The organism is Ideonella sp., from assembly GCF_035254525.1.
GTDB lineage: Bacteria > Pseudomonadota > Gammaproteobacteria > Burkholderiales > Burkholderiaceae_C > Ideonella.
This window is the reverse complement of sequence record NZ_DATFAN010000146.1, coordinates 1-55,907: the sequence shown is the minus strand read 5'-3', so window position 1 is coordinate 55,907 and position 55,907 is coordinate 1. Positions and strand designations below refer to the sequence as shown.

The 55,907-nt window shown below is 69.5% G+C and carries 48 protein-coding genes and 1 tRNA gene (1 of these 49 running past the window's edge); 24 read left to right on the top strand and 25 right to left on the bottom strand.

From position 1 onward, the window contains the following. Window positions 1-741, bottom strand: the 5' portion of a protein-coding gene (locus tag VJ693_RS14900) for a CDP-6-deoxy-delta-3,4-glucoseen reductase (protein WP_324155326.1). It extends 291 nt beyond the left edge of the window; 741 of the gene's 1,032 nt are visible here — the first part of the coding sequence; the start codon lies at window positions 739-741; the stop codon falls past the left edge of the window. 104 nt (window positions 742-845) lie between these two features. Here VJ693_RS14900 and VJ693_RS14895 point away from each other — a divergent pair, with 104 nt between their 5' ends. Next, on the top strand, window positions 846-1,733 hold the full coding sequence (locus VJ693_RS14895; protein ID WP_324155325.1) for an SDR family oxidoreductase: 888 nt from the start codon (window positions 846-848) through the stop codon (window positions 1,731-1,733). Window positions 1,734-1,824: 91 nt separating this feature from the next. Here the strand turns inward: VJ693_RS14895 and VJ693_RS14890 are convergent, their stop codons facing one another. The 3 genes from VJ693_RS14890 to VJ693_RS14880 all read right to left on the bottom strand — a co-directional run bounded on the left by VJ693_RS14890 (window position 1,825) and on the right by VJ693_RS14880 (window position 3,719). Continuing rightward, window positions 1,825-2,844 carry a S1C family serine protease gene (locus VJ693_RS14890; RefSeq protein WP_324155324.1) on the bottom strand — a complete coding sequence of 340 codons (1,020 nt, stop codon included), beginning with the start codon at window positions 2,842-2,844 and terminating at the stop codon, window positions 1,825-1,827. A 128-nt stretch (window positions 2,845-2,972) separates the two neighbouring features. Continuing rightward, window positions 2,973-3,578, bottom strand: a complete 606-nt coding sequence (locus VJ693_RS14885; RefSeq protein WP_324155323.1) for a rhomboid family intramembrane serine protease — start codon at window positions 3,576-3,578, stop codon at window positions 2,973-2,975. 56 nt (window positions 3,579-3,634) lie between these two features. Continuing rightward, window positions 3,635-3,719, bottom strand: a tRNA-Leu gene (locus VJ693_RS14880). Between the two features lie 137 nt (window positions 3,720-3,856). Between VJ693_RS14880 and cysM the strand changes: the two genes are divergently transcribed. The 3 genes from cysM to VJ693_RS14865 are packed head-to-tail and all read left to right on the top strand — an operon-like array spanning window position 3,857 to window position 5,580. Continuing rightward, window positions 3,857-4,762, top strand: a complete 906-nt coding sequence (gene cysM / locus VJ693_RS14875) for a cysteine synthase CysM (RefSeq protein ID WP_324155322.1) — start codon at window positions 3,857-3,859, stop codon at window positions 4,760-4,762. Then, a complete protein-coding gene (locus VJ693_RS14870; protein ID WP_324155321.1) occupies window positions 4,759-5,325 on the top strand; it encodes an NUDIX hydrolase in 567 nt (188 codons plus the stop codon). The genes cysM and VJ693_RS14870 overlap by 4 nt, the downstream gene beginning before the upstream one ends. 27 nt (window positions 5,326-5,352) lie before the next feature. After that, window positions 5,353-5,580, top strand: coding sequence for a sulfurtransferase TusA family protein (locus VJ693_RS14865; protein WP_324155320.1), 228 nt, complete (start codon window positions 5,353-5,355; stop codon window positions 5,578-5,580). Window positions 5,581-5,592: 12 nt separating this feature from the next. Here the strand turns inward: VJ693_RS14865 and galU are convergent, their stop codons facing one another. Both galU and VJ693_RS14855 read right to left on the bottom strand, forming a co-directional pair. Further along, window positions 5,593-6,459 (bottom strand): UTP--glucose-1-phosphate uridylyltransferase GalU, encoded by an 867-nt coding sequence (gene galU / locus VJ693_RS14860; RefSeq protein ID WP_324155319.1) that lies wholly within the window; start codon window positions 6,457-6,459, stop codon window positions 5,593-5,595. Between the two features lie 53 nt (window positions 6,460-6,512). After that, window positions 6,513-9,359, bottom strand: coding sequence for a valine--tRNA ligase (locus VJ693_RS14855; RefSeq protein WP_324155317.1), 2,847 nt, complete (start codon window positions 9,357-9,359; stop codon window positions 6,513-6,515). A gap of 134 nt (window positions 9,360-9,493) precedes the next feature. On the opposite strand from VJ693_RS14855, the gene VJ693_RS14850 reads away from it, so the two are divergent. Further along, window positions 9,494-10,867, top strand: a complete 1,374-nt coding sequence (locus VJ693_RS14850; RefSeq protein WP_324155316.1) for a S41 family peptidase — start codon at window positions 9,494-9,496, stop codon at window positions 10,865-10,867. A gap of 42 nt (window positions 10,868-10,909) precedes the next feature. Here VJ693_RS14850 and VJ693_RS14845 read toward each other — a convergent pair whose 3' ends face one another. Together VJ693_RS14845 and VJ693_RS14840 are read right to left on the bottom strand one after the other, a co-directional pair. Next, complete coding sequence (locus VJ693_RS14845) at window positions 10,910-11,887, bottom strand: GMP reductase (protein WP_324155314.1); 978 nt, start codon at window positions 11,885-11,887, stop codon at window positions 10,910-10,912. A gap of 19 nt (window positions 11,888-11,906) precedes the next feature. Beyond that, window positions 11,907-12,959, bottom strand: a complete 1,053-nt coding sequence (locus tag VJ693_RS14840; protein WP_324155313.1) for a patatin-like phospholipase family protein — start codon at window positions 12,957-12,959, stop codon at window positions 11,907-11,909. Window positions 12,960-13,054: 95 nt separating this feature from the next. On the opposite strand from VJ693_RS14840, the gene VJ693_RS14835 reads away from it, so the two are divergent. From VJ693_RS14835 to VJ693_RS14825, 3 genes are read left to right on the top strand one after another with little or no spacing between them, the layout of a single operon-like run. Continuing rightward, window positions 13,055-15,466: a UvrD-helicase domain-containing protein gene (locus VJ693_RS14835; protein ID WP_324155311.1), complete on the top strand. Its 2,412-nt coding sequence runs from the start codon at window positions 13,055-13,057 to the stop codon at window positions 15,464-15,466. Between the two features lie 3 nt (window positions 15,467-15,469). After that, window positions 15,470-17,530, top strand: coding sequence for a GGDEF domain-containing protein (locus VJ693_RS14830; protein ID WP_324155309.1), 2,061 nt, complete (start codon window positions 15,470-15,472; stop codon window positions 17,528-17,530). Beyond that, the gene (locus VJ693_RS14825) at window positions 17,530-19,626 is read left to right on the top strand and encodes a GGDEF domain-containing protein (RefSeq protein WP_324155307.1); all 2,097 of its coding nucleotides are present in this window, start codon (window positions 17,530-17,532) and stop codon (window positions 19,624-19,626) included. Before VJ693_RS14830 ends, VJ693_RS14825 begins: the two co-directional genes overlap by 1 nt. A gap of 18 nt (window positions 19,627-19,644) precedes the next feature. On the opposite strand, the gene VJ693_RS14820 is transcribed toward VJ693_RS14825, so the two are convergent. From VJ693_RS14820 to VJ693_RS14810, 3 genes are read right to left on the bottom strand one after another with little or no spacing between them, the layout of a single operon-like run. After that, window positions 19,645-20,433 carry a BPSS1780 family membrane protein gene (locus tag VJ693_RS14820; RefSeq protein ID WP_324155305.1) on the bottom strand — a complete coding sequence of 263 codons (789 nt, stop codon included), beginning with the start codon at window positions 20,431-20,433 and terminating at the stop codon, window positions 19,645-19,647. 10 nt (window positions 20,434-20,443) lie between these two features. Beyond that, the gene (locus VJ693_RS14815; RefSeq protein ID WP_324155303.1) at window positions 20,444-21,412 is read right to left on the bottom strand and encodes a homoserine kinase; all 969 of its coding nucleotides are present in this window, start codon (window positions 21,410-21,412) and stop codon (window positions 20,444-20,446) included. Between the two features lie 41 nt (window positions 21,413-21,453). After that, on the bottom strand, window positions 21,454-21,753 hold the full coding sequence (locus tag VJ693_RS14810) for a hypothetical protein (RefSeq protein ID WP_324155302.1): 300 nt from the start codon (window positions 21,751-21,753) through the stop codon (window positions 21,454-21,456). 38 nt (window positions 21,754-21,791) lie between these two features. Between VJ693_RS14810 and polA the strand changes: the two genes are divergently transcribed. Then, window positions 21,792-24,572, top strand: a complete 2,781-nt coding sequence (polA, locus tag VJ693_RS14805) for a DNA polymerase I (protein ID WP_324155300.1) — start codon at window positions 21,792-21,794, stop codon at window positions 24,570-24,572. A 97-nt stretch (window positions 24,573-24,669) separates the two neighbouring features. After that, entirely contained in the window at window positions 24,670-25,563 is an 894-nt protein-coding gene (locus tag VJ693_RS14800) for a GGDEF domain-containing protein (RefSeq protein ID WP_324155299.1), read from the top strand. A gap of 1 nt (window position 25,564) precedes the next feature. On the opposite strand, the gene VJ693_RS14795 is transcribed toward VJ693_RS14800, so the two are convergent. The 7 genes from VJ693_RS14795 to gabT all read right to left on the bottom strand — a co-directional run bounded on the left by VJ693_RS14795 (window position 25,565) and on the right by gabT (window position 33,931). Next, window positions 25,565-26,569: a hypothetical protein gene (locus VJ693_RS14795; RefSeq protein WP_324155297.1), complete on the bottom strand. Its 1,005-nt coding sequence runs from the start codon at window positions 26,567-26,569 to the stop codon at window positions 25,565-25,567. 115 nt (window positions 26,570-26,684) lie between these two features. Beyond that, window positions 26,685-28,163: an NAD-dependent succinate-semialdehyde dehydrogenase gene (locus VJ693_RS14790; protein ID WP_324155295.1), complete on the bottom strand. Its 1,479-nt coding sequence runs from the start codon at window positions 28,161-28,163 to the stop codon at window positions 26,685-26,687. A gap of 54 nt (window positions 28,164-28,217) precedes the next feature. Further along, on the bottom strand, window positions 28,218-29,042 hold the full coding sequence (locus tag VJ693_RS14785; RefSeq protein ID WP_324155293.1) for an ABC transporter permease: 825 nt from the start codon (window positions 29,040-29,042) through the stop codon (window positions 28,218-28,220). A gap of 4 nt (window positions 29,043-29,046) precedes the next feature. Next, window positions 29,047-30,306 (bottom strand): ABC transporter permease, encoded by a 1,260-nt coding sequence (locus VJ693_RS14780; protein WP_324155291.1) that lies wholly within the window; start codon window positions 30,304-30,306, stop codon window positions 29,047-29,049. Between the two features lie 19 nt (window positions 30,307-30,325). Further along, a complete protein-coding gene (locus VJ693_RS14775) occupies window positions 30,326-31,357 on the bottom strand; it encodes an ABC transporter substrate-binding protein (RefSeq protein ID WP_324155289.1) in 1,032 nt (343 codons plus the stop codon). Window positions 31,358-31,422: 65 nt separating this feature from the next. Further along, window positions 31,423-32,502 carry an ABC transporter ATP-binding protein gene (locus tag VJ693_RS14770; protein ID WP_324155288.1) on the bottom strand — a complete coding sequence of 360 codons (1,080 nt, stop codon included), beginning with the start codon at window positions 32,500-32,502 and terminating at the stop codon, window positions 31,423-31,425. Window positions 32,503-32,617: 115 nt separating this feature from the next. Continuing rightward, on the bottom strand, window positions 32,618-33,931 hold the full coding sequence (gene gabT / locus VJ693_RS14765; protein WP_324155286.1) for a 4-aminobutyrate--2-oxoglutarate transaminase: 1,314 nt from the start codon (window positions 33,929-33,931) through the stop codon (window positions 32,618-32,620). A gap of 143 nt (window positions 33,932-34,074) precedes the next feature. Between gabT and VJ693_RS14760 the strand changes: the two genes are divergently transcribed. Further along, window positions 34,075-35,463 (top strand): PLP-dependent aminotransferase family protein, encoded by a 1,389-nt coding sequence (locus tag VJ693_RS14760; protein ID WP_324155284.1) that lies wholly within the window; start codon window positions 34,075-34,077, stop codon window positions 35,461-35,463. 77 nt (window positions 35,464-35,540) lie between these two features. Beyond that, window positions 35,541-38,168, top strand: a complete 2,628-nt coding sequence (gene alaS / locus VJ693_RS14755; RefSeq protein ID WP_324155282.1) for an alanine--tRNA ligase — start codon at window positions 35,541-35,543, stop codon at window positions 38,166-38,168. Window positions 38,169-38,317: 149 nt separating this feature from the next. Here the strand turns inward: alaS and VJ693_RS14750 are convergent, their stop codons facing one another. Then, the gene (locus VJ693_RS14750; protein ID WP_324155280.1) at window positions 38,318-40,345 is read right to left on the bottom strand and encodes an alpha/beta hydrolase family protein; all 2,028 of its coding nucleotides are present in this window, start codon (window positions 40,343-40,345) and stop codon (window positions 38,318-38,320) included. 155 nt (window positions 40,346-40,500) lie between these two features. Between VJ693_RS14750 and VJ693_RS14745 the strand changes: the two genes are divergently transcribed. The 8 genes from VJ693_RS14745 to dut all read left to right on the top strand — a co-directional run bounded on the left by VJ693_RS14745 (window position 40,501) and on the right by dut (window position 47,262). Continuing rightward, complete coding sequence (locus VJ693_RS14745) at window positions 40,501-41,022, top strand: DUF1993 domain-containing protein (protein ID WP_324155279.1); 522 nt, start codon at window positions 40,501-40,503, stop codon at window positions 41,020-41,022. 13 nt (window positions 41,023-41,035) lie between these two features. Then, complete coding sequence (locus tag VJ693_RS14740) at window positions 41,036-41,470, top strand: GNAT family acetyltransferase (RefSeq protein ID WP_324155277.1); 435 nt, start codon at window positions 41,036-41,038, stop codon at window positions 41,468-41,470. 45 nt (window positions 41,471-41,515) lie between these two features. Next, on the top strand, window positions 41,516-42,889 hold the full coding sequence (locus tag VJ693_RS14735) for a TldD/PmbA family protein (protein WP_324155275.1): 1,374 nt from the start codon (window positions 41,516-41,518) through the stop codon (window positions 42,887-42,889). A 2-nt stretch (window positions 42,890-42,891) separates the two neighbouring features. Next, window positions 42,892-44,190: a metallopeptidase TldD-related protein gene (locus VJ693_RS14730; RefSeq protein ID WP_324155273.1), complete on the top strand. Its 1,299-nt coding sequence runs from the start codon at window positions 42,892-42,894 to the stop codon at window positions 44,188-44,190. Next, window positions 44,187-44,756 carry a GNAT family N-acetyltransferase gene (locus tag VJ693_RS14725; RefSeq protein WP_324155271.1) on the top strand — a complete coding sequence of 190 codons (570 nt, stop codon included), beginning with the start codon at window positions 44,187-44,189 and terminating at the stop codon, window positions 44,754-44,756. The genes VJ693_RS14730 and VJ693_RS14725 overlap by 4 nt, the downstream gene beginning before the upstream one ends. 67 nt (window positions 44,757-44,823) lie before the next feature. Continuing rightward, on the top strand, window positions 44,824-45,597 hold the full coding sequence (locus VJ693_RS14720) for a UPF0149 family protein (protein ID WP_324155269.1): 774 nt from the start codon (window positions 44,824-44,826) through the stop codon (window positions 45,595-45,597). 7 nt (window positions 45,598-45,604) lie between these two features. Beyond that, complete coding sequence (gene coaBC / locus VJ693_RS14715; protein WP_324155267.1) at window positions 45,605-46,816, top strand: bifunctional phosphopantothenoylcysteine decarboxylase/phosphopantothenate--cysteine ligase CoaBC; 1,212 nt, start codon at window positions 45,605-45,607, stop codon at window positions 46,814-46,816. Next, entirely contained in the window at window positions 46,813-47,262 is a 450-nt protein-coding gene (gene dut / locus VJ693_RS14710) for a dUTP diphosphatase (protein ID WP_324155265.1), read from the top strand. Before coaBC ends, dut begins: the two co-directional genes overlap by 4 nt. Before the next feature lie 55 nt (window positions 47,263-47,317). On the opposite strand, the gene VJ693_RS14705 is transcribed toward dut, so the two are convergent. Next, the gene (locus VJ693_RS14705; protein ID WP_324155263.1) at window positions 47,318-47,839 is read right to left on the bottom strand and encodes a peptidylprolyl isomerase; all 522 of its coding nucleotides are present in this window, start codon (window positions 47,837-47,839) and stop codon (window positions 47,318-47,320) included. Window positions 47,840-47,951: 112 nt separating this feature from the next. Here VJ693_RS14705 and VJ693_RS14700 point away from each other — a divergent pair, with 112 nt between their 5' ends. The 3 genes from VJ693_RS14700 to VJ693_RS14690 all read left to right on the top strand — a co-directional run bounded on the left by VJ693_RS14700 (window position 47,952) and on the right by VJ693_RS14690 (window position 49,957). Continuing rightward, the gene (locus tag VJ693_RS14700; protein ID WP_324155262.1) at window positions 47,952-49,094 is read left to right on the top strand and encodes a JmjC domain-containing protein; all 1,143 of its coding nucleotides are present in this window, start codon (window positions 47,952-47,954) and stop codon (window positions 49,092-49,094) included. After that, window positions 49,081-49,596, top strand: coding sequence for a hypothetical protein (locus VJ693_RS14695; protein ID WP_324155260.1), 516 nt, complete (start codon window positions 49,081-49,083; stop codon window positions 49,594-49,596). The genes VJ693_RS14700 and VJ693_RS14695 overlap by 14 nt, the downstream gene beginning before the upstream one ends. 166 nt (window positions 49,597-49,762) lie before the next feature. After that, a complete protein-coding gene (locus tag VJ693_RS14690; protein ID WP_324155258.1) occupies window positions 49,763-49,957 on the top strand; it encodes a hypothetical protein in 195 nt (64 codons plus the stop codon). Window positions 49,958-50,081: 124 nt separating this feature from the next. On the opposite strand, the gene bamC is transcribed toward VJ693_RS14690, so the two are convergent. The 5 genes from bamC to VJ693_RS14665 form a co-directional block, all read right to left on the bottom strand. Next, window positions 50,082-51,236 (bottom strand): outer membrane protein assembly factor BamC, encoded by a 1,155-nt coding sequence (gene bamC, locus VJ693_RS14685; protein WP_324155256.1) that lies wholly within the window; start codon window positions 51,234-51,236, stop codon window positions 50,082-50,084. 66 nt (window positions 51,237-51,302) lie between these two features. Then, a complete protein-coding gene (gene dapA, locus VJ693_RS14680) occupies window positions 51,303-52,184 on the bottom strand; it encodes a 4-hydroxy-tetrahydrodipicolinate synthase (protein WP_324155254.1) in 882 nt (293 codons plus the stop codon). A gap of 67 nt (window positions 52,185-52,251) precedes the next feature. Then, entirely contained in the window at window positions 52,252-52,791 is a 540-nt protein-coding gene (locus tag VJ693_RS14675; protein WP_324155252.1) for a class I SAM-dependent methyltransferase, read from the bottom strand. Between the two features lie 6 nt (window positions 52,792-52,797). Then, complete coding sequence (locus VJ693_RS14670; RefSeq protein WP_324155250.1) at window positions 52,798-52,953, bottom strand: hypothetical protein; 156 nt, start codon at window positions 52,951-52,953, stop codon at window positions 52,798-52,800. An 8-nt stretch (window positions 52,954-52,961) separates the two neighbouring features. Continuing rightward, a complete protein-coding gene (locus tag VJ693_RS14665; protein ID WP_324155248.1) occupies window positions 52,962-54,182 on the bottom strand; it encodes an MFS transporter in 1,221 nt (406 codons plus the stop codon). Window positions 54,183-54,259: 77 nt separating this feature from the next. Here VJ693_RS14665 and VJ693_RS14660 point away from each other — a divergent pair. Next, a partial coding sequence (locus tag VJ693_RS14660; RefSeq protein ID WP_324155247.1) for a DNA topoisomerase IV subunit B occupies window positions 54,260-55,907 on the top strand: 1,648 nt, incomplete at its 3' end.

Genomic DNA, 55,907 nt, shown 5'->3' with positions numbered 1-55,907 from the left:
CTTGCTGCGGGCGCCCCAGTAGAGCACCGCAGGGCGCGTGCTGCCGAGCTCCTCGAGCCGCTCGATCAGCGCCTTGACCGGCGCGAACCCGGTGCCCGAGGCGAGCAGCACCATCGGCTTGTCGGAATCCTCGCGCAGGAAGAAGCTGCCGAACGGGCCCTCCATGCGGACGATGTCCTTCTCCTTCATCGTGCCGAACACATGCTCGGTGAACTTGCCGCCCGGCATGTGGCGGATGTGCAGCTCGATCGCCGGCGGCGTGCCCAGCCGGTGCGGCGCGTTGGCCATCGAGTAGCTGCGGCGCGCGCCGTCGCGCAGGATGAACTCGATGTACTGGCCGGCGTGGAACTGGAAGTTCTGGTTGGCCGGCAATTGGATGCGCACGATCGCCACGTCGCCCGCCGGCCGCTCGATGGCCAGCACACGCCCCGGCATCTTCAGGATCGGGTATTCGCCCGCGCCCGGCACCGTGCGCGCCTCGACGACGCAATCGGTCTGGGGCGTCGCGCAGCAGGTCAGGATCAGGCCGGCGGCCTCTTCGCCCTCCGACAGCGCCTTGGCCTGGTGCGCGCCGTGGATCACCCGGCCTTCGAGCAGCCGGCTCTTGCAAGTGCCGCAGGCGCCGTCCTTGCATCCATAGGGCATGCCGATGCCCTGGCGGATCGCGGCACTGAGGATCGGTTCATCGCGGGCGACGTCGAAGCTGCGTTGGGACGGCGTGAGGGTGACGGTGAAGGACATGGTCTGGGGCGGAGCCTCGAGGCGCGGCGACGATCGGGCATCTACACTGCGCCGCCGAATCCCCCATTTTGCCCGCCCCCCGCAGCCGGCCGCCCACGCCTGGAATGAGACCCTGCGCCACCCGTCGACGCCCCGTGCTGCTGATCATCGGCTGCGGTGACGTGGGCTTGCGTGTGCTGCGCCTGCTGCACGGCCGGTGGCGCGTGCTGGCGCTGACGAGCTCGGCCGAACGCGTACCCGCGCTGCGCGCGGCCGGGGCCGTGCCGCTGCAAGGCAACCTCGACGATCCGCGCAGCCTGTCGCGCCTGGCTGGCCTGGCCGATGCGGTGCTGCACTTGGCGCCACCGCCCGGCGAGGGCACGAGCGATCCGCGCACGGCGCACCTCGTCCAGGCCCTGGCGCGTCGCCCGGGGTCGCGCCGTCTCGTCTACGCCAGCACGACCGGCGTCTACGGCGATTGCGGCGGTGCCTGGATCGACGAGACGCGGCGCCTGGCCCCCGCCACGCCGCGCGGGCAACGGCGGGTCGACGCGGAAACGCGCCTGCGCTGGGCCGGGCGGGCCTTCGGCTGGCGGGTCAGCCTGCTGCGCGTGCCCGGCATCTATGCGCTGGACCGCGAAGGCGGCGACCCGCGGGATCGGGTGCGGCGTGGCGCGCCGGTGCTGGCGGCCGCGGACGACGTCTACACCAACCACATCCATGCCGACGACCTGGCACGCGCCTGCGTGGCGGCGCTCGTGCGCGGCGCGCCGCAGCGGGCGTACCACGTCTGCGACGACAGCGTGCTGAAGATGGGCGAGCACTTCGATGCCGTGGCCGACCGCTTCGGCCTGCCGCGGCCGCCGCGCATCAGCCGCGCCGAGGCACGGCAACGCATGACGCCGATGCAGCTGAGCTTTCTCGGCGAATCGCGCCGGCTGTCGAACCGGCGCCTGAAGGCCGAGCTGCGGGTCGCGTTGCACTACCCGACGGTGGCCGACGGGTTGGCCTGAGACGGGCCGCGGGGCTCAGGCCGCGCCGGGCCGCCCCAAGCGGCCTGATCCCCTCGGGGGACCGACGCGAAGCGGCGTAGGGGTCGACATCTCAGGTCCCGGCCGGCTGCTTCAGCGTGCTCTGCCGGTCCACCGTGCGCAGCGGCACGCGCATCGCCCGGCCGTTGCGCTGGATGTCGAGTGCCACGTCGCGCTCGACGGCGCCGCCGCTCCACAGCCGGTGCCACAGCGTGTCAAGGTTGTCGACCGCCTGGCCATCGATGCGCACGATGCGGTCGCCCGGCTGCAATCCCGCCGTCTCGGCCGGGCTCGGCGAGTTCACGCGCAGCACGCGCACCTCGCCGTCGATCTCGATGCAGTTCACGCCGATCCAGGCGCGCCGGCTCTGGGCCGAGCGTCCCTGGGTGATCAGTTCGGCCAGGATCGGCTTGAGCAGGTCGATCGGCACGAACATATTGCCGTGCATCGGCGGCTGGCCGGGCCCCAGTGCATCGCCGACGAAGAGCGAGCCGACGCCGAGCAACTCGCCCTGCAGGTTGAACAGCGCGGCGCCGCTGTGGTCGGTGCGGGCCGGCGCGGTGAACAGGGCATGGTCGAGGTGGTATTCCCAGTAGCCCGAGAACGCGCGCTGCGACACGCGGCGGGCCATGCTGATGCCGGCATCCTCGCCGCCGGAGATGACGAGCAGCGTGTCTTCGTCGTGGACCTGCGCCGGGTCGCCCATCGGCGCGGGCTGAAGGCCGAGTGGAATCAGCGCCTGCACCAGCCCGAACCCCGTGGCGACGTCGTAGCCGACCACCCGGGCCGGCACGTGACGGCCCGCGTCGGTCAGCAGCTGCACCTGGTCGGCTTCGACGATCAGGTAGCCGATGGTCAGCACCAGCCCGTCGGGGCCGATGACGACGCCCGAACCGCGCCGGACCGGCCCGAGGGTCGCGCTCGAGCTGGCGTCCTCGACGGCGACGCTGATCACGCCGACGACGGCGTCGCTGGCCCGGCTGATGCCGGCGGTGGACAAGGACTCCTCGGCCGCCAGGGGCCGCGGGGTGGCGAGCAGGGCCGCGGCGATCGCCCAAACAGCCCAGACGACGATGCGAAACGCGCGACCCATGGCACACCTCCGCGCTGACGGTCATGCCCGGCACCAGCATGCGCCGCGACGCCCGCCGACTGTGCGGCAGGGTTATCGCAGGCAGAGGGAGCGGCGTGCGCGGTCGTCGGGCCAGCGCGGGAGCGGGGTCAGCGCCGGCGGCGCGACGGGAAGGGCGCCTGGCCGCGCCAGTAGCGGATCGTCAGCCAGCCGCCCAGCATGCCGCCCAGGTGGGCGAAGTGGGCGACGCCGCTCGGGCCCGCCAGGCCCTGCAGCAGTTCGAGCCCGCCGAACACCGCGACGAAGGTGCGCGCCTTCATCGGGATCGGCGGGAACAGCGGCATGATCGTGCGGTTGGGGAACAGCATCCCGTAGGCCAGCAGCAGGCCGAAGAGGCCGCCTGAGGCGCCGACGGTGGGCATGTACGAATGGCGCAGCGCGTTGACCAGCAACTGCGACGCAGCGGCCGTCAGCACACTGGCCAGCAGGAACGCCAGCAGCCGCTTGTGGCCCCACAGGCGCTCGAGCTCGGCGCCGAACATCCACAAGCCGAGCATGTTGAAGAACAGGTGCAGCACATCGCCGTGCAGGAAGGCGTACGTCACCACCTGCCAGGGCATGAACTGGCCCGAGCCGATCGGCCACAGCGCGAACCACAGCGGCAGCGGCAAGACCGAGCGCAGCAGGATGTCGAGGGCAAACACCGCCGTGCAGATCAGCATCAGCGCCTTGGTCACGGGGGGCAGCGGCGGCATGGGGTGTCGCGTTGGTCGCTCGAGGCGAAGGAACGAGGGAGAGCTGCTGGGGTCACTGGTGCCCGGGGCCGGACTCGAACCGGCACACCTTGCGGCGGGGGATTTTGAATCCCCTGCGTCTACCGATTTCGCCACCCGGGCCAGTGTGTGCTCGTGCGCGGCCAGCGGCTGCCGAGGCAGGCAGCGCCGAGCGCACGTCGGGGGCGGATTATGGCATGCGCCCCGCGTCGGTTTCGGGGAGCACCCCATAATGACAGGTCGCTGTTTCACACCCCACCATGCCTGCCTACAAGACGCTCGAAGACGCGATCGGATCGACCCCGCTGGTGCGGCTGCAACGCCTGCCCGGCCCCGAGATCACGGCCCGCGGCAACGTCATCCTGGGCAAGCTCGAGGGCAACAACCCGGCCGGTTCGGTGAAGGACCGGCCGGCGATCAGCATGATCCGCAATGCCGAGGCGCGCGGCGAGATCAAACCGGGCGACACCTTGATCGAAGCGACCTCGGGCAACACCGGCATCGCGCTGGCGATGGCCGCGGCGATCAAGGGCTATCGCATGCTCTTGATCATGCCGGAGGACTTGTCGGTCGAGCGCGCACAGACCATGAAGGCGTTCGGTGCCGAGTTGATCCTGACGCCGAAATCGGGTGGCATGGAGCTGGCACGCGATCTGGCCGAGCAGATGCAGAAGGATGGCAAGGGCCGCGTGCTCGACCAGTTCGCCAACCCCGACAACCCGCGCGTCCACTACGAGACGACCGGCCCCGAGATCTGGGCCGACACCGAAGGGCAGGTCACCCATTTCGTCAGCGCGATGGGCACCACCGGCACGATCACCGGCGTGTCGCGCTTCTTGAGAGAGAAGAAGCCGTCGGTGCGCATCATCGGCGCGCAGCCCGCCGAAGGCTCGCGCATCCCCGGCATCCGCAAGTGGCCCGAGGCCTACCTGCCGAAGATCTACGATCCGAGCGCCGTCGACGAACTGGTCTACGTGAGCCAGTCCGATGCGGAAGACATGGCGCGCCGGCTCGCGGCCGAAGAGGGCCTGTTCGGTGGCATCTCGGCGGCGGGCGCCTGCTGGGTCGCGCTGCAGGTTGCCCGGGTGGTCGAGAACGCGACCATCGTGTTCGTCGTCTGCGATCGCGGCGATCGTTACCTCTCCACCGGCGTGTTTCCGGCATGAGTGCCATCGACTATCGCTTCTGCCCGCAGTGCGCCGAAGCGCTGGCCTGGATCGAGCAGTTGGAAGACGGCGGCAGCAAGCAGCGGCTGCGCTGCACCGCCTGTGGCTTCACGCACTGGAACAACCCGACGCCGGTGCTGGCCGCGGTGGTCGAATGCGTCGACCGCGGCGGCAAGCTGCTGCTGGCGCGCAATGCCGCGTGGAGCGGGCGCATGTTCGCGCTGATCACCGGCTTCATGGAGGCCGGCGAGACGCCCGAGGAGGGCATCGCGCGCGAGGTGCAGGAAGAGACCGCGCTGGTGGCCGAAGGCGTCAGGCTGATCGGCGTCTACGACTTCCAGCGCATGAACCAGGTCATCATCGCCTACCACGTGCAGGCGCGCGGCGAGATCAGCCTGTCGCCGGAGCTGGCCGAATACCGGTTGTTCGAGCCGGGCGACACCCTGTGCTGGCCGGCCGGCACCGGCTATGCGCTGGCCGACTGGCTGCGCGGCCGGGGCATCGAGCCGAAGTTCATCGAGTGGCCCAAGCGGGAACACGGCGAAGGCGCGACGGCTTCATAGAATGTTCGCCAACGATCAAGGAACCGCATGGACGTGAACAAGGAACTGGACACCCGGGGCTTGAACTGCCCGCTGCCCATCCTGAAGGCGAAGAAGGCGCTGGCCGAGATGACGAGCGGCCAGGTCCTGAAGGTGATTGCCACCGACCCGGGCTCGATGCGCGACTTCCAGGCTTTCGCCCGCCAGACCGGCAACGAGCTGCTGGATCAGCAGACGCAGGACGCGGAGTTCATCCACTTCATCCGTCGCCGCTGAGCTGGCGCTTTCCTAGAGTTCAAGCGCCTTCAGGTATTCGCGGAAGCCCGCGCCGAGCTCGGGGTGTGCCAGCGCGAGTTCGACGTTGGCCTGCAGGAAGCCTTCCTTGCTGCCACAGTCGTAGCGCTTGCCGTGGTAGCGGTAGGCGAAGACCTTTTCGCGCCGCATCAGCGCGGCGATGCCGTCGGTGAGCTGGATCTCGCCGCCGACGCCGCGCGGCAGCTGCGCGATCTCGCGGAACACCCCCGGCGTCAGGATGTAGCGGCCGGCCACACCCAGGCGTGACGGCGCCGCCTCGGGCGCCGGCTTCTCGACGATGTGGGTCAGGTCCATCATGCGGTCGTTCACCGGCGTGCCGGCCACGATGCCGTAGCGCCGGGTGTGCTCCGAGGGCACTTCCTGCACCGCGATGATCGAGGCGTGCCACTCCTCGAACTGGTCGACCATCTGCTTCATGATCGGCGGCTGCCCGACCATCAGGTCGTCGGCCAGCAGCACCGCGAAGGGCTCGTTGACGACCACGCACTGCGCACACAGCACCGCATGCCCCAGGCCCAGTGCCTTGGGCTGGCGGATGTAGATGCACTCCATGTCATCCGGCTTGATCGAATGGACCAGGTCCAGCAACTCCTGCTTGCCGGCCGCTTCCAGCTCCGATTCCAGCTCGTAGGCGGTGTCGAAGTGGTCGGGGATCGCACGCTTGTTGCGGCCGTTGACGAAGATCATCTGCCGGATGCCGGCGGCGTAGGCCTCCTCGACGGCGTACTGGATCAGCGGCTTGTCGACAACGGGCAGCATCTCCTTCGGCTGGGCCTTGGTGGCGGGCAGGAAACGGGTGCCCAGGCCCGCGACCGGGAAGATGGCCTTGTTGACTTTCATGCGAGACATTCCTCTGTGCGGCATGGTGCACTCGATGGCAAGGATTGTGCCTTTCAGCCGGCGGCAGGCAGGCGCGAGAGCTGGTCGCGCAGGCTGGCCAGCGTGCGGCCGAAATCGGCCAGGCGCTGGCGCTCCTGCGCCACCACGGCCTCCGGCGCGCGCGCCACGAAGCTCTCGTTGCCGAGCTTGCCCTCGGCCTTGCCGACTTCGCCCTCGATGCGCTTGATCTCCTTGGCCAGGCGCTCGCGCTCGGCGGCCAGGTCGATCTCGACCTTCAGCGCCATCCGTGCCGACCCCTGAACGGCGACCGGCGCCAGCGCGCTGGCCGCGGCGAATTCGCCCTCGTCGGCGAGCAACTGCACCTCACTCAGCTTGGCCAGCGCCTTGAGCGACGGTGCGGCGGCAGCCAGGAACTCGGCTTCGCCGATGGCGACGAGCGGCACGCGGGCGGAATCCGACAGGCCCATCTCGCTGCGCAGGCCGCGCGCGGCGCCCACGATGCCCTTGAGCTGGGCCACCCAGGCGTCGGCTGCCGGGTCGATCTTTTCGGGCTGGGCGATCGGGTAGGGGGCGGTGGCCACCGTCGCGGCAGCGCCCGCGATGCGCCGGCCGGCGACCACGGCCACCGTGTCCCACAGCTCGGCGGTGATGAACGGCGCGATCGGGTGCAGCAGGCGCAGCACCGTCTCGAGGGTGCGGATGAGCGTGCGCCGCGTGGCGCGTTGCTCGGCCTCGGTGCCGTTCTGGATCTGGACCTTGGCGAGCTCGAGGTACCAGTCGCAGTACTCGTTCCAGACGAAGGAGTAGATCGCGTTGGCGACGTTGTCGATCCGGTAGTCGGCAAAGCCCTGCGCCACGGCCGCTTCGACGCGCTGCAGTTCGCCGGTGATCCAGCGGTCGACGGGCGAGAAGGCGAGGTAGCCGTGGAACGGGCCGCCCTCGGCACAGTCGGCCTTGGTGTGCTCCTTCAGCCCGCAGTCCTGCCCCTCGCAGTTCATCAGCACGAAACGGGTCGCGTTCCAGAGCTTGTTGCAAAAATTGCGGTAACCCTCGCAGCGCTTGGTGTCGAAGTTGATGTTGCGCCCGAGGCTGGCGTAGCTGGCCATCGTGAAGCGCAATGCATCGGCGCCGTAGGCGGGCATGCCCTGCGGGAATTCCTTCTCGACCCGCTTGGCGACCTTGGGCGCCGTCTCGGGCTTGCGCAGCCCGGTGGTCGACTTGTGGATCAGCGTGGGCAGGTCGACGCCCTGGATCAGGTCCACCGGGTCGATCACGTTGCCCTCGGACTTGCTCATCTTCTTGCCCTCGGCATCGCGCACGATGCCGTGGATGTAGACGGTCTCGAAGGGCACCTTGCCGGTGAAGTGGGTCGTCATCATGATCATCCGGGCGACCCAGAAGAAGATGATCTCGAAGCCCGTCACCAGCACGCTGCTGGGCAGGAAGGCGCGCAGCTCGGGCGTGTCCTCGGGCCAGCCGAGCGTCGAGAACGGCACCAGCGCCGACGAGTACCAGGTATCGAGCACGTCCGGGTCGCGCGTCAGCGGGCCGGCATAGCCGGCGGCGTCGGCCTGTGCCCGGGCGGCGGCTTCGCTGCGGCCCACGAAGATGCGGCCGTCGTCGGCGTACCAGGCGGGGATCTGGTGGCCCCACCAGAGCTGGCGGCTGATGCACCAGTCCTGGATGTTCTTCATCCACTGGTCGTAGGTGTTGACCCAGTTCTCCGGCACGAACTTGACCTGGCCCGAAGACACCGCGTCGATGGCCTTCTGCGCGATGCTCTTGCCGTCGGGACCGGGCTTGCTGACGGCCACGAACCACTGGTCGGTCAGCATGGGCTCGACGATCTGCCCGGTGCGCGCGCAGCGCGGCACCATCAGCTTGTGCTTCTTCACCTCGACCAGCAGGCCGTGCGCCTCGAGGTCGGCAACGATGCGCTTGCGGGCGACGAAGCGGTCCAGGCCGCGGTAGGCCTCGGGCGCCTGCTCGTTCAGCGTCGCGTCGAGCGTGAAGATGCTGATCATCGGCAGCTCGTGGCGCTGGCCGACCGCATAGTCGTTGGCGTCGTGGGCGGGGGTCACCTTGACCACGCCGGTGCCGAATTCTCGGTCGACGTACTCGTCGGTGATGACCGGGATCGTGCGGCCGGTCAGCGGCAGCACCACCTTCTTGCCATGGAAGGCGGTGTAGCGCTCGTCGTCGGGGTGGACCATCACCGCGGTGTCGCCGAGCATCGTCTCGGGGCGGGTGGTCGCCACCACCAGGCCGCCCGAGCCGTCGGCCAGCGGGTAGCGGATGTGCCACAGGTGGCCGTCTTCCTCCTCGCTCTCGACCTCGAGGTCGGACACCGCGGACTTCAGCACCGGATCCCAGCTCACCAGGCGCTTGCCGCGGTAGATCAGGCCCTGCTCGTACAGCCGGACGAAGGTCTCGGTGACGATGGTCGAGAGCTTCTCGTCCATCGTGAAGTACTCGTGCTTCCAGCTGACGCTGGCGCCCAGCCGGCGCATCTGCTCGGTGATGGTCGAGCCGCTTTGCTGCTTCCACTCCCAGACGCGGGCGACGAAGTTCTTGCGGCCCAGGTCGTGGCGGCTCGTGCCCTGCAGCTGCAACTGGCGCTCGACGACGATCTGGGTCGCGATGCCAGCGTGGTCGGTCCCCGGCACCCACAGCGTGTTGGCGCCGCGCATGCGGTGGTACCGTGTCAACGAGTCCATGATGGTCTGGTTGAACGCATGCCCCATGTGCAGCACGCCGGTCACGTTGGGCGGCGGCAGCTGGATGGAAAACGAGGGCTTGCTCGCGTCGAGGGTCGGTTCGTAGATGCCGCTGGCTTCCCACAGCGGCGCCCAGCGGGCCTCGATGGCGGCGGGCTCGAAGGATTTGGCGAGTTCGGTCATGGGGGGAGGGCAGGTTCAGGCGCCCCGTTTGCTACAGCTTGACACGTAAAGTTTGTCAACCTGCCGCGAGGGCGGTGGGTTGGGGCGATTGTAGGTCGCGGCCCTTCGCGACCCGCGACAACGAGGAGACCCTGATGAGCCACACCGCTCCTGCGAAAAACACCTGGTGCACACGTTGGCGCGCCCACGCGATCGGCTTGGCGGCCGCGGCCCTGTTGTCGGCCTGCGGCGGCGGCGGCGATGGCGGCCTGACCTGCTCGGTGGCCGACCAGAAGATCTGGTTGCGCGGCTACATGGACGACTGGTATTACTGGTACGCGCTCAGCCCCAGCCCCGATCCGTCCGGCTTCGTGTCGATGGACACCTACTTCCCGGCGCTGCTGTACCAGGGCACCGACCCCAATTTCCCGAAGCCCGACACCTGGAGCTACCTGGTGTCGCAAGTGGATTTCGAGCGCACCTATGGCGAGGGCCGGACGCTGGGCTACGGCGTGATGGTGGCCGGCATCGAAGTGACGGGCCATCCCGACTGGCCGCTGTACGTGCGTTACATCGAGCCGGGCTCGCCGGCCGCGCTGGCCGGCCTGCGGCGAGGCGACCAGATCCTGGCGGTCAACGGCCGCACGGCGGCCGAGCTGATCGATGAAGACGACTACGGCGACCTCGCGGCCTCGAGCACCAGCGACAGCGTCACGCTGGACGTGCGCACCGACGGCGGCGACACCCGCGTCACGCTGGACGCCGCCATCTACGACCTGGAGCCGGTGCCGAACTCCACCGTGCTGACCACGCCCTCAGGCCGCAAGATGGGCTACGTGATGGTCAAGGACATGATCGACCAGGCGCTGGCGCCGTTCGATGCCGCCTTTGCCCAGTTCAAGGCCAATGGCGTGCAGGACGTGATCATCGACCTGCGCTACAACGGCGGCGGCCTGGTCTCGGTGGCCGACAAGATCGCCTCCTTCCCCAACGGCGCCGCGACCAGCGGCCAGGTTTTCGCGAGCCTGCTCTACAACGACAAGCGCAGCAACAACAACGAGAGCTTCCGCTTCGTCAACTACGCGAACGCGACCGGCTTGTCGCGGGTCTACGTGCTGACCGGCCCGCGCACCTGCTCTGCGAGCGAGCAGGTCATCAACGGCCTGCGGCCCTACGTGACGGTGGTGACGATCGGCGACACGAGCTGCGGCAAGCCGGTGGGCTTCCTGCCGCAGGCCGACGGCTGCGGCACGGTCGTCAACGCGGTCAACTTCGAGACCGTCAACGCGCGCAGCGAAGGCCGTTATTTCGACGGTTTCGAGGCGAGCTGCTACGTGCCCGAAGACTTCGGCCAGCCGCTCGGGTCGTCGACCGACCCGCTGCGCATCGCCGCCGAGGACCATGCCGACGGCTTCGGCTGTCCGGCGTTGACCGCCACGGCCAAGACGCGGGTCCTGGGCTTGCGTGCACCGTCGGAACGCCCGCGCTGGGTCGAGCCGGGGGATCGGCAGGGGCTGTACCGAAAGTGACCCGGAGGGTGGGCCCGGTAACCCGGGCCCGCGTGCGCCACTTCACATGAACAGGTGCTCGCCCGCGTTCTCGCCGCCCAGGATCACGTAGTTGACCTTGCGCAGGTCGCCAAGTTGCCGGCCGCCGGCATAGCTGATCGAGCTCTGCAGGTCTTCCTGCATCTCGCGCAGCGTGTCGGCCAGGCTGCCCTTGATCGGTTCGAGGATGCGCTTGCCCTCGACGTGCTTGTACTCGCCCTTGTTGAAATCGCTGGCCGAGCCGAAGTACTCCTTGTAGAGCTTGCCGTCTACCTCGACCGTCTGGCCGGGTGATTCCTCGTGGCCGGCGAACAGCGAGCCGATCATCACCATCGCGGCGCCGAAACGCACGCTCTTGGCAATGTCGCCGTGGTGGCGGATGCCGCCGTCGGCGACGATGGGCTTGGTGGCGACGCGGGCGCACCACTTCAGCGCCGACAGCTGCCAGCCGCCGGTGCCGAAGCCAGTCTTCAGCCGGGTGATGCAGACCTTGCCCGGGCCGATGCCGACCTTGGTCGCGTCGGCGCCCCAGTTCTCGAGGTCAATCACGCCTTCGGGTGTGCCGACGTTGCCCGCGATCACGAAGGTCTGCGGCAGCTTCGTCTTGATGTGCTCGATCATGTGCCGCACGCTGTCGGCGTGGCCATGGGCAATGTCGATCGTGATGTAGTCGGCGCCCAGGCCCTCGCCGGCGAGGCGGTCGATCGCGTCGCGGTCGGTCAGCTTGACGCCCGAGCTGATCGACACGTAATGGCCGAGCTCGCGCATGCGACGCGCGAAGGCCACGTTGTCGAGGTCGAAGCGGTGCATGACATAGAAGTAGCCATGGGCGGCCAGCCACTCGGCGATCGGCTCGTCGATCACCGTCTTCATGTTGGCCGGCACCGCCGGCAGCTTGAAGCGCCGGGGGCCGAACTCGACGCTGGGGTCGCACTCGGCGCGGCTATCCACCCGGCAGCGGCGCGGCAGCAGCAGGATGTTGTCGTAGTCGAAGATTTCCATGGCTTCTCGAAGCCAAATTCTACGCGGCAGGCCCGTTCAGCAAGGCGGCAAGGTCAAGGCTGGAGCGCTGCCCCAGGTGCCCGCCGTGCTGTTGCCACCAGCCCTCGGCCGCGGCCTGGCCCAGCGAGCGCAGATGCTCGAGAAACGGCAGGTGGGCGATCAGCCGGGTCTCGCCGGCCAGGCTTGCCAACGTGGGCCGGCCGTCCACCAGGTGCAGGCGCTGGCGGCGCAGCCGACGCTCGCGTGCGCTGGCGGACCACGCAGACAGCGGCGGCCCGTCGCGCCAGTCGGCCAGCCACTGCAACTCGCGCATCAGCGGGGCGGTGAAGGCGAGTTCCTGCGCGCGCTGGCGGATCTCGTCGGCGCTGCGCGGCGCGCCCGTGGTGGCGGCCGGCGGTGCGAGCAACACGATCATCAGATCATCCGCCGCGCCGGCGTCCAGCAGCGGCCACAGCGGCGGATTGGCGGTGTAGCCGCCGTCCCAATAGGCTTCGCCGTCGATCAGCACGCTGTGGTGCAGGCTGGGCAGGCAGGCCGACGCGAGCAGCGCGTCGGCATTGATCTCGTGCTCGCGAAACAGCCGCAATCGGCCGGAGGCGGCGTGGGTCGCGGCGACGAAGAGCTTGACCGGGCTCGCGCGGCGCAGGCGCTCGAAGTCGACCTGGGCCTCGATGATCTCGCGCAGCGGATCCAGCCCCATCGGGTTGAACTGGTAGGGCGACAGCAGCTGCGACCAGCGCAACGCGACCTGCGCCGCCGGCGCCAGGCCAGGGGCCTCGCGCCGGCCGACGGTGAACCACTCGAAGGGCAGGCGCGTGCCCAGCGTCTGCCAGAAATCGCGCAGCGCGGCCCGCGCCCCATCGCGCCCGCCGGCCGCCAGGCCGTGGGCCAGCACCACCGCGTTCATCGCGCCGGCGCTGGCGCCGCTCAGGGCGCGCAGGTCGATCGCGTCGCGGGCCAGCAGCGCATCCAGCACGCCCCAGGTGAAGGCGCCATGCGCACCGCCGCCCTGCAGGGCCAGGGCGAGGGGGATGCGGCGGCGGTTAAGGCGGGTCCAGGGCAGCCAGGGCATGGTCGAAATCGGTTGTTGGCGCAGGAAGCGTGCCGTGCGGCGGTGACGGGGGCGTGGCTGGGGGCGGCTTCAGGGCCGGTCCCTAGAATGCGACGATGACAGATATCGATGTTGGCGCGGGCCTGCCCGCCCGCCCCGCCGCGCCGGCCGAAGGGCTGCTGCGCGGCCTGAATCCCGAGCAACTCGCCGCCGTCACCCTGCCGCCGGAGCCGGCCCTGATCCTGGCCGGCGCCGGCTCGGGCAAGACCCGGGTGCTGACGACCCGGATCGCCTGGCTGCTGCAGACAGGCCAGGTCTCGCCCGGTGGCGTGCTGGCCGTGACCTTCACCAACAAGGCCGCGAAGGAGATGCTGACGCGGCTGGGCGCGATGCTGCCCGTCAACGTGCGGGGCATGTGGATCGGCACCTTCCACGGGCTGTGCAACCGCTTCCTGCGCGCGCACTGGAAGCTCGCCGGCCTGCCGCAGAGTTTCCAGATCCTCGACAGTGGCGACACCTTGTCGGCCGTCAAGCGCGTGATCAAGGCGATGAACGTCGACGAGGAACGTTTCGTGCCGAAACAGGTGGCCTGGTTCATCGCCGGCAGCAAGGAAGAGGGCCTGCGGCCGAGAGACGTGCCGATCCGCGACGGCCAGACCCAGAAGCTGGTCGAGATCTACCAGGCCTATGAAGACCAGTGCCAGCGCGAGGGCGTGGTCGATTTCGCCGAGCTGATGCTGCGCACGTACGAGCTGATGCGCGACAACGCGGCGCTGCGCGAGCATTACCAGCGCCGCTTCTCGCACATCCTCGTCGACGAGTTCCAGGACACCAACCGCCTGCAGTACGCCTGGCTGAAGATGTTCGCCGGCCCCCCGCGCGAAGGAGGTGGAGCAGTCTTTGCCGTCGGCGACGACGACCAGAGCATCTACGCCTTCCGCGGCGCGCAGGTCGGCAACATGGCCGACTTCGAGCGCGAGTTCCGCGTCAAGCACCTGATCAAGCTGGAGCGCAACTACCGCAGCTTCGGCCACATCCTCGACGCGGCCAACGAGCTGATCAGCCACAACACGCATCGCCTGGGAAAGAACCTGCGCACCGAGGCCGGCCCGGGCGAGCCGGTGCGGGTGCAGGAGTCACCCAGCGACTTCTCCGAGGCGCAGTGGCTGCTGGAAGAAGCGCAGCAGCTGCACCGCGCGGGGCTGCCGCGGCGAGAGATCGCGGTGCTGTACCGCAGCAATGCGCAGTCGCGGGTGCTCGAATCGGCGCTGTTCAACGCGGGCATTCCTTACCGCGTGTACGGGGGCTTGCGCTTCTTCGAGCGTGCCGAAGTCAAACACGCGCTGGCCTACCTTCGCCTGATCGAGAACCCGAACGACGACACGAGCTACCTGCGGGTGGTGAACTTCCCGACCCGCGGCATCGGTGCCCGCACGCTGGAGCAGCTGCAGGACGCCGCGCGCACCAGCGGCCGCAGCCTGTGGCAGGCCGCGGGCGCGATCAGCGGCAAGGGCGGCAGCAACCTCGCCGCGTTCCACGCCCTGGTCGACGGCATGCGGGCCGCGACGCAGGGCATGACGCTGCGCGAGATCATCGAGCACATGCTGCATGCCAGCGGCCTGTTGGACTACTACCGCACCGAGAAGGACGGGGCCGACCGCATCGAGAACCTGGAGGAACTGGTCAACGCGGCCGAGGCCTTCGTCACGCAGGAGGGCTTCGGCAAGGATGCGGTCGCGCTGCCGGTCGACGAGCACGGCCCCGGCGCGTTGGCCATTGGCAGCCCGGCGGCGGTTGCCGCGGTGGATGTCACACCCGACGCGGAAACTGGGGAAATCATCAGCCCATTGGCTGCATTTCTCACGCACGCCGCGCTGGAGGCTGGCGACAATCAGGCCCAGGCTGGACAAGATGCGCTGCAGTTGATGACCGTCCATTCGGCCAAGGGCCTCGAGTTCGATGCCGTGTTCATCACGGGCCTCGAGGAAGGCTTGTTTCCCCACGAGAACGCGCTCTCCGACGCCGATGGGCTGGAGGAAGAGCGCCGCCTGATGTACGTGGCGATCACCCGGGCGCGCCAGCGCCTGTACCTCAGCTTCAGCCAGACCCGCATGCTGCACGGCCAGACACGCTACAACGTCAAGAGCCGCTTCTTCGACGAGCTGCCCGACGGCGCGCTGAAGTGGCTCACGCCGCGCAGCCAGGGCTTCGGCTCGGGCTACGCCCGCGACTACCAGGCCGCCTGGCAGCGCGGCAGCGGGCTGGGCTCGGTGGTCGGCGCCGGGCGCAACGCCGGCTGGCAGCCGCCGGCCGAGCCGCCGATGCCGGCGCGCATGGCCGAAGCCGCCGCCCGGCAGGCTGGCCATGGCCTGCGGGTCGGGCAGGGCGTGTTCCACACCAAGTTCGGCGAGGGCGTGGTCGTCACGCTCGAGGGCAGCGGCCCCGATGCGCGAGCCCAGGTGCACTTCGGCCGCCACGGCACCAAGTGGCTGGCCCTGTCGGTGGCCAAACTCACACCGACGGACTAGCGGATGCGGCCACGCGCGCGGCCCTTCGCATCGGTGCTCCGCCGCGCGGCGGCGCCGCTGCTGGCCGCGGTGCTGAGCGCGTTGATCGGTGCCCCGCCGGCATGTGCGCAAGCCGAGGTCGATCCGATCGAGCGGCTGGAGAGCGACGGCCGCGCCAAGCCCGATGTCGTGGCCGACGAGCTCGAGCGTCTGCTTGCCAGCGGCCCGATCGAGGGCAATGCGCGGCTCGATGCCGAGCACCTGCTGGGCATGCTGCGCGCCACGCTGCACCAGCCCGCCGCCGCCGAGGCCGTGACGCAGTCCCTGCTGAAACCGGGTTCACCCGCCTACCGCGGCGTGGCGCGCGAGCACCTGAACGCCGCGGCGGTCTGCATCCGCGCGAAGGTGGCGCTGGCCGACGGCGGCTCGCTGGTGCGGGCGGACACCCAGCTGGCCGAGGTCGAAAGTGCGTTGCGCGCCGTTGCCTCGGCCCGCGTGCGCATGCGCTGCCTGTCGACCCAGGCCCTGGTCAAGCAGCGCATCGGCCGCACCGAAGACGCGGTGCGCCTGTCGCAGGAGGTCATCCGGCTGGCCGACGAGGCCAACGTGGCCTGGCGGCGCAGCACCTACCGTTCGGACCTGGCCTATTCGCTCTACCGCGGCGGTCAGCTCGAGCACGCGACCCGGCTGAACGACGAGGCGAAGAAGATCGCTACCGAGCAGCAGGACTGGATGTCGCTGGCCGGTGTGTCGACCACCGAGAGCATCCTGCTGACCGACAAGGGCCATCCGGTGGAGGAACTGGCCGCGCTGAACGGCGCGATCGACTATGCCCGCCGGGCCGGCGCGCTGCGCGACGAGGCCCTGGGCCTGGCCAACCTGTCGGATTTCTATCTCCACGCCGCCGAGTACCCGCGGGCCTACGAGATTGCCCAGCGTGCGGTGCCGCTCGCGCGCAAGCTGCACGATGCGTCGACCGAGAACCTGGCCAACCTCAACAGCGGGCTGGCCCTGATCTCGATGCGGCGCAAGGACGAAGGCCTGGCGCTGGTCCGCCCGGTGCTCGAGTACGACCGCGCGGCCAACGACATCGCCAACCTGGCCGAAGGCACGGGCGACGTCGCCACCTACCTCGAGAAGGCCGGCTACCTGGCCGAGGCCTACGCGGCCTACCAGCAGTTGCGCGGGCTGTCGGCCGAGCTGGCGCGGCGCGAGCAGCAAGAGGCGGTGCTCGAACTGCAGGAAGGCTTCGATGCCCAGCAGCGGCGACGCGAGATCGCCCTGCTCAACGAGGACAACGCGCTGAAGGAAGAGCTGCTGCGCCGGCGCGAGCTGGAGTACAAGATTTGGGCCCTGACGGCGGTGATCGTGCTGTCGCTGCTCGCGCTGGCCGCGCGCATGTACCGTGGCGTGCGCGCGACCCAGCAGGCGCTTCGCCAGCGCACGGCGCAGCTCAAGCGCCACAGCCTGCAGGATCCCCTGACCGGCCTGGCGAACCGGCGCCAGTTCCACGAATTGACCGAAGGGGAGGGCTGCGTGTCGAAGTCCGCGCGCGGCACGCTCTACCTGCTCGACCTGGACCACTTCAAGAGCATCAACGATCACCACGGGCACGCGGCCGGCGACGCGGTGCTGGTCGAAATCGCGCGGCGGCTCAGGGCCGTGCTGCGCGAAGAAGACCTGGTCGTGCGCTGGGGGGGCGAGGAGTTCCTCGTGCTGGTGCAGGCGATGACGCACGAGCGCGTCGAGCCGCTCGCCCAGCGGCTGCTGAACGCGGTGGCCAGCATGCCGGTGACGATCGGCGAACAGCGCATCGACGTGACCACCTCGATCGGCTTTGCCGAGTTTCCGCTCGCGCCGAACCGCCTCGAGCTGCCCTGGAACCTGGCGGTCGACATCGTCGACAACGCGATGTACGTGGCCAAGACGCTGGGGCGCAACCGCGCCTGCGGCGTCGGGCTGGTGCCGGCGGCCACGCAGGCCGAGGTCGATGCGGTGGTGCAAGACCTCGAACGCGCGTGGCGCGACGGACGGGTGCAGTTGGCCGTGCTGCAGGGCCCGCAAATGGCCGAGGTGATGGCGTGATGCGCCGCCTGCTGCCGTGGCTGCTGGCCGCCGGCCTGGGCCTGGCCGGCCCCACCTCGGCTGCCAGGCCAATCGCGGCGAAGGCCACGTCGCCGGCGGCGCAGGGCCTGGAACGGCTGGGCAGCGCGCTGTCCCTGGGCGAGCTGAACGAGCAGGCGCAGCAATGGGTCAACGAGGGCTTCGACGCGCCGGACGAGGTGCTGGCGCGGCTCGACGACCTTCAGCGCGGCCTCGATGCCGCGCCGCCGCTGGCCTGGGCGCGGGTCGTCGAGCGCACGCGCGGCGTGGTGGCGGCGCGCACGGGCCGCGAGGCCCTGGCTCAGGAAGCCGCGGGCCGCCTGTCGCAGATGGCCGGGCAGGACGCCGTGGCCGCCGCCGACGCTGCGATGGTGCGCGCCCTGCTGGACGAACAGCTGTGGCGCAACGACTCGGCCATCGGCCACGCGCTGGAGGCCGACGCTGCCTACGCGCGTGCCTGCGCCGGCGACGCCGGTCGCAGCGCCGGCTGCGACCACCACGGCTGGTGGGAGGTGATCCGCATGCTGGCGTTGCGCGCCGACCGCCAGGGCAACCGGCTGGAGGCGGCGCGCCTGCAGCAGCGGGCCAACGAGCTGGCCGCGCAGGCCGGCGACGATGTGCTGCTGGCCTGGGGCCTGGCTTCGCAGGCGGTGATGAGCCAGCGCCTGAACGACCTGGAGAAGTCGCGCCGCGAGATGACGCAGGCCGAGCGCCATGCCCACAAGGACCCGAGCGGCCGCGCCATGATCCGGGTGCTGCTGAACAGCGCGGCGCTGGCCTCGCTGCGCAACGAACGCACCGGCTCGCGGCCGGCGCTCGAAGAGGCGGTGCGCATCGCGCGCAGTGCCGGCTCGGCGCGGCTCGAGGCGCTGGCCCTGGCGGCACTCAGCGACGAGCTCCTGCGCGCCGGCCGACCGCGCGATGCGCTGGCCGCCGTCGAGCGTGCGCTGCCGGTCATGCGCCGGTTCAACGACCGGCGCTACCTGCCCGTGATGCTGCACAACGGCGGCATTGCCCGCGTGCGGCTGGGCCAGCTCGGCCAGGGCAAGGCCGACCTGGAGGCGGCCGTGCAGCTGTGGGAGCAGGCCAGGGCCCGTGCGCGCGTCGAGACAGAGCTGAACGAATCGGCCGACGCCTTCGCCGCGGCCGGCGACATGAAGGCCGCGCTGGAAAGCTTCCACCGCGCGACCCGGTTGCGCGAGCAGATGGACCGCGAGACCCGCGATGCCGTGCTGACGCAGTTGCGGGACCGCTTTCGCACCGAAGCCGGCCAGCGCGACCTCGAGCTGGCCGAGCGCGAGAACAGCGTGAAGACCGCGCGGCTGGAGAACCAGACCCTGATGCAGCGCGTGTGGATGCTGGCCTCGGCGGTGCTCACGCTGGCCGCCGGCGTGCTGATCGTGCAGGTGCGCCGCACCCGGCAGGCCAACCTGCAGCTGCGCCGCAGCGAAGCGCTGCTGAAGGTGCAAAGCGAGCGTGACCCGCTGACCGGCCTGGCCAACCGCCGCCACTTCCGCGAGGCGCTGGCGGCGCGCCAGGAAGGCGAAGGCGATGGCTTCCAGGGCGGCCTGATCCTGCTCGATGTCGACCACTTCAAGCGCATCAACGACGAACACGGCCACGCGATCGGCGACTCGGTGCTGGTCGAGGTGGCTCACCGGCTCTCGGCCTGCGTGCGTGCGGGTGACGTGGCCTGCCGCTGGGGCGGCGAGGAGTTCCTGGTGCATACGCCCGCGCTGGCGGTGGAGTCGGTCGAGGCGCTGGCGCTGCGGGTGCTGGGCGAGATCGGCAACCGGCCGGTCGAGCTGCCCGGCGGGCAGCGGATCACGGTGACGATGTCAATGGCCTACGCCGCCTTCCCATTGCCGCCCAACGGCGTGACGCTGCCCTGGGAGCAGGCGGTCAACCTGGTCGACATGGGGCTTTACAGCGCCAAGGCCACGGGCCGGGATCGGGCCGTCGGCATCAGCGCGGCGGACGTCAACTCGACCGAGGCGCTGGCGCGCGCGGCCGGCGACTTCGAACGCGCCCGCCTCGACGGCCGGCTGGTCGTGAAGGAAACGCCGCGCCAGGGCTGACGAGCCTGGCGTGCCGATTCAGGGTTCGCCGAAGCAGTCCCGGAAGCTGATGTAGAGCGACACGTAGAACACCGCGCTCAGCACCAGCCCCAACGGCATCACCAGCAGGCCGGTCAACGACGGGCCCAGCAGCGCGACGAGCAGGCTGGCCAGCAGGCCGGCCACCAGCATCACGGCGACCCAGCCCATTGCGTAGGCCAGGAAGGCCAGGCGCGCGCGCCACAGCGCCAGCGTGCTGGAGAACAGGGCCTGCGCCGGGCCCTGGCCGGCCCAGAACACGAGCGCCGGCGCGAACCAGAAGGGCACGGCGATCAGCGTCGTCAGGCTGGTGCGCCAGAGCGCGCCGGCCACCGTGCCGGGGGCCATGGCGAGCCGCGCCACCTCGTCCGGCGGCGTGTCGCCCTTGGCGAAGGCGGTCAGCCAGGCATCGAAAGCCCCGCCGTCGACCCATTCGCAGAACCACAGCGCGGCCGCGGTCAGCACGGCGTAGACCACCAGCAGCGCAAACAGCGGCGCACGCCGATCCGGCTCGCGCTGGCGCCAGGGCAGGACATAGACGCCGACGTGCAGCGGCCGCCCGTTCACGGACTCGTGGGTGCCGATCATGAAGCCCAGGCTCAGCAAGGGCACGGCCAGCAGCAACAAGATGCCGCCGATCCAGGGCAGCAGCATCGCGATGAACACGGCGAGCATGAAGGCGACGAACAGCCCCGTGTAGGCCACCGGGTGGCGGCCATACTCGGTGAACGACGCCATCACCCAGCGCCAGCCGGCGGCGGCCGGCACGTCTTGAAGTTTCAGTCCCATGCGTATCGGCTCAGGCGCCCGGGTGCCAGGGGGTGGCCACGCAGTCGCGCAGCACACGCTCGAAGTGGCGCGGGTCCTTGGGGGTCAGCAGTGCGGCGTCGCGCGGCGCATGCCAGTCGGCCAGGCGCGACAGCCAGAAGCGCAGCGCCGCGGCGCGCCGCATCGCCGGCAGCAGCCGCCATTCGGCGCCGGTCGGCTCGCGCTCGGCGCGGTAGCCGGTGATCAACGCCTCGGCACGCGTTTCGTCGAGGTGGCCCGAGTCGTCGTCGATGCACCAATCGTTGATCGCCACCGCCAGGTCGTAGGCGAAGCTGTCGACGCCGGCGAAGTAGAAGTCGAACACGCCGCACAGGCGCTCGCGCCCGGGCAGGCCCTCGAACAGCGCGTTGTCGCGGAACAGGTCGGCGTGCACCGCGCCGCGCGGCAGCTGCGCATAGGTGGGCGAGGCGGCCAGGTGCTGCTGGTAGGCGATCTCCTCGTCCAGCAGCGTGGCGGCGTCGGCATCCAACTCCGGCCGCACGGTGGGGGCCGTGGCGAGCCACCAGTCCAGCCCGCGCAGGTTCGGCTGGTTCAAGGGGAAATCAGCCACCGCCAGGTGCATGCGGGCGAGCGTGGCGCCCACCTGGTCGGCATGGTGGGCGTCGGGTGCATGCACCGGGGCGCCGGGCAGCCGGTTGACGACCGCGGCCGGCTTGCCGGCCAGCGGGTGGCACAGCGCACCGCTGGCGTCGGCATGCGGCTCGGGCACCGGCAGCCCATGCTGCGCCAGGTGCTGCATCAACCGCAGGTAGAAGGGCAACTGCTCGGCGGACAGGCGCTCGAACAGCGTCAACACCCATTCACCGGCGTCGGTGCCGAGGAAGTAGTTGGTGTTCTCGATGCCGCTGGGCACCGGCTCGAGCGAGCGCACGGTGCCGAGGGACAGTTGCGTGGCCAGTGCCTGGGCCTGGGCCAGGCTCACTTCGGTGTAGACCGCCATGACTTGCCGGGGTGCGCCGCGCAAGCCGGCGCGGCGGTGTATCAGAAGGTGAGGGAGAGCCAGACGCGCTGGCCGGCCTTCGGGTCGTCGCCCGGGGCGCGGCCGGGCTCCGGCGTGGCAATCTCGTAAGGCTCGACGCCGCGGATCTTGGGCTTGACCGTCAATCGCTTCGTCTGGCCGCGAACCCGCAACTCCTCGATGCGGACGTTGTCGTCCTCCGTCACCTGGTGCAGCACCTGCGGTTCGGGCGTGCGCGGGGCGGGCGCCGGCTCGGCGGCACGTGCCGCCACGACGGTGGCCGACAGCATGAGCGTGAGAAGAGCGGGCCAGCGCGGGTTCATGCGGCCGATTCTATGCGCGCACCGGCACAATGCCGCGCATGAACGACCAGGACCACAAGATCCTGCTGCTGGTGGACGGCAGCAGCTACCTGTACCGTGCCTATCACGCGCTGCCGGACCTGCGCGGGCCAGGCGGCTTCCCGACCGGCGCCATCCACGGCATGGTCGCGATGATGAAGAAGCTGCGCGAGGACGTCGGCGCCGGCCACGCCGCCTGCGTCTTCGATGCCAGCGGCCCGACCTTCCGCGACGAGTGGTACCCGCAGTACAAGGCCCACCGCGCGCCGATGCCCGACGACCTGCGCAAGCAGATCGAACCGATCCACGAGGTCGTCAAGCTGCTCGGCTGGCCGGTGCTGATGGTGCCGGGCATCGAGGCCGACGATGCGATCGGCACGCTGGCGCGCATCGGCGCCGACAGCGGCCACCACGTGATCGTCTCGACCGGCGACAAGGACCTGGCCCAGCTCGTCAACGACCGCGTCACGCTGATCAACACGATGAGCAACGAGCGGCTCGACATCGAGGGTGTCAAGGCCAAGTTCGGCGTGCCGCCCGAGCGCATCATCGACTACCTGACGCTGATCGGCGACACGGTCGACAACGTGCCCGGCGTCGAGAAGGTCGGCCCGAAGACGGCCGCCAAGTGGATCGCCGAGCACGGCTCGCTCGAGGGCGTGATCGCCGCGGCCGACCAGATCAAGGGGGTCGCCGGCGAGAACCTGCGCAAGGCGCTCGATTGGCTTCCGCAAGGGCGCCGGCTGATCACGGTGGTGACCGACTGCGACCTCGCCGAGCACATTCCCGGCTGGCCTGACCTGCGCGCCCTGGCGCTCAGCGAGGTCGACAAGCCAGGCCTGCTGGCCTTCTACGAGCGCTTCGGGTTCAAGGCATTCCGCAAGGAGCTGGAAACGGCGCTGGGGCGCAACGGCGAGGCACCCGCGGCGGCGGCCCCCGCGCTGCCGGCTGTGGCCGGTGAAGCGGCCGCGCCACCGCGGCCGGTCTTCGTGCCCGCACGCGAGTACGAATGCATCACCAGCCGCGAGCGCCTGGAAGGCTGGCTCGGCGTGTTGCGCGCCGCACCGCTGGCCGCGGTCGACACCGAGACCGACTCGCTCGATCCGATGCGCGCACGCATCGTCGGCGTCTCGTTCGCCGTCGAGCCGGGCCGTGCGGCCTACGTGCCGCTCGGGCACGACTACCCCGGCGCGCCCGACCAGCTGCCGCTGGCCGAGGTGCTGGATCTGCTCACGCCCTGGCTCGAGGACGCGGGCGCGGCGAAGGTCGGCCAGAACATCAAGTACGACCTGCACGTGTTCGCCAACCATGGCATCACGGTGCGTGGTTATGCCCACGACACGCTGCTGCAGAGCTATGTGCTCGAGGCCCACAAGCCGCACAGCCTGGAAAGCCTGGCCGAGCGCCACCTCGACCGGCAGGGCCTTAGCTACGAGCAGGTCTGCGGCAAGGGGGCGAACCAGATCCCGTTCTCGCAGGTGGACGTGCAGCAGGCGACCACCTACAGCGGCGAGGACAGCGAGATGTGCCTGCAGGTGCACCAGATGCTGTGGCCGCAGATCGAGCGCGAGGCCGGCATGCGCGAGATCTACGAGCGCATCGAGATGCCGGTCACCGAGATCCTCGAACGCATCGAGCGCCACGGCGTGCTGATCGACAGCGCGCTGCTGGCCACGCAGAGCCGCGAACTGGCCGAGCGCATGGTGGCGCTGGAGCGCGAGGCCTACGAACTGGCCGGGCAGCCGTTCAACCTCGGCTCGCCCAAGCAGATCGGCGAGATCCTGTTCAACCGGCTGGGCCTGCCGGTGAAGAAGAAGACCGCCAGCGGCGCGCCGAGCACCGACGAAGAGGTGCTGCAGGAACTGGCCGCCGACTACCCGCTGCCGGCCAAGCTGCTCGAGCACCGAAGCCTGTCCAAGCTCAAGGGCACCTACACCGACAAGCTGCCGCTGATGGTGAACCCGGCCACCGGCCGCGTGCACACCAACTATGCGCAGGCGGTGGCGGTGACGGGTCGGCTGTCGAGCAACGACCCGAACCTGCAGAACATCCCGATCCGCACGCCCGAAGGCCGTCGCGTGCGCGAAGCCTTCATCGCCCCGCCGGGCCACCGCATCGTCAGCGCCGACTACTCGCAGATCGAGTTGCGCATCATGGCCCACATCAGCGGCGACCCGGGTCTGACGCGCGCCTTCGCCGAGGGGATGGACGTGCACCGCGCGACCGCGAGCGAGGTCTTCGGCATGGCGCCGGAAGCCGTCACGCCCGAGCAGCGGCGCTATGCGAAGACGATCAACTTCGGCCTGATCTACGGCATGGGCGCCTTCGGCCTGGCGCAAAGCCTGGGGCTGGACCAGAAGGCGGCGCGCAACTACATCGACCGCTATTTCGAGCGCTTCGCCGGCGTCAAGCGCTACATGGACGAGACCAAGGCCCGCGCCGCCGAGCGCGGCTATGTCGAAACGCTGTTCGGCCGCCGGATCTACCTGCCCGAGATCCGCGGCGGCAGCGGCCCGCGCCGCTCGGGCGCCGAGCGCCAGGCGATCAACGCCCCGATGCAGGGGACCGCGGCCGACCTGATCAAGCTCGCGATGATCGCCGTGCAGGGGGCCATCGACACTGAGCAGCGGGCGACCCGCATGGTGATGCAGGTGCACGACGAACTGGTGTTCGAGGTGCCCGAGGCCGAGCTCGACTGGGCGAAAGAGGCGGTGCCGCGCCTGATGGCCGGCGTGGCCCGGTTCAGCGTGCCGCTGCTGGCCGAGGTGGGGGTCGGCGCGAACTGGGACAAGGCACATTGACCCCGCTTGTTTTCCCGCACCGGATTGGTAGTTACCGGCCTGTCCGTCCCGCCCCGGAACGTGCATGATGAACCCCGGCCCGACCGGGGCACGCACCATGTCCGACCCCTTCCACATCCTCTGCCTGGCAGCGCAGCCGCCGGATCTGGTGACCTCGGCCTTCGGGCCCTTCGTCGTGCAGGCCTGCTCCAGCTTGCCCGAACTGGACGATCAGCTGCAGTTGCAGCCGCGTGATGCGGTGCTGATGGATCTGGCCCTGGCCGGCGGGGCCGACAAGCTGGTGCATTGGCCCGGGCTGCCGCGCGCGGTGCTCGAATCCGCCGTGGTCGTGGTCGGGCCCGAGCCCACGCCGGCCGTGTGCCTGCGCCTGCTGCAGGCGGGGGTGCGCGAGGTGCTGTCGTCGCGCGAGGCGTCGCCCGAGGCGCTCGGGCGCGTGCTGCGGCTGGCGATCGAGCGCAAGCGCATCGACGATGCGGCGCGGCGCGCCTACAGCATCGACCTGACGACCGGCCTGCCCAACCACAACCAGCTGCAGGAGCACATGACGCACCTGCTGGCGCTTCGCGAGCGCGAACCGGCGTCGATGGCGCTGATCGTGCTGCACCTGGACGGCTTCCGCGGGGCGGAAGCCGGTCTGGGCACCGAGGCGGCCAACGTGCTGCGGCGCAAGGCCGCGGTGCGCCTGCGCAGTTCGCTGCGCGCCAGCGACGTGGTCGCCTCGCTGGGGCCCGACATGTTCGCCGTGCTGCTGGCCTGGCTGGACGCCCAGGACGACGCCAACGTGGTGGCCCGCAAGCTGATGGCCGCCGTGAACCAGCCCTTCCTGGTGGCTGGCCAGGAAGTGCCGGTCGGCGCCCGGCTGGGTGTCAGCCAGTACCCGGCCCACGGCAAGGATGCCCAGACCCTGATGCGCCACGCGATCGCCCAGGCTTCGGGCGGCACGATCGGCCGCCTGCTCGGCCAGTCGGCGGCGGCGAACGACGAGGGCTGAATCAGCCCCGGGCCGGGCCGCGCCCGCGCCACCAGACGAACCCCAGCAGCGCCGCGCCGATCACACCGGCCGCAAGCCAGCCCCAGGGCATGTCGTCCGACGCGGCTGCTGACTCGGCCGCCGAAGCGGCCGGAGCCGGTTCGGCGAACGGGTTCAGCGCGATGTGGCCCGCCTCGGCCGGGCTGCTGGCCGCGGCAGGCGCGGCGGCCGCGCCGATCGACAGGACCGGCAGGCCGGCCAGCTCGGCGGTTTGCGGCCCCGGGCGCCAGAGCCAGCGTGCGCCGTCCCACAACAGGTAGGCGTCGTCCTCCTCGTCGTCGGTGCTGCCGGGCAGGGCGGGCACCGCCTGGGGCAACTGCCGCTCGCCCGGCTTGACGAGGTACACCTCGCGGCCGGGCTGGCGGCCGGTCAGCACTTCCAGCCCCACGGCGACGCTGCCATCGGGCCCGTCGGCCAGGCTGAGCGCGCGGCTGCGCTCGCCGCCGGGGCGCTTCCACAGCCCGCCCAGGCCGAAGCCATAGTCGAGCGTGCCGTTGGGCTTCAGATGCCACAGGCCGGCGTCGTTCTCGCCTTGCGGGCCGAACAGGTTGGCCGAGACCCAGGCACCGCCATCGGGCTGGGGCAGCAGATCCACCACCATCAGCCGCTGGCCGGCCGGGGTGGCGATGCTGCGGCCACCGGCGCCCCAGCTGTTGTCGGGCTGGCCGGCGGGCAGCAGACGCTGCACCAGCGGCGCGGAACTGCCGGTGCCGGTGGTGGTGGCCGCAAGCCAGATGCGGCCGGTGGTATCCACCCGCAGCGCCGACACACTGGCGTCGGCGCCGCCGAAATCCAGCGGCACCCGGCCATGGCGGCCGAAGCTGCTGTCGAGCGCGCCGTTGGGCGCCAGCCGTTCGAGCAGCACCGGCTCGTCATCGTCATTGATGCGCCAGCGCGTGCCGTCGGGCCCGCGCACGGCCAGCGGGCCGGCCAATACCGTTGCACTGGCGGCCAGCAACGAAACCAAGCCCCCTGCCCGCCTCATCAGCACACCCAAACCAAGGTCCTGCGCGGATCCGGCTTTGCCGGGCCGCCGCAGGAGCCCCCATGGGGGGCAGCGACCGGAAGGGAGCGTGGGGGCGTCATTTCAGCAGGTCACCCAGGCAGAGGTACTTGACCTCGACGTAATCGTCCATGCCCTGGTGCGCGCCCTCGCGACCGAGGCCCGATTGCTTGACACCGCCAAAAGGCACCTCGGCGGTCGAGATCAGCCCGGTGTTGATGCCGACCATGCCGTATTCGAGCGCCTCGCCGACGCGGAACACGCGGCCGATGTCGCGGCTGTAGAAGTAGCTGGCCAGGCCGAACTCGGTGGCGTTGGCCAGCTCGATCGCCTCGGCTTCGGTCGTGAAGCGGAACACCGGCGCGACGGGGCCGAAGGTCTCTTCGCGCGAGCACAGCATCTCGGGGGTCACGTCGGACAGCACGGTCGGCGTGTAGAAACGCTCGCCGATGCGCGAGCCGCCGGCAACGACCTTGGCGCCCTTGGCCAGCGCGTCGGCCACATGGGCCTCGACCTTGGCGATCGCCTGGTCGTCGATCAGCGGGCCCTGGTTCACGCCGGCCTCGAAGCCGTTGCCGACCTTGATGCCCTTGGACTTCTCGGCAAGCTTCTGCACGAACTGGTCGTAGACGCCCTCCTGCACGTAGAAGCGGTTCGCGCAGACGCAGGTCTGGCCGGCATTGCGGTACTTGCTGACCATCGCCCCCTCGACGGCCGAGTCGATGTCGGCGTCGTCGAAGACGATGAAGGGCGCATTGCCGCCCAGCTCGAGCGAGAGCTTCTTGACCGTCGGCGCGCACTGCGCGGCGAGGATGCGGCCGACCTCGGTGGAGCCGGTGAACGACAGGTGGCGCACCACGTCGCTGGCGCACAGCGCCTTGCCAACCTCGATCGAGTGCGCGCCGTCGGCGGTGACGATGTTCAGCACGCCGGCGGGCATGCCGGCCCGCTGCGCCAACTCGGCCACGGCCAGGGCCGACAGCGGCGTGGCCTCGGCCGGCTTGATGACCACCGGGCAGCCGGCGGCCAGCGCCGGGGCGACCTTGCGGGTGATCATCGCGATCGGGAAGTTCCACGGCGTGATGGCCGCGCAGACGCCGATCGGCTGCTTGATGACGAGGTAGCGCTTGCTGTTGTCGGTCGTCGGGATGGTCTCGCCGTAGACACGCTTGGCCTCCTCGGCGAACCACTCGAGGAAGCTCGCGCCGTAGCCGACCTCGCCCTTGGCCTCGGCCAGCGGCTTGCCCTGCTCGGCGGTCATGATGCGGGCCAGGTCGTCGGCATTCGCATGCAGCAGCTGGAACCACTTCATCAGGATCGCGGCGCGCTCCTTGGCGGTCTTGCTGCGCCAGGCCGGCCAGGCCTTGCTGGCGGCGGCGATGGCCGATTCGGTGGCTTCGGCGCCGAGGTTCGCCACGTCGGCCAGCTTCAGGCCGGTGGCCGGGTCATGCACGTCGAAGCGAGCGCTGCCGGGCACCCACTCGCCGCCGATCAATGCATCGGTCTTCAGCAGGCTGGGGTCGTTGAGGGTCGACAGGGGGGAGGTCTTCATGTCCATGGGGTACTCCTGGTCCGCCGGCCTCGGCCAGCGCAATGGGGAACTCTAGCTCGCTCAGCGCCGACGGCCGCGGATCCATTCCAGCGCGCCCATCAGCCCGGTGGTGAAAAGGATCAGCAGCGTCGCGACGGCGGCGATGGTCGGGTTGATGTTCTCGCGAATGCCGGTGAACATCTGCCGCGGCAGCGTCACCTGCTCGGGGCCGGCGATGAAGAGGGTCACGACCACCTCGTCGAACGAGGTGGCGAAGGCGAACAGCGCGCCCGAGATGACGCCCGGCGCGATCACCGGCAGCGTGACGCGGAAGAAGGTCTGCACCGGGCCCGCGCCCAGGCTCAGCGACGCCCGCACGAGGTTGTGGTTGAACCCCTGCAGCGTGGCCAGCACCGTCGTCACGACGAACGGCGCGCCCAGGGCGGCATGGACCACGATCAGCCCGGTGTAGGTGTCGGCCAGGCCGATGCGGGCGAAGAACAGGTAGCACGCCACGCCGACGACGACGATGGGCACGACCATCGGCGCAATCAGCACGCTCATCAGCAGGCCCTTGCCGGCGAAGTTGGCGCGCGCCAGGCCAACCGCGGTGAGCGTGCCCAGCACCGTCGCGATGAGCGTCGCGGCGGGGGCGACGATGAAGCTGTTCTTCGCGGCCCGTGCCCAGTCGTCGGAGGTGAAGAGGTTCTGGTACCACTGCAGCGACCAGCCCGGCATCGGGTAGGCCAGGAAGGAGCTGGACGAGAACGATAGCGGGATGATGGCCAGGATGGGCGCCAGCAGGTAGGCCAGCACGGCCAGGCAGAACAGGCGCAGCGCCCACCAGGCCAGCTTGTCCAGGCCGGTCGCGTAGGCCGGGAATTGGGGCTTGAGGAATGACGGCACGCAGCTACCCCAGGCTCAGTTCGGACTTGACCACGCGCCGGTACAGCGCATAGAGCACGAGCGTGGCGCTCAGCAGGATCGCGCCCAGCGCACAGGCCATGCCCCAGTTGACGTCGACGTTGGTGTACTGGGCGATGTAGTAGCTCAGCATCTGGTCGTCGGCACCGCCCAGCAGGGCCGGGGTGACGTAGTAGCCGATCGACAGGATGAACACCAGCAGGCCACCGGCGCCCACGCCCGGCAGGGTCTGCGGCACATACACGCGGAAGAAGGCCGGCAGCGGCGCGCTGCCGAGCGAGATGGCGGCGCGCAGGTAGGTCGCCGGCACCGACTTCATCACGCTGTACAGCGGCAGGATCATGAAAGGCAGCAGGATGTGGACCATCGAGATGACCACGCCCGTGCGGTTGAACAGCAGCGTGAGCGGTTCATTCAGCAGCCCGATGCCCATCAGTGCGCTGTTGACCAGGCCCTCGCGCTGCAGCAACACGATCCAGGCGGCCACGCGCACGAGGATGGAGGTCCAGAACGGCACCAGCACCAGGATCATCAGGATGTTCGCCTGGCGCGCCGTGAGCGTGGACAGCCAGTACGCCAGCGGGTAGCCCAGCAGCAGGCAGCCGAGGGTGACGATGGCGCTGATCTGGAAGGTTCGCAGCAGGATGCGCGCGAACACCCGCTGGTCGGGCGCCACCTGCGCGATGCCGCCTTGCGCGCCCCGCTTGAGATCGACCGAGGTGAGCAGGTAGTCGGGCGTCCAGCGCGATGCGTTCTTGGCGATCGCCTGCCAGTACTTCAGCTCCGCCCAGCGCGGGTCGAGAGCCAGCATCTTCTCGCGCACCTGCTCGGGTGATAGGTTTTCGCCCAGCGGCAGCGCGCGGTAGGCGCTCATTACCAGCGAGCGTGCGCCGGAGACTTCGGTGTTGAGGCGGCGCGCGAGCGCGCCGGCCTGCGAGCCTTCCGCCAGGCGGCCGAGATCCTCGGCCACCGCGGCGAAGGCCGCAGCGGGCGGCTCGGCGCGCCGATCCCAGTGGGCCAGCGCGTCGGCCGTGCGCGGCAGGGCATCGGCGACCTCCGGGTTTTCGACCGCGCGCACCAGCAGAGCGCCGATGGGCACGAGGAGGGTCACCAGCAGGAAGATCAGCAAGGGCAGGGTCAGCGTGATGGCCATGGCATGCCGCCGCCGTTGGGCGCGCACGAGCGAGCGGGCCAGCTCGGGCGAGCCGACGGTCGGGGCGTCCAGCGTGGAGGCAGCAACGGTCATCGCGGTCGACCCTGCGCGCTTACTGGGCAGCCCAGGAGGCGAAGCGCTTCTCGAGCTCTTCGCCCTGGTCGGCCCAGAACTTCACGTTGAACTGCAGCGCGTCTTTCGAGTTGGCCGGCGAGGTGGGCAGCAGCGCCAACACCTTCGGGTCCAGCTTGGCCAGGGCCTTGTTGTTCGTCGGGCCGTAGGAGATGTTCCTGGCGTATTCGGCCTGGGCGTCGGCCGACGCGGCCAGCGTGATGTACTTCATCGACAGCTCCTTGTTCGGTGCGCCCTTCGGGATCACCCAGTAGTCGAGGTCGTAGATGCCGCCGGTCCAGGAGATCTTGAGGTTCTTGCCTTCGCGCTGCGCGGCGTCGATGCGGCCGTTGAACGCGGTGGCCATGACCACGTCGCCGGCGACGAGGAACTGCGGCGGCTGCGCGCCGGCCTCCCACCACTGGATGCTCGGCTTCAGCTCGCTGAGCTTCTTGAACGCGCGGTCGGCACCGTCCTTGGTGGCCAGCAGCTTGTAGACGTCGGCGCTCTTGACGCCGTCGGCCATCAGCGCGAACTCGAGGTTGTAGCGCGCGCCCTTGCGCATCGCGCGCTTGCCCGGAAACTTCTTCACGTCCCAGAAATCGGCCCAGGTGACCGGGCCGGTCTTGAGCTTGTCGCCGTTGTAGGCCATGACGGTGGACCAGACGAAGGCACCGACGCCGCATTCGGTGACGGCGGCCGGCTGGAAGTCGGCCTTGTTGCCGACCTTGGCCCAGTCGATCTTCTCGAACAGGCCCTCGTCGCAGCCGCGCGCGACGTCCGGGCTCTCGACCTCGACCACGTCCCAGGTGATCTTCTTGGTCTCGACCATGGCCTTGATCTTGGCCTGCTCACCGTTGTACTCGACGCTCACCACCTTGGTGCCGGTGGACTTCTCGAAGGGCTCGACATAAGCCTTCTTCTGGGCCGCGCCGTTGGCGCCACCGAAGTTCACGACGGTCAACTGGCTCTGCGCCAGGGCCGGCAAGGCTGCCAACAACGCGACCGCGGCCACCAGGGGGGTCTTTTTCATCGAGGGTCTCCTTCGAGGGAGTGGTTGAGAAAGCAGAAGAACAAGGAGCACCAGGAGCGCAGGGCTCAGGCGTAGATGCGCAGGTACGGCGTCGGGAAATGCAGCCAGACCGTCTGGCCCGCCACCGGCTGCTCGCCGCTGGACAGCGGCAGCTTCACCGTCGCCTGCGGCTGGCCGGCGATGGCGCAGCGCAGTCGCAGGTGGTCGCCGAAGTAGATGACGTCGTTGACGGCGGCCTTGAGCGTATTGGCCTGGTTCTCGGGCGGCGTGAACAGCGCTTCGACGCGCTCCGGGCGCACCGAGGCGACGACCGGCGCGCCGGGCAGCACGTGGTTCACGTTGATGCCGGACAGGCGTTCACCGGTGGGCAGCACCAGCTCGCAGGCGTCGCGATCGGCGTGGGCGGTGGTGCCGTTGAGCAGCGTGCTGTCGCCCACGAAGCCGGCGACGAAGCGGTTGTCGGGCGTCTCGTACAGCCGCTCGACCGCGTCGATCTGCTGGATCAGGCCGTCGTTGAAGACGGCGACGCGGTCGCTCATCGTCAGGGCCTCGCCCTGGTCGTGGGTGACGTAGACGAAGGTCACTCCAAGCTGGCGATGCAGCTCCTTCAGCTCGAGCTGCATGTGCTCGCGCAACTGCTTGTCCAGCGCGCCCAGCGGCTCGTCCATCAGCACCAGCTGCGGCTCGAAGACGAGCGCGCGGGCCAGCGCCACCCGCTGCTGCTGCCCGCCGGACAACTGGGCCGGGTAGCGCTCGCCCTTGCCGCCGAGCTGGACCATGTCCAGCGCCTTCGTGACGCGCTTGGCGATGTCGGTGCGCGGCACCTTGCGCACCGTGAGCGGGTAGGCCACGTTGTCGGCCACCGTCATGTGCGGGAACAGCGCGTAGTTCTGGAACACCATGCCGAAGTTGCGCTTGTGCGGCGGCGTGCGCGTGATCGGCTTGCCGTCGAGCAGGATCTCGCCGGCCGTGGGCGATTCGAAGCCCGCCAGCATCATCAGCGTGGTGGTCTTGCCCGAGCCCGAGGGGCCCAGCAGCGAAAGGAACTCGCCGCGCTGGATGTCGAGATCCAGCGCTCGAACGACCAGGCTGAGGCCATCGTAGGTCTTCTGCACGCCGGTGAAGCGCACCAGGGAAGGGGTCATGCTGGCGGAACTCGAGGGTCGGAATCGGAAGGGGGGCGGCGCAGGATGCCCCGGCGACAAGGGATACGCAATCCTCATGCCGCGCCGGCGAGTGGCGGGTTGACCCGCCGCAAGCTCAGGCGGCGGACGCGGCGTCGAAGGCCTGCCCCAGGATGCCCAAGCCTTCCTCGAGCTGAGCATCGGGCACGGTCAGCGGCACGAGGATGCGGATCACGTTCGCAAAGGTGCCGCACGACAGCAGCACCAGGCCGCGCTTGAGCGCTTCGGCGCAGACGCGCTTGGTGAGGTCGGCATCCGGCTGGTGCAAGTCGCCCTGCCTGAACAGTTCCACCGCCACCATCGCGCCCAGGCCGCGCACGTCGCCGATGCTCTTGTGCTTGGCGGCGATGGCTTTCAGGCCCTTCATCAGCGTCTCGCCCACCGCCTTGGAGCGGTCGAGCAGCTTCTCTTCCTCGAACACATCGAGGACCGCCAGCGCCGCAGCGCAGGCCAGCGGGTTGCCGGCGTAGGTGCCGCCCAGGCCGCCGGGCAGCGGCTTGTCCATGAGGTCGGCGCGGCCGATCACGGCCGAGATCGGGAAGCCGCCGGCCATCGACTTGGCCATCGTGATGATGTCCGGCACGGCCTTCGGCCCCCACTGCTCACAGGCCAGCCAGGTGCCGGTGCGGCCGGCGCCGGACTGCACCTCGTCGGCGATCAGCACGATGCCGTGCTTGTCGCACAGCGCGCGAAGCGCCTGGGCGAAATCCGGCGGCGCGATGTAGAAGCCGCCTTCGCCCTGCACCGGCTCGAGGATGATGGCCGCGACACGGTCGGGCTCGACGTCGTACTTGAAGATGTGCTCGAGCGACCTGAGCGAATCGGCCACCGACACGCCGTGCAGCGGGTTCGGGAACTCGGCGTGGTAGATCTCGGCCGGGAAGGGGCCGAAGCCGGCCTTGTACGGCGCGACCTTGCCGGTCAGCGCCATGCCCAGCAACGTGCGGCCGTGGAAGCCGCCGCCGAAGGCGATCACAGCCTGGCGCTTGGTCGCGGCGCGGGCGACCTTGATCGCGTTTTCCACCGCCTCGGCGCCGGTCGACAGAAAGTAGGCCTTCTTCGCGAAATCGCCCGGGGTCTTGGCGATCAGGCGCTCGGCCAGCTCGATGTAGGGCTCGTAGGCCAGCACCTGGAAGCAGGTGTGGTGCACCTTGTCGAGCTGGGCCTTGACCGCGGCCACGATCTTCGGGTGGCGGTGGCCGGTGTTCAGCACCGCGATGCCGCCGCCGAAATCGAGGTAGCGCTTGCCTTCGACATCCCACACCTCGGCGTTCTCGGCGCGCTCGGCGACGACGTCGTAGGTCTGGCCCAGGCCCGAGGGCAGGGCGGCGCGGCGGCGCGCCATCAGGTCGGCATTGGTCTTGGCGGCGGCTTGGGGATCACGGTGCATGGCAGGCTCCTGAATTCGGGTGGCGCCTCGGCAAGACGCCAAGGCTGCCACTCTAGGCCGGCCGGGGCAACGGCTACCATGTACAGCCCCTGTCACTTGTGCGTGCACTGTGCTGGGTGCGTGACCAGTACACCGCCTTCTTCATGCTGACCCTCGATCCCCAGGCACCCCTTCCGCTCGTGACACAGATCGTCCAGAGCCTGGGCCGCCAGATCGACGAAGGCGCCCTGCGCGAGGGCACCAAGCTGCCGTCGATCCGGCAGTTCGCGCAAGGCCACCAGGTCAGCGTCTTCACGGTGGTGGAGGCCTACGACCGGCTGGTGGCGCAGGGCTACCTCGTCTCGCGCCCGCATTCGGGTTTCTTCGTGCGCCGCCGTGCCGCCGCCGAGCCCTTGCCGGCCGCGCAGGCCATTCCCCAGGGGTTCGACTCGGCCTGGTACCTGCGCCGCATCTTCGAGAACCGCCACCTGCCGGTGAAGGTGGGCTGCGGCTGGCTGCCGGGCGACTGGCTGTTCGAGGACGGCCTGCGGCGCGGGCTGCGGGCGCTGGCCGCCGACGACGCCTCGTTGAGCGGCTACGGCGATCCCAAGGGCTATCCGCCGCTCAGGCATGCGATCTGCGAAGCGCTGGCGGAGCGGCAGGTCAGCGTTCCTCCCTCGCAGGTGTTGCTGACGCAGGGCTCCAGCCAGGCGCTGGATCTGGCGGTGCGGCGGCTGGTGCGCGCCGGCGACGCCGTGCTGGTCGACGACCCGGGCTACGCGAACCTGCTGTTTTCCCTGCGCTTCCAGGGGGCCCGGCTGGTTGGCGTGCCGCGCACCCCGCAGGGCTACGACCTCGCGGCGCTGGAGGCGCTGGTGGCCGAGCACCGGCCGAAGGTCTTCTTCACGCAGCCCCGGCTGCAAAGCCCCACCGGCTCGGTGGCGCCGCTGGCCCAGCTGCACCGGGTGCTGCAAGTGGCCGAGAAACACGACCTGACCATCGTCGAGAACGACATCTACGTCGAGCTGGATCCGGAGCCTCGGCCCAGCCTGGCGAGCCTGGATCAACTGGCCCGGGTGATCTACATCGGCAGCTACTCCAAGACCATCTCGCCCAACATCCGGGTGGGCTTCGTCGCCGCCCACCCGGACCTGCTCGAGGACCTGGCGCAGATGAAGATGATCTCGGGCCTGACCTCGGCCGAGTTCGGCGAGCGCCTGGCCCTCAGCGCGGTGCTCGATGGGCGCCGGCGCAAGCACCTGAAGGCGTTGCGGGAGCGCCTGGCCCAGGCCCACCAGCACGTCGGTACCCGGCTCTCGGCGCTGGGCTTCGAGCTGTTCGCCGAACCCGGCGCGGGGATGTTCCTGTGGGCGCGCCACCCGCGGCTGACCGACACGCTCGGCTTGTCGAACCGGGCTGCGGCGCAGGATGTCATGCTCGGCCCCGGCCACCTGTTCCGGGTGGACTTGCAGCCGACCGACTGGATGCGCTTCAACGTGGCCTTCGCCGGCGACGAGCGGCTCTTCGCCTTCCTGGCACGCGAACTGGGATAATCCCAGGTCCCCCTTTTCCCAGCCCGCACCGGCGCGCAAGCGCCCGTTGACAGCCCAAAAAGCCCAGAAAGCCCCGGATGAAAGCCGCCGAGATCCGCCAGACCTTTTTGAAGTTCTTCGAATCGAAGGGCCACACCATCGTCGCCTCGAGCCCGGTCGTGCCAGGCGACGACCCGACGCTGCTGTTCACCAACGCCGGGATGAACCAGTTCAAGGACGTCTTCCTCGGCTTCGACAAGCGGCCCTACAGCCGCGCGACGACCGCGCAGAAATGCATTCGCGCCGGCGGCAAGCACAACGACCTCGACAACGTGGGCTACACCGCGCGCCACCACACGTTCTTCGAGATGCTGGGCAACTTCTCGTTCGGCGACTACTTCAAGCACGACGCGATCCAGTACGCCTGGGAGCTGCTGACCGAGCACTTCAAGCTGCCGGCCTCCAAGCTTTGGGTCACCGTCTACGAAGAGGACGACGAGGCCTACGACATCTGGCACAAGGTGGTCGGCGTGCCGGCCGAGCGCATCGTGCGCATCGGTGACAACAAGGGCGCGCGCTATGCCAGCGACAACTTCTGGATGATGGGCGACACGGGCCCCTGCGGCCCCTGCACCGAGATCTTCTACGACCACGGCGAAGGCATCCCCGGCGGCCCGCCGGGCAGCCCCGATGAAGACGGCGACCGCTACATCGAGATCTGGAACAACGTCTTCATGCAGTTCAACCGCACCGAAGACGGTGTGATGCACAAGCTGCCCAAGCCCAGCGTCGACACCGGCATGGGGCTGGAGCGTGTCACCGCCGTGCTGCAGCACGTGCATTCGAACTACGAGATCGACCTGTTCGTCGCGCTGCTGGCGGCGGCGAAGAAGGCGGTCGAATCGGCCGGCGGCACGAATGTCGACGCCGATTCGCCCAGCCTGAAGGTCATCGCCGACCACATCCGCGCCTGCACGTTCACGGTGGTCGACGGCGTGATCCCCGGCAATGCCGGCCGCGGCTACGTGCTGCGCCGCATCGCCCGCCGCGCGATCCGTCACGGCTACAAGCTCGGCGCACGCAAGCCCTTCTTCCACGCCATCGTGCCGGCGCTGGTCGAGCAGATGGGCGAGGCCTATCCCGAGCTGCGCCAGGGCGCGGTGCGCGCGACCGAGGTGCTGAAGCAGGAAGAGGAGCGCTTCTTCCAGACCATCGAGCGCGGCATGGAGATCCTCGACACCGCGCTCGCGGCGAGCCCGGTGGTGCTGGACGGCGACACCGCGTTCAAGCTGCACGACACCTTCGGCTTCCCGGTCGACCTGACGGCCGACGTCTGCCGCGAGCGCGGGCTGAAGGTCGACGAGGCGCGCTTCCACGTGCTGCTGGAAGAGCAGAAGCAGCGTGCGCGTGAAGCCGGCAAGTTCAAGATGGCGCAGGGCCTGGAGTACCAAGGCACGCCGACCACCTTCCACGGCTACGAGCACCTGATGTGCGAGACCAGCCGGGTGACGGGCGTGTACGTGGACGGCAGCCCGGTCCCGGTGGCCCGCGCCGGCGACGACGTGGTGGTCGTGCTCGACCACACGCCGTTCTACGCCGAGAGCGGCGGCCAGGTCGGCGACGCCGGCGAGCTGCTGAGCGCGACGACGCGCGTGGTCGTCGACGACACGCTGAAGATCCAGGCCGACGTGTTCGGCCACCACGGCCGCGTGGTCGAAGGCGAGGTCAAGGTCGGCGATGCGTTCACCGCCCGGGTGAACGCCGAGCGCCGCGCGAAGACCGTGCGCAACCACAGCGCGACCCACCTGATGCACAAGGCGCTGCGCGAGGTGCTGGGCGGCCACGTGCAGCAGAAGGGCTCGCTGGTCAACCCCGAGCGCACCCGCTTCGACTTCGCCCACACCGGCCCGATGACCGATGCCCAGATCGCCAAGGTCGAGGCGATCGTCAATGCCGAGATCCTGGCCAACGCCGGCACGCAGGCGCAGGTCATGGCGCTGGACGACGCGCAGAAGAGCGGCGCGATGATGCTCTTCGGCGAGAAGTACGGCGACACGGTGCGCGTGCTGAGCATCGGCAGCAGCAAGGAGCTTTGCGGCGGCACGCACGTCCACCGCACCGGCGACATCGGCCTGTTCAAGATCGTCGCCGAGAGCGGTGTCGCGGCAGGCATCCGCCGGGTCGAAGCGGTGACCGGCGACAACGCGCTGGCCTACCTGCAGGGGCTGGAGCACACGGTCAACGGCCTGGCCGGCACGCTGAAGGTGGCGCCGGCCGAGGTGCCGGGGCGCGTGTCCGGCGTGCTGGATCAGGTGCGCTCGCTCGAGAAGGAGATCGCCGCACTGAAGGGCAAGCTGGCCTCGGCCCAGGGCGACGAGCTGCTCGCGCAGGCGGTCGACGTCAAGGGCATCAAGGTGCTCGCCGCGACGCTCGACGGCGCGGACGCCAAGGCGCTGCGCGAGACGATGGACAAGCTGAAGGACAAGCTCAAGACCGCGGCCATCGTGCTGGCGGCGGTCGACGGCGGCAAGGTCCAGCTGGCGGCCGGCGTGACGGCCGATTCGATCGCCAAGGTCAAGGCCGGCGAACTGGTCAACTTCGTCGCCCAGCAGGTGGGCGGCAAGGGCGGCGGCAAGCCCGATCTGGCGATGGCCGGCGGCACCGACGCCAGCAAGCTCGGCGGCGCGCTGGCCAGCGTGGCGGGTTGGGTGGCCGAAAGGGCCTGACGGGCCTCCACGCCCCCTTCAGGGGGCTGCCCCCAGGGCCGCGAAGGGGCCCCTTCGGACCTCTGGGGCTCGCGCGGCGGACCGGCAAAGCCGGATCCGCGCACGCCCCCCTTTGAATGGGGGCGGTGCTTCGCGCGCCCGGCTGCCGGTCAGGGGGCGTTCTTCAGGTTCTTGTCGAGGAACTTCTCGGCGCGGGTCCAGAAGTCGATCTCGTTGGCGTCCAGGCGCCAGCCGTGGGCTTCCTCGTCATAGACCACGGACTCGACGTTCGGGTTGTGCGTCTTCAGCGCATCGAGCATCTTGGTGTAGTGCTCGATCGGCACCCGCCTGTCCTGCCGGCCCGCGGCCATCAGCAAGGGCTGATTGATCTTCGCGTGCTGCTTCAGCGGTGAGGTGGCCGCCAGCTGTGCGGCATCCTTGTCCCGATCGCCGATGAGCAAGGGCATGCCGTAAGTCTTGTAATCGCTGGATGTGTCGCTCCAGTGGCTGGTGTACATCAACTCGATGTCGGTCACCCCGAAGGATTCGATGCCGCAGCGGTACAGCTCCGGATAGCGCACCAGACCCATCAGCGTCGCGTAGCCGCCGTAGCTGGCGCCGGCGATGCAGATGCGCTTAGGGTCGGCGATGCCCTTGTCGATGGCCCACTGGGTGGCGTCGGCCACGTCATCCTGCATCGCCAGGCCCCATTGCTTCCAGCTCGCGAAGTAGAGCTTCGAGCCATATCCCTTGCTGCCACGGAACTCCGGCTCGATCACCGCATAGCCCCTCGAGGCAAGGAATTGGGAGTCGGCATCCCACTTCCAGTCGCCGCCACGCACCCAGGGGCCGCCGTGGACCAGCACCACGGTCGGCGCCGGCCCTTTGATACCGTTGGGTCGAGTGACGTGCACCGGGAGATCGAGCCCGTCGCGTGCCTTGATGCGCTCGAAACCGCGGCTGGCCATCTCTTCGGGCTTGATCCACGGTCGGGCGGACGTGACTTGCTCGAACTTCCCAGGGCCGACGTGGTAGATGAAGTACATGTCGGGCACCCGGTCCGAGTAGGCGATGACCAGCACGCGTGACGGATCACTACAGGCGCCGCAGTCGATCCGGTTGTTGGTGTTCGGCAGCGCCTTGTCGACCTGCTCCTGGATCGCCTTCAGCTTGGGGTCGAACCAGGCCGTGCCCCAGGCGTCGGTCAGGTAATCGACGCCGACGACGCGCCCGTTCGGAGCCTGGATGAGGCCGCCCTGGAAGTCGTAGCCCGGCGTCGAAACCAGCGGCTTCGGTGTCGCGTTGAGCTGGCGCGGGTCCAGGGTCGCCAGCACGGTCGTCCCGGCAGGGTTGTCGCCGCCGGTCACGACGTACAGCCGGTCCTGGTCGTCCATGCCGACGACGTCGAGGATGTTGTCCCGCCCGATCACTTTGTCGTAACGGGGCATTTCGCGCAGAAGCGTCCACTGATCCGACGCCGGGTCGGCGCGCCAGAGAATCTGCTTGACGTCTTTGCTGTACGAGAAGGCGAACCGAGGATTGCCTCGGGCATCGGTACCCCATCCCTTTGCGTGGCCGGGCACCTCGCGCCCGACGACTTCGACACGACCCGAGTCGCTGTTGACGCGCAGCAGTTGCGTGCTGATCAGTGTGTGGTCGGTGGTGTCGAAGTTGCCTTTCTCGACCATCACGCTCAGGCTGCCGTCCTGCAGCGTCGAGTGGAACCAGTGGTCCGGGTCGAGCGAATTGTCGCGCGGCCGTACCCGGGCCCCTTGCGCCGACACATCGACCGTCCCGGGACCCCAGTCACGCCGGATCAGGATCTTCGGGTTCTCGTCTCCCGCCCGGCTGACCGAGAACAGGCCGCGGCCGTACTGGTTGAAATAGGTCGATGACTGGTCGCCCAACTCGAAGACGATACGCTCGTCGCCAACCCAATGCACGCGCATGACGTCGGCGTCGTTGTACGAGGCGAGAACCTTGGCCTCGCGCTTTTCGCCAAGGTCGATCACGACCAGCACGTGATGGCGAGTCTTGTCGTTGTAGCGTGTGGCCGCGATGTAGCGACCCGATGGCGATAGCTCCAGATGATTGAGCTGCGGGTTCTTGAAGAAGTCGCTGACTGGTGGTGCCGCCTGGGCACAGGCCGCCGCGATCGACAGGACCAGGCCGGCCAGGAGGCCTTGGGCTCGTTTCATATCCACTCCCTGTGGGTTTTTCGGAAGACGCTGCCAATTTTGCCGGCGGCGCGGGTCTTCCCCGGGCCGTCGAGGGTTGATTTCGGCCGCTCAACCTCAACGATTTGTGGTGCTTATCATGGCGCCTCGCAATTTCGTCGAGCCCTGGAGACCCCATGCCCATCACCCTGTCGTCTGCCTGTCTGCCGATCTTCCGCACCACGCTGACCAACCTCGACCACTGCCTGGCCAAGGCTCAGTCCAATGCCGCGGCGCGCAAGTTCGACCCGAACGTCTTCGTCGGTGTGCGGCTGGCACCGGACATGCTGCCTTTTGCGTCCCAGATCCGCATCGCCTGCGATGCCGCCAAGCTGGCGGTGGCCCGGCTGTCGGGCACCGAGGCGCCGAAGTTCGAAGACAACGAGGCGACGATGGACGATCTGCGCGCTCGCATCGCCAAGACCCAGGCCTACCTGGCTTCCGTGCCGGCCGACAGCATCGACGGGCGCGAGGAGGTCGAGATCACCTTCCCGGTCGGGCGCGACAAGACGCGCACGATGACCGGCGAGGCCTACCTGAAGCACTGGGCGCTGCCGAACTTCTTCTTCCACGTCACGACCGCCTACGCGCTGCTGCGCCACAACGGCGTGGACCTGGGCAAGGCCGACTACCTGGCCGGCCCGCAGGCGAGCGCCTGAAAGGGATACGCCGATGCAGTCTGCGATCCGGGCCTACGCGGCCGACGACGAGACTGGGGTCATTGCGTTGTGGCAGCGCTGCGGCCTGACGCGGCCCTGGAACGACCCGGCCAAGGACATCCGCCGCAAGCTGGCCGAGCAGCCCGAATTGTTCGGAGTGATGCTGGCCGATGACGGGGCCAGCGTGATCGGCACGGTGATGGCCGGCTACGAGGGCCACCGCGGCTGGATCAACTACCTGGCCGTCGACCCCGCGCTGCAGGGCCGGGGCCTGGGCCGGCAGCTGATGAACTGGGCCGAAGCGCGCCTGCTCGAGCGTGGCTGCCCCAAGATCAACCTCCAGGTGCGGCAGGGCAACGAAGCCGTGCTGGCCTTCTATGCGGCGATCGGCTATGCCGACGACAAGGTGGTGAGCCTGGGCAAGCGGCTCGAGCACGACGACCGCTAACGTCCCGCCAACAGGCGCTCACGAGGCGCCATGAAGGGAGTCCCGATGAGCCTGAATGCCCCGGCCCTGGTGGCCGGCCTGCAGTACAGCGAGTTGCGGCATCACGAGCTGCGCAAGTCGCGGGTCGTGATGATCGACGGCCACCTGACGCAAAACAGCCGCAGCAGCGAGGGCGGCACCAGCGCCCGGGTCTACCGCGATGGCTACTGGGGCTTTGCGTCGGAGCCTGGCCCGGGCGCGGCGGCGGTCGGGCGCATCGGCCGGCAGGCGGTCGCCAACGTGCAGGCAATGGCACGTTTCGGCGCGCGGTCGGCGGTGGCGCTGCCGACCGGCGGCTACCGTGGAGAACACGCTTTTCGCGGCCGACCGGCGTTGGGCCAGGGCGAGATCCAGCAGCGGCTGGCCGCGCTGAATGACTGGTGCCGCCAGCGCTACCCCGGCCTGAAGTCGATCCGCTTCGTCGTCGCCGACGAACACCATTCGAAACGGCTCGCCACCAGCACCGGCGGTGACTCGCTGGCCAGCATCCAGCGCGCCGCGTTCCAGGCGATCTTCGTGGCCGAAAACGCGGATGGCGCACCCGTCGAGTTGGTCGAGCAGGTCTCGGGAAAGGGCAGCCTGGCCGACATCGACTGGTCGATCGCCACACTCACGCCCAAGCTCGACGCGTTGCACGAACACCTGCGCGCCAAGTGCGACGCGGTGCCGGCCCGCGGCGGATTGCAGACCGTGGTGCTGGCCCCGCACCTGGCCGGCATGCTCGCGCACGAGGCGATGGGCCACCCTTGCGAGGCCGACATCGTGCTGGGCGGTGCGGTCACCGGTGGCCTGGTGGGCCAGCGCGTGGCGAGCGATCTGGTCAGCATGGTCGACTTCGCCCACAGCCACCAGGGCGCGGAGCTGATGATCCCCGTCTACGCCGACGACGAGGGCACGCCGGCGCGCGATGCGGTGCTGATCCGGGACGGCATCCTGACCGAGTTCATGAACAGCCGCGAGACGGCGGCGCGGCTGGGCGCCGTGCCCACCGGCAGCGCGCGGGCCTATGCGCCGAGCGACGAGCCGCTGGTTCGCATGCGCAACACGGCGATCCTGCCCGGTCGTTCGACCCTGAGCGAGATGATCGCCGGCGTCGATGAGGGCTACCTGCTGATGAAGACCGGCAATGGCCAGGCCGACTCGACGACCGAGTTCATGTTCGGCGTCACGCTGGCCTACGAGATCCGCAACGGCCAGTTCGGGCGCGCGATCCGCGACACGACTGTTTCAGGCTCGGCGATCAAGGTGTTGCAGTCGGTCGATGCGGTGTCGAGCGACATGGTCTGGAGCTGCAGCGGCTACTGCGGCAAGAAGCAGCCGATGGTGGTGGCCATGGGCGGCCCCGCGCTGCGGGCGCACGCCCGCCTGGGGGGGGAGTGAGCATGGCCCGTCGCGACTTCGACCCGACGCTGCGCGATCAGGCGCAGAAGGTGCTCGCCCTCATGCACTCCCAGGGCTTCGACCAGGTGCAGGTCGGTGTCGGCTGGCACCGCCAGAGCGAGCTGAACGTCGCGCACAACGAGCCCAGCCTGATGCGCAGCACGGCGCAAAGCCGGTTGTCGCTGCTCGGGCTGCTGGATGGGCGGCGCGCAAGCACCGAGCTCAGCTCGCTCGACGACGAGGCCGTTCGCCACGCGATCGCGCAGCTCTTCGAGGCGGCACAGGCGGCGCCACAGGATGCAGCGAACGCCGTCTCGAGCGGCCAGCAGGCCAGCATCGTGCGGGGCCCGCTGGAGGCCGAGCCGGCGCTGCTGGCCGACACGATGGCGGCGCTGCTCGATTTCCGCGCCCGCGAGACGCCGCGCTTCACGATCGAGGAGGGCGCGGCCGCCCACCACCTGAGCGAATCGCACCTGCTCACCACAGGTGGCAGCGAGCTCGCCTGGCGCGCCGGCTGGCTGAGCCTGTCCGCATTCGGCACGGCACGCGAGGGTGAACGCGCCAGCTCGTTCAACTTCGCCGGCGGCGATGCGCACGGTTTTGCCGGTCAGCCCGCGCAAGACTGGTTCGGCATCGGCCGGATGATGCGCGACACCTCGCAGCAGATCCTTGCCCAGCCGTTCGGCACCAAGTTCGTCGGCGAGGTGGTGCTGACGCCCCAGGCGGTCGGCGACCTGCTGGGCTGGCTGCTGGGACAGCTTGGCGATGCACAGCTGATCGCTGGCAGCTCGCTGTACCGCGAGCGTGTCGGGGCGGCGATCGCTTCGCCGCTGGTCGGCCTTCGCAGCCGCTTCGAGGCGCCGGGTGTGGTCCCGGTGTCGGCGGATGCCTGCTGCACGCCGCCGGTGGAGGTGCTGCGCGAAGGCCGGCTGTTGACGCTGCTGCCCAGCCTGTACGGCAGCCGCAAGACGGGCCTGGCGCATGTGCCGACGGCCGCTGCCGGGTGGGAGATGGCGGCCGGCGCGGCGCCGCTGACCCAAGTCGTCGGCGAGGTCGGCCGGGGCGCCATCGTCGGCCGGTTGTCGATGGGCATGCCCGCGGCCAACGGCGATTTCTCCGGCGTCATCAAGAACAGCTTTCGCATCGACGATGGCGTGGTCGGCCCGGCCTTGTCCGAGGTGATGATCAGCGGCAACATGGCCGGCATGCTGAAAGACGTGCTGGCGGTCAGCCGCGAGCGGCTCGACACCGGATCGACCATGCTGCCCTGGCTGCGCATCGGCGGGCTGCATTTCTCATGACGGCCACCGACGCCAGCGACGGCGGCACGCCCTGGACGCTGCGTCGCGCGCGGCCCGGCGACGCCGAGGCCTTCGTCCGCATGATGCAGGATCCGATGGTCTATTCGCAGCTGCTGCAGCTGCCCTTTCCCGACGCCGAGATGTGGCGCGCCCGCCTGGGCGGGCAGGCTGCCCAGCAGCCGCACAGCCCGGAGCTGCACCTGGTGGCCGAGGTCCAGGGGCAGGTGGTCGCCAGCGCCGGCCTGCATCCCACCGGGCCGGCGCTGCGCCGGCGCCACGTGATGAGCCTGGGCATGTCGGTGGCCGTGCCGTGGCAGGGCCGCGGCGTCGGCTCGGCGCTGATGGCGGCGCTGACCGACTACGCCGACAACTGGCTCGGCGTGCTGCGCATCGAGCTCGGCGTGTATGCCGACAACCACCGGGCACAGGCGCTGTACCGCAAGTTCGGCTTCGAGGTCGAGGGGCGCCAGCGCGCCTACGCGCTGCGCGATGGCCAGTACGTCGATTCGCTGATGATGGCCCGCCTGCACCCCAGCCCGCCGCGCTGGGCCGACTTGACCGAATAGCCGGATCTCGGGGCGGCCGGCATGCGACACTGGCAGATTGCTTGAGAACGAGACGAGGAGGGTGGCCATGGCCGAACCCCGCATGAGCAGCGAACAGGACATCGAGGCGCTGGACGCCCTGTGCCAACGAATGGCTGGCTTCGACGACCGGGTGTCGCTGGAGTGGCTGGATGGCTACATGTCGGCCCTGCTGGCCGGCCCGCGCCGGATCGAGCTGGACGAGTGGCTGCCGCTCTTCGCCGAAGGCGTCTTCGAGCGCACCTTCGCCGACCCGGCCGACGCCGGCGCGGCCCGCACGGTCATCGAGGCGCGCTGGCAGGTTCTGGCCGACCAGCTCGACCCCGAGCAGATCCTCGACGACCCGGACGTGCTGCGCCTGGCGCCGCTGATGATCGAGCTGACCGACGAAGACAAGCAGCGCCTGGTCGACGAAGGCCATGTGCAGCCTGACGAACTGGCACTGCTCGAGAAGACCGGCGAGGTCTGGGCTGTGGGCTTTGGCGAGGCCACGCAGGACTTTCCGAACGACTGGCCCGAGCCCGATCTCGAGACCGAGGAAGGCCAGCTCTACGACGAGACCCTGCTGCGCATCGTCTCGCTGACGATGGACGACGAGGAGCTGAAGGAAGTCTTCGACGACCTGTACGAGGGCGAGCAACTCAGCCGCGACGAGTTGATCCAGGAGGCGCTGTACGCCGCGCAGGACCTGCGCCTGTACTGGCTCGATCACGCGCCCAAGCCGCCGCCGCGGCGTGTCGACGCGCTGCCGGGCCGCAACGACCCGTGCCCCTGCGGCAGCGGCAAGAAGTTCAAGAAATGCCACGGCGCCCAGATGCAGTGAACGCGCCATGACGTCGCCTTCGATGGACCTGGCCGGCAAGCACATCCTGCTCGGCCTCTCGGGCGGGATCGCCTGCTACAAGTCGGCCGAGTTGGTCCGCCAGCTGATCCAGGCCGGCGCCACGGTGCAGGTGGTGATGACCGCAGCCGCCGAGGCCTTCATCACGCCGGTCACGCTGCAGGCGCTGTCGAATCGCCCCGTCTACACCAGCCAGTGGGACGCGCGGGAGGCGAACAACATGCCGCACATCAACCTCTCGCGCGAGGCGAGTGCGGTGCTGGTGGCGCCGGCGAGCGCCGATTTCATGGCGAGGCTGGCCCAGGGCCGGGCGGACGACCTGCTGTCGCTGCTGTGCCTGGCACGCCCGATCGAGCGCTGCCCGCTGCTGCTGGCGCCGGCGATGAACCGCGAGATGTGGGCCCACCCCGCCACCCAGCGCAATGCGGCGCAGTTGCGCGCCGATGGCGCGACGCTGCTTGGCCCCGATGCCGGCGACCAGGCCTGCGGCGAGGTCGGCGACGGCCGCATGCTCGAGCCCGAGGCGTTGGTCGAGGAGCTGATCGCGTTCTTCCAGCCCAAGCGCCTGGCCGGCAAGCGCGTGCTCATCACCGCCGGGCCGACCTTCGAGGCGATCGACCCGGTGCGCGGCATCTCCAACCGCTCCAGCGGCAAGATGGGCTTCGCCCTGGCCCGCGCGGCGCGCGAGGCGGGCGCCGAGGTCACGCTGGTGGCCGGCCCGGTGGCGCTGGCCACCCCGCGCGGCGTGACCCGCATCGACGTGCAGAGCGCGCAGCAGATGCACGACGCGGCGCTGCCCGCGGCGCCGATGAACGATGTGTTCATCGCGACCGCGGCGGTGGCCGACTGGCGGCCCGCCGAAGCGCTGGAGCACAAGATCAAGAAGGACGGCAGCGGCCGCCCGCCGGCGATCGAGATGGTCGAGAACCCCGACATCCTCGCCGCGGTGTCCCGCCTGCCCAAGCCGCCGTTCTGCGTCGGCTTCGCGGCCGAGAGCCAGAACGTGTCCGAGAACGCGCGCGCCAAGCTGCAGCGCAAGGGCGTGCCGCTGATCGTCGGCAACCTGGGCCCGGCCACCTTCGGCCGCGACGACAACACGCTGCTGCTGGTCGACGCGCTGGGCCAGCGCGAGATTCCCACCGGCGGCAAGCTGGCGCTGGCGCGCGAGCTGGTCCGCGAGATCGCTGAACGACTGACATGACGACCATCGACATCAAGGTGCTGGACGAACGCATGGCGAGCCAGTTGCCCGCCTACGCGACGCCCGGCAGCGCCGGCCTGGACCTGCGCGCCTGCCTGGACGAGCCCATCGAGCTGGCGCCGGGCCAGACCACGCTGGTCCCGACCGGGCTCGCCATCCACATCGAGGACCCCGGCCTGGCCGCGATGATCCTGCCGCGCTCGGGGTTGGGCCACAAGCACGGCATCGTGCTCGGCAACCTGGTTGGCCTGATCGACAGCGACTACCAGGGCCAGCTGATGGTCAGCTGCTGGAATCGCGGCACCAGCACCTTCACGATCGCACCGATGGAGCGCATCGCGCAGATGGTGATCGTGCCGGTCGTGCAGGCGCGCTTCCGGCGCGTCGACAGCTTCGACGAAAGCCACCGTGGCGAGGGCGGCTTCGGTTCCAGCGGGAGACACTGACACCCGGCACCGGGGTACCGGTGCCCTCCCGGGAGGGTGACGCGGCCGCAGGCCTTCAGTGAAGCGGTTCGTCAGGCGGTGCGCGGTCGAGCACCGCGAACGGCGATTCGCCGACCGAGCCGGCGCCCACCTCCTCGACCGTTGCCTCCCGCACGTCCAGCACCTTCAGCTTGATGCGCAGCGCGATGCCGGCCAGCGGGTGGTTGGCGTCGAGCACTATGTGCGAGGCGTAGACCTCGGTCACGGTGTAGATCAGATCGTCGGGCATGCCGCTGGTGGAGGCCCCTTCGGGCAAGCCTTCGAACTGCATGCCCGGCTCGACCTGCTCCGGGAACAGCGCGCGCTCCTCGTAGCAGACCAGCTCGGCGTTGTAGTCACCGAAGGCGTGCTCGGGCTCGAGCTGGAGCTGGGTCTCGAATCCGGGCGCCTGGTCGGCAAGCGCTTCCTCGACCTTGGGCAGCAGGTCGCTGCCGCCATAGAAGAACTCGACCGGCTCGTCGAGCTCGTCGATCAGTTGGCCTTGCGCATCGGTGAGCGTCCAGACCAGCGTCACGACGCAAGGGGAAGTGATGTTCATCAGAGGATGATCGCACAGGCTACCAGCCCCTACGCCGCCGTCGGCGCCGGTCCCCCGAGGGGAGCAGTCGCCTTGGGGCGGCCCGGCGGCGACTCTGAATGACAATCCTTCGATGGATGTCGATCAGAAACTTGTCTTGCTGGGGGGGCTGTCGCCGCGCCAGTTCATGCGCCGGCACTGGCAGAAACACCCCTGCCTGATTCGCCAGGCGGTGCCCGGCGTTCAGCCGCCGATCGGGCGGGCCGCGTTGTTCGAACTGGCCGGGCGCGACGACGTCGAGTCGCGCCTGGTGTCGAGCACCGGCGGGCGCTGGGCGCTGCGCCACGGCCCGTTCACCCGGCGGCAGATTCCGCCGGGCACGCGGCCCGGATGGACGCTGCTCGTGCAGGGCCTGGATCTGCATGTGCCGGCGGCGCACGAGTTGCTGAGCCGCTTCCGGTTCGTGCCCGAAGCGCGGCTGGACGACCTGATGATCAGCTACGCCAGCGATGGCGGCGGTGTCGGGCCGCACCTCGATTCCTATGATGTGTTCCTGCTGCAGGTCGACGGCCGGCGCCGCTGGCGCTGCGGCCCGGTGCGGGATGCTTCGCTCGTGCCCGGCATGCCGGTCAAGCTGCTGTCGAATTTCGAGCCGACCGAGGAATGGGTGCTGGAGCCGGGTGACATGCTTTACCTGCCACCGCGCTGGGGCCACGACGGCACTGCCGTCGGCGACGACTGCATGACCTGCTCGGTCGGCTTTCGCACGCCGACACCGACCGAAACGGCGCGCGAGGTGCTGCAGCGCATGATCGACGCGCTCGATGCACCCGCCGAGGAACCTCACTACCGCGACCCGGCCGGCAGCGCCACGGCCACGCCGGGCCTGATCCCGGAAGCGCTGCAACGCTTTGCGCAAAAGGCGGTGATCGACGCGCTCAACGACGCCCACAGCCTGGCCTGTGCGCTGGGCGAATCGCTGACCGAGCCGAAATCGATCGTCTGGTTCGAGGGCGGCGGTGAGTTGGGCGATCAACAGGGTGTTCGGCTGGACGCCCGCAGCCGCATGATGTATGACTCGCACCATGTCTTCATCAATGGTGAGTCCTTCCGGGCCTCGGGGCGGGATGCGCGGCTGATGCGCGTGCTGGCCGACGCGCGTCGGCTCGACGCGCGCGCGGTGGCGCAACTCGGCGGTGGGGCGCGCGAACTGCTGAACGACTGGGTCGAATCCGGCTGGGCCCACCCTGACGGGCAACACGATGAATCCGACTGACGACAAGCTTCGCAGCGCCATTCCGGCGGGGCCGATCGGTTCTCGCGCTGACTTCCAGGGCGCCGTGCGCGCGATGGTGGCGAGCGCCGAGGGCGCCGGTGTCAGGCAACTGTGGTGGGTCTCGCCCGATTTCGCCGATTGGCCGCTCGATGAACCGGCGCTGCTCGATGCGCTGAGCCATTGGGCGCGTGCACCCGGTGCGCACCTGACCTGGGTCTCGCACGATTTCGAGCGGGTGCGTCGTGCGATGCCGCGTCTGACGCGTTGGCGCCAGACTTTCGCTCACGTGCTGAGTTGCCGCTCGCCGCTGGAACTGGCGGGCTCGGACATGCCGACGCTGCTGCTGGCCGACCACCGCGTGGTACTGCGCCTGCTGGACCGCGAGCGCGTGAGGGGCTGGGTCAGCCATGAGGGCGCCGATGTGCAGCGCGCGCACGAGGAAATCGATGTAATTCTGCAACGGTCGAGCGAGGCCTTCCCTGCCGTCACACTGGGCCTCTAGGGAAGATCCCTATGATCGGTATAATGTAAGGCTAGGCACAGGAAGCAGTGCCTTGGGTGTCTCGAGCGCCCAAGAGTTTCCTGGTCTGACTCGAGGAGGAGGCACGCACGAACAGCGAGCTTCCAAAATTACCGGTAATTGTTCGAAACTTAGTTTGAGGACATTCATGAACAAGTCGCTCCTGTTGGCATCCCTGATCGCCGTCTCTGCCCTGGCCGCCTGCGGCAAGAAGGAAGAGGCCGCTCCGGCTGCCCCCGCCGCTGCCCCGGTGACCGCCCCGGCTGTTGAGGCTGCTTCGGCTCCCGCTTCGGATGCCGCTCCGGCCGCTGCCCCGGCTGCTTCGGAAGCCGCCAGCAAGTAATTGGAGCCGGTGCCCCGGGCCTTCATCGGGCCCCGGGCACTGCAAACGACAAAGCCGCCCTCGGGCGGCTTTGTTCATTCTGCAAGGGCCTGCAGCGCACGAGTCGCTGCGGGCCCTTCGACTTTCAGAGCTTCAGCTCGTCGACCAGCAGCGAGACGATCTTCTGCGCGTTGGCCGAGTTGTCGGGCTGACCCTGGTAGTTCAGGACGCTGACCAAGGTGCCGGTGCCTTCGGCCTTGACCTGGATGCGGTAGCGGTTGAGCGCCTTGGCGGCCTGGTCGTCACTGCGGAACCAGCGGGTGAAGAAGTTCGGCTCGTCCTTCGCGGCTTCCTTCGTGTCGATGAACCGCACGAAGTACAGGCCCTGATTGCGGTCGCGATCTTCGACGGTGAACCCGCCACGATCGAGCGCCAGGCCGATGCGGCGCCAGGCACGCTCGATGCCGTCGTCGACCTGCAGCGCTGCGCCCTCCTTGCCGCTGACCACGCGGGCCTTGGCCGCCACCGTGTCGCCGGTGGCGGCCACCTCGGTGCGGGCCACATCGTCCTTCGCGCCGAGCGCCACCATCATCCGCGTCAGCATCTCGCGCTCGAGCTGCGGATCAGCCGGGCGCGCGACCCAGGAGATCGTGCCCGTCGCTTCGCGGCCCACCAGGACCTCTTGCAGGCCGTGGTGGGCGATGTAGATCTCGCTGCCGTTGGCGCCGCGCTCGACGCGCATCATGTAGCGGTCACGCTCACCGGTGTCGAACACGCCGCTGAGCACCGAGCCCAGGGTCTTGCGGACGATGTCGTTCGGCAACTTGGCGCGGTTCTCCGCCCAGTCGGTCTCGAGCGTGCCGGCCTCGGCGCTTTCGCTGGCGATCGCGAAGCCGCGGTCGAGCCAGAACTGCCGCACCTTCGGCCACAGCTGCTCGGGGGTCTGGCTGGTGACGATCCAGCGCTGGTTGCCGGCGCGCTCGATGCGGATGTCGCCGGCCTGCTGCAGCGCGACCGTCGATGCGACGGCCGTCGGGCTGGCCGGGCGGGCGGCGCCGCTGGCCAGAGCCGTGGCGCTGATCGAGCTGGTCTGCGGCCGATAGCGGCCGTCGTTGGCAAGCGGCGTGAGATCGGGCGGCACTTCCAGCGTGGGCGTCTTCGAGGCACCGCCGCGGTAGTCGATCGAGTCGGTACCGGGGTTGGTGTCACCGAGCAGCGAGCAGCCGCCCAGTCCGAAGGCCAGCAACAGGACGCTGGCGCGCAGCGGCGTGATCGCGAAGTTGGGGTTCTTCAAGTGCATGTCGTGTCGCCGGCCGCCGCGCAGGGCGGTCGTTTCAGGGTTCGGGGTGGAATGAGAGCGGAATGCTCAGGCGAGGCCACATTCGCGCATCGCGCTGCCGACCAGCGCTTGACCGGCCTCGGTGAGTTCCACCAGCGGCAGCCGCACGCCGGGCCGGCAACGGCCCATCTGCGACAGGGCCCACTTGGCCGGCACCGGGTTCGGCTCGCAGAAGAGTTGCCGGTGCAAGGGCAGCAGGTGCAGGTGGATTTCCCGGGCGCGTTTCACGTCGCCCTCGATGGCCGCCATGCACATCTCGTGCATCAGGCGTGGCGCCACGTTGGCCGTGACACTCACGTTGCCGTGGCCGCCGAGCAGCATCAGCGCCACGGCCGTGCCGTCGTCGCCCGAATAGACCGAGAAGCCGGGCGGCACATGCTTGATCAGCCAGGCCGCGCGCTCGATGTTGCCGGTGGCTTCCTTGATGCCGATGATGCCGGGCACCTGCGCCAGGCGCAGCACCGTGTCGTGCTGCATATCGGCCACCGTGCGGCCGGGCACGTTGTACAGCACCACCGGCAGGTCGACCGCCTCGGCGATCGCCTTGAAGTGGCGGTAGATGCCTTCCTGCGACGGCTTGTTGTAGTAGGGCACGACCTGCAGCGTGCAATCGGCGCCGACCTCCTTGGCGAAGCGGGTCAGTTCGATCGCCTCGGCGGTCGAATTGGCGCCGGCGCCCGCCATGATGGGCACGCGGCCCTTGGCGTGCTCGACGGCGACACGGATGATCTCGCAGTGCTCGTCCACCGACACCGTGGCCGATTCGCCGGTGGTGCCGACGACGCCGATGCAATCGGTGCCTTCGGCGATGTGCCAGTCGATCAGGGCGCGCAGCGCCGGGTAGTCGACACTGCCGTCCTCTTGCATCGGCGTCACCAGCGCGACGATGCTGCCAACAATCGGTTTCATCAGGGTTCCTTGCAACCGGGCGATTTTAGCCACCTGGCGGGCCGGGGATGACCCCTGGCCAACGCGTTTACCCGGCGGTCAGATGACGGCCCACCGGGCCTGCCGGGTCGCGGGTGGCGGCAATGCGCTGGACGAAGCGGGGCGGATCGTCCAGCCGGCCGCATTCGTAGGCGACGACGACCAGGCCATCGGCGGCGCGCAACAGCTCGCCGGGCTGCAGCAGGAATTCCGGCCGCGACGGTCGGCCGACGGTTTCGTTGCCGATTGCAAAGGTTTCGTAAAGCAGCGCGCCGCCGGGGGCGACCGCCTCGACGATGGCCGGCAGCAGCGGCCGCCAGAGGTAGTTGGTGACCAGCACGCCGTCGAAGCGGCGGGCGGCCAGCGGCCAGGGCCCGTTCTCGATGTCGGCGACGATCACGTCGGCGATGGTTTCGAGCGGTTTCACCGCGTCGGTGTCGCGGTCAAGGGCAGTGACCCGCCAACCGCGCTCGGCCAGCCAGCGCACGTGGCGGCCACGGCCGCAGGCCAGGTCCAGCACCGTACCGCCCGCGGGCAGCAGGTGGGCCCACCGTTGCAGCCAGTCGCTGGGGCGTTCGTTGCCGTGCATCGCCATCTAAAAGCAGGCCCAGACCCGGTTCGCCAGGTCGACCACGGTGTGGGGGTTGCGGTAGGCCAGGAACACCAGGGCCAGGGCCAACAGTGCCGCGGCCACGGCGGCGGCACGCACCCACACCCGCTGCCACCAGGGGGAAGACCCGGCTGTGTCCATCGTGGGTCTCACGCCGGCTGCGGCGACGCGCGCACGATCGGCGTCTCGCGCACCGGCAGGTTGGCCAGCGCCGCGAACACGCCGAGCGCGATGGCCAGGTACCAGACGATGTCGTAGCTGCCGGTCGTGTCGTACAGCCGGCCGCCCAGCCACACGCCCATGAACGAGCCGACCTGGTGGCTGAAGAACACCAGCCCGCCGAGCATCGACATGTACTGCACGCCGAAGATTTGCGCGACCACCGCATTCGTCGGCGGCACGGTGGACAGCCACAGCACGCCCATCACCGACGAGAACACATACACGCTGGCCGGGCTGAGCGGCACCAGCAGGAACGCAACGATCGCGACCGAACGCGCCAGGTAGATGCCGGCCAGGATGTGGCGCTTGGCCAGGCGCTGGCCGAGCACGCCCGCGGCATAGGTGCCGACGACGTTGAACAGCCCGATCAGCGCCAGCGCGGTGGTCGCCACGTCCGGTGTCAGCCCCTTGTCCTTGAGGTAGCTCGGCATGTGCACGCCGATGAACACCACCTGGAAGCCGCAGACGAAGTAGCCGGCCATCAGCCAGCGGAAGCTCGGGTAGGCGAAGGCTTCCTTCAGCGCGGCGCCGATGCTCTGGCGCGGGCCGCCATGCGCCGACTGCGGCGGCTCGTGCAGCCCGAAGGCCAGCGGCATGATGGCCAGGGCCGCACAGGCCAGCACGAACAGCGCGCTCTGCCAGCCCCAGGCGCCGATCAGCCAGTTCTCCACCGGCACCATCAGGAACTGGCCGAAGGAGCCGGCCGCGGCGGCCACGCCCATGGCCCACGAGCGGCGCTCGGGCGCGACATTGCGCCCGATCACGCCGTAGACCACGGCGTAGGTGGTGCCGGACTGGGCCATGCCGATCAGCAGGCCGGTCGCTCCCGTGAAGCCGGCACCCGAGGTGGCCAGCGCCATGCCGACCAGCCCGAGTGCATACAGCAGCGACCCGACCACCAGCACCCGGAAGGCGCCGAATCGGTCCGCGATCATCCCGGCGAACGGGCCGGCGACGCCCCAGGCGATGTTCTGGATCGCGATCGCCAGCGCGAAGGTTTCGCGCGTCCAGCCCCGATCCATCGTGATCGGCTGCAGCCACAGCCCGAAACCGTGGCGAATGCCCATCGACAAGGTGACGATGGCGGCGCCGCAGAGCAGCACCTGGGTCATGGACAGCGTGGGGCGGTGGGAGGGCGGCGGCGTCATGCGCGGCAATGTAGCGGGGCATGCATGACCCGGCTGGCGCAGGGTCATGAACCTGGGCCTCCCTAGAATGGCGCCCCATGGCTCAGACACCCGTGAACTACGGTGAGGCGTCGATCCGCGTGCTGAAGGGCTTGGAGCCCGTCAAGCAGCGGCCCGGCATGTACACCCGCACCGACAACCCCTTGCACACCGTGCAGGAGGTGATCGACAACGCCGCCGACGAAGCGCTCGCCGGCTTCGGCAAGCGCATTGCCGTCACCCTGCACGCCGACGGCTCGGTCAGCATCGACGACGACGGCCGCGGCATTCCCTTCGGCCTGCACCCGGAAGAACAGGTGCCGGTGGTCGAGATCGTCTTCACCCGGCTGCACGCCGGCGGCAAGTTCGACAAGGGCTCGGGCGGCGCCTACAGCTTCTCGGGTGGCCTGCACGGCGTGGGCGTCAGCGTGACCAACGCGCTGGCCAAGCGGTTGCAGGTGGGCGTGTGGCGAGAGGGCCAGCAGGCGAGCATCGCGTTCTCCGGTGGCGACGTCGTGGAGGCCCTCGCCATCCGCAAGGCCGTGGCCGGCGAGCGCAGGCACGGCACCTCGGTGCGAGTGTGGCCCGACCCGAAGTACTTCGAAAGTGCCGAGCTGCCGAAGAATGAGCTGATGCACCTGCTGCGCAGCAAGGCGGTGCTGATGCCGGGCGTCACGGTGTCCCTGCACACCGAGAAGTCGGGCGAGACCCAGACCTGGCTCTACAAGGGGGGGCTGCGCGACTACCTGCAGCAGTCGCTGGCGGCCGACCCGATGATCCCCTTGTTCGAAGGCGAGCACTACGCCGGCGAGGGCGAGACCGAGAACTTCGCCGACGGTGAAGGGGCGGCCTGGTGCGTGGCCTTCACCGAGGAGGGCAACCTGCTGCGCGAAAGCTACGTCAACCTGATCCCGACGGTGGCTGGCGGCACCCACGAGGCCGGGCTGAAGGACGGCCTGTTCGGCGCGATCAAGGGCTTCATCGAGATGCACTCGCTGTTGCCCAAGGGCGTGAAGCTGATGCCGGAGGATGTGTTCTCGCGCGCCAGTTTCGTGCTCTCGGCCAAGGTGCTGGACCCGCAGTTCCAGGGCCAGACCAAGGAGCGCCTGAACAGCCGCGATGCGCTGCGCCTGGTCTCGGCTTACGTGAAGCCGGCGCTGGAGCTGTGGCTCAGCCAGCACGTGGATTTCGGCAAGAAGCTCGCCGAGCTGGTGATCAAGCAAGCCCAGACGCGCCAGCGCGCCAGCCAGAAGGTCGAGAAGCGCAAGGGCTCGGGCGTGGCCGTGCTGCCCGGCAAGCTCACCGATTGCGAGAGCCGCGACCTGGGCCTGAACGAGCTCTTCCTCGTCGAGGGCGATTCGGCCGGCGGCTCGGCCAAGATGGGCCGCGACAAGGAGACCCAGGCCATCCTGCCCCTGCGCGGCAAGGTGCTCAACGCCTGGGAGGTCGAGCGCGACCTGCTGTTCAAGAACAACGAGATCCACGACATCGCAGTGGCGATCGGCGTGGATCCGCACGGGCCGAACGACTCGCCGGATCTCTCCGGCCTGCGTTATGGCAAGGTCTGCATCCTGTCGGACGCCGACGTCGACGGCTCGCACATCCAGGTGCTGCTGCTCACGCTGTTCTACCGCCACTTCCCGAAGCTGATCGAGGCCGGCAACATCTTCGTCGCCAAGCCGCCGCTGTTTCGCGTCGACGCACCGG

What these genes read in the sequence shown, in the direction of transcription:
- VJ693_RS14895 (WP_324155325.1), top strand. Translation starts at nt 846, where the DNA reads ATGAGACCCTGCGCCACCCGTCGACGCCCCGTGCTGCTGATCATCGGC.
- VJ693_RS14890 (WP_324155324.1), bottom strand. Translation starts at nt 2,844, where the DNA reads ATGGGTCGCGCGTTTCGCATCGTCGTCTGGGCTGTTTGGGCGATCGCC.
- VJ693_RS14885 (WP_324155323.1), bottom strand. Translation starts at nt 3,578, where the DNA reads ATGCCGCCGCTGCCCCCCGTGACCAAGGCGCTGATGCTGATCTGCACG.
- cysM (WP_324155322.1), top strand. Translation starts at nt 3,857, where the DNA reads ATGCCTGCCTACAAGACGCTCGAAGACGCGATCGGATCGACCCCGCTG.
- VJ693_RS14870 (WP_324155321.1), top strand. Translation starts at nt 4,759, where the DNA reads ATGAGTGCCATCGACTATCGCTTCTGCCCGCAGTGCGCCGAAGCGCTG.
- VJ693_RS14865 (WP_324155320.1), top strand. Translation starts at nt 5,353, where the DNA reads ATGGACGTGAACAAGGAACTGGACACCCGGGGCTTGAACTGCCCGCTG.
- galU (WP_324155319.1), bottom strand. Translation starts at nt 6,459, where the DNA reads ATGAAAGTCAACAAGGCCATCTTCCCGGTCGCGGGCCTGGGCACCCGT.
- VJ693_RS14855 (WP_324155317.1), bottom strand. Translation starts at nt 9,359, where the DNA reads ATGACCGAACTCGCCAAATCCTTCGAGCCCGCCGCCATCGAGGCCCGC.
- VJ693_RS14850 (WP_324155316.1), top strand. Translation starts at nt 9,494, where the DNA reads ATGAGCCACACCGCTCCTGCGAAAAACACCTGGTGCACACGTTGGCGC.
- VJ693_RS14845 (WP_324155314.1), bottom strand. Translation starts at nt 11,887, where the DNA reads ATGGAAATCTTCGACTACGACAACATCCTGCTGCTGCCGCGCCGCTGC.
- VJ693_RS14840 (WP_324155313.1), bottom strand. Translation starts at nt 12,959, where the DNA reads ATGCCCTGGCTGCCCTGGACCCGCCTTAACCGCCGCCGCATCCCCCTC.
- VJ693_RS14835 (WP_324155311.1), top strand. Translation starts at nt 13,055, where the DNA reads ATGACAGATATCGATGTTGGCGCGGGCCTGCCCGCCCGCCCCGCCGCG.
- VJ693_RS14830 (WP_324155309.1), top strand. Translation starts at nt 15,470, where the DNA reads ATGCGGCCACGCGCGCGGCCCTTCGCATCGGTGCTCCGCCGCGCGGCG.
- VJ693_RS14825 (WP_324155307.1), top strand. Translation starts at nt 17,530, where the DNA reads ATGCGCCGCCTGCTGCCGTGGCTGCTGGCCGCCGGCCTGGGCCTGGCC.
- VJ693_RS14820 (WP_324155305.1), bottom strand. Translation starts at nt 20,433, where the DNA reads ATGGGACTGAAACTTCAAGACGTGCCGGCCGCCGCCGGCTGGCGCTGG.
- VJ693_RS14815 (WP_324155303.1), bottom strand. Translation starts at nt 21,412, where the DNA reads ATGGCGGTCTACACCGAAGTGAGCCTGGCCCAGGCCCAGGCACTGGCC.
- VJ693_RS14810 (WP_324155302.1), bottom strand. Translation starts at nt 21,753, where the DNA reads ATGAACCCGCGCTGGCCCGCTCTTCTCACGCTCATGCTGTCGGCCACC.
- polA (WP_324155300.1), top strand. Translation starts at nt 21,792, where the DNA reads ATGAACGACCAGGACCACAAGATCCTGCTGCTGGTGGACGGCAGCAGC.
- VJ693_RS14800 (WP_324155299.1), top strand. Translation starts at nt 24,670, where the DNA reads ATGTCCGACCCCTTCCACATCCTCTGCCTGGCAGCGCAGCCGCCGGAT.
- VJ693_RS14790 (WP_324155295.1), bottom strand. Translation starts at nt 28,163, where the DNA reads ATGGACATGAAGACCTCCCCCCTGTCGACCCTCAACGACCCCAGCCTG.
- VJ693_RS14780 (WP_324155291.1), bottom strand. Translation starts at nt 30,306, where the DNA reads ATGACCGTTGCTGCCTCCACGCTGGACGCCCCGACCGTCGGCTCGCCC.
- VJ693_RS14775 (WP_324155289.1), bottom strand. Translation starts at nt 31,357, where the DNA reads ATGAAAAAGACCCCCCTGGTGGCCGCGGTCGCGTTGTTGGCAGCCTTG.
- VJ693_RS14770 (WP_324155288.1), bottom strand. Translation starts at nt 32,502, where the DNA reads ATGACCCCTTCCCTGGTGCGCTTCACCGGCGTGCAGAAGACCTACGAT.
- gabT (WP_324155286.1), bottom strand. Translation starts at nt 33,931, where the DNA reads ATGCACCGTGATCCCCAAGCCGCCGCCAAGACCAATGCCGACCTGATG.
- VJ693_RS14760 (WP_324155284.1), top strand. Translation starts at nt 34,075, where the DNA reads ATGCTGACCCTCGATCCCCAGGCACCCCTTCCGCTCGTGACACAGATC.
- alaS (WP_324155282.1), top strand. Translation starts at nt 35,541, where the DNA reads ATGAAAGCCGCCGAGATCCGCCAGACCTTTTTGAAGTTCTTCGAATCG.
- VJ693_RS14750 (WP_324155280.1), bottom strand. Translation starts at nt 40,345, where the DNA reads ATGAAACGAGCCCAAGGCCTCCTGGCCGGCCTGGTCCTGTCGATCGCG.
- VJ693_RS14745 (WP_324155279.1), top strand. Translation starts at nt 40,501, where the DNA reads ATGCCCATCACCCTGTCGTCTGCCTGTCTGCCGATCTTCCGCACCACG.
- VJ693_RS14740 (WP_324155277.1), top strand. Translation starts at nt 41,036, where the DNA reads ATGCAGTCTGCGATCCGGGCCTACGCGGCCGACGACGAGACTGGGGTC.
- VJ693_RS14735 (WP_324155275.1), top strand. Translation starts at nt 41,516, where the DNA reads ATGAGCCTGAATGCCCCGGCCCTGGTGGCCGGCCTGCAGTACAGCGAG.
- VJ693_RS14730 (WP_324155273.1), top strand. Translation starts at nt 42,892, where the DNA reads ATGGCCCGTCGCGACTTCGACCCGACGCTGCGCGATCAGGCGCAGAAG.
- VJ693_RS14725 (WP_324155271.1), top strand. Translation starts at nt 44,187, where the DNA reads ATGACGGCCACCGACGCCAGCGACGGCGGCACGCCCTGGACGCTGCGT.
- VJ693_RS14720 (WP_324155269.1), top strand. Translation starts at nt 44,824, where the DNA reads ATGGCCGAACCCCGCATGAGCAGCGAACAGGACATCGAGGCGCTGGAC.
- coaBC (WP_324155267.1), top strand. Translation starts at nt 45,605, where the DNA reads ATGACGTCGCCTTCGATGGACCTGGCCGGCAAGCACATCCTGCTCGGC.
- dut (WP_324155265.1), top strand. Translation starts at nt 46,813, where the DNA reads ATGACGACCATCGACATCAAGGTGCTGGACGAACGCATGGCGAGCCAG.
- VJ693_RS14705 (WP_324155263.1), bottom strand. Translation starts at nt 47,839, where the DNA reads ATGAACATCACTTCCCCTTGCGTCGTGACGCTGGTCTGGACGCTCACC.
- VJ693_RS14700 (WP_324155262.1), top strand. Translation starts at nt 47,952, where the DNA reads ATGGATGTCGATCAGAAACTTGTCTTGCTGGGGGGGCTGTCGCCGCGC.
- VJ693_RS14695 (WP_324155260.1), top strand. Translation starts at nt 49,081, where the DNA reads ATGAATCCGACTGACGACAAGCTTCGCAGCGCCATTCCGGCGGGGCCG.
- VJ693_RS14690 (WP_324155258.1), top strand. Translation starts at nt 49,763, where the DNA reads ATGAACAAGTCGCTCCTGTTGGCATCCCTGATCGCCGTCTCTGCCCTG.
- bamC (WP_324155256.1), bottom strand. Translation starts at nt 51,236, where the DNA reads ATGCACTTGAAGAACCCCAACTTCGCGATCACGCCGCTGCGCGCCAGC.
- dapA (WP_324155254.1), bottom strand. Translation starts at nt 52,184, where the DNA reads ATGAAACCGATTGTTGGCAGCATCGTCGCGCTGGTGACGCCGATGCAA.
- VJ693_RS14675 (WP_324155252.1), bottom strand. Translation starts at nt 52,791, where the DNA reads ATGCACGGCAACGAACGCCCCAGCGACTGGCTGCAACGGTGGGCCCAC.
- VJ693_RS14670 (WP_324155250.1), bottom strand. Translation starts at nt 52,953, where the DNA reads ATGGACACAGCCGGGTCTTCCCCCTGGTGGCAGCGGGTGTGGGTGCGT.
- VJ693_RS14665 (WP_324155248.1), bottom strand. Translation starts at nt 54,182, where the DNA reads ATGACGCCGCCGCCCTCCCACCGCCCCACGCTGTCCATGACCCAGGTG.